The 57671-nt window shown below is 49.5% G+C and carries 54 protein-coding genes and 1 other RNA gene (1 of these 55 only partly in view); 18 read left to right on the forward strand and 37 right to left on the reverse strand.

The features are described from left to right. The 7 genes from htpG to BZJ19_RS08840 all read right to left on the reverse strand — a co-directional run. A protein-coding gene (gene htpG / locus BZJ19_RS08810; RefSeq protein WP_077675347.1) for a molecular chaperone HtpG crosses the window boundary here: on the reverse strand, nt 1–604 show its beginning. It extends 1292 nt beyond the left edge of the window; 604 of the gene's 1896 nt are visible here — the first part of the coding sequence; its start codon is at nt 602–604; its stop codon lies off the left edge, out of view. 194 nt (nt 605–798) lie between these two features. After that, entirely contained in the window at nt 799–1572 is a 774-nt protein-coding gene (locus tag BZJ19_RS08815) for an HNH endonuclease family protein (RefSeq protein ID WP_077675348.1), read from the reverse strand. A gap of 172 nt (nt 1573–1744) precedes the next feature. Then, nucleotides 1745–2353, reverse strand: a complete 609-nt coding sequence (recR, locus tag BZJ19_RS08820; RefSeq protein WP_077675349.1) for a recombination mediator RecR — start codon at nt 2351–2353, stop codon at nt 1745–1747. A 3-nt stretch (nt 2354–2356) separates the two neighbouring features. After that, nucleotides 2357–2686, reverse strand: coding sequence for a YbaB/EbfC family nucleoid-associated protein (locus tag BZJ19_RS08825; RefSeq protein WP_069588674.1), 330 nt, complete (start codon nt 2684–2686; stop codon nt 2357–2359). 24 nt (nt 2687–2710) lie between these two features. After that, nucleotides 2711–4816: a DNA polymerase III subunit gamma/tau gene (dnaX, locus tag BZJ19_RS08830; RefSeq protein ID WP_077675350.1), complete on the reverse strand. Its 2106-nt coding sequence runs from the start codon at nt 4814–4816 to the stop codon at nt 2711–2713. A 77-nt stretch (nt 4817–4893) separates the two neighbouring features. Continuing rightward, entirely contained in the window at nt 4894–5439 is a 546-nt protein-coding gene (gene apt, locus BZJ19_RS08835; protein ID WP_077675351.1) for an adenine phosphoribosyltransferase, read from the reverse strand. Between the two features lie 38 nt (nt 5440–5477). Beyond that, entirely contained in the window at nt 5478–5894 is a 417-nt protein-coding gene (locus BZJ19_RS08840) for a YbaN family protein (protein WP_077675352.1), read from the reverse strand. Nucleotides 5895–6315: 421 nt separating this feature from the next. Between BZJ19_RS08840 and BZJ19_RS08845 the strand changes: the two genes are divergently transcribed. After that, the gene (locus BZJ19_RS08845; protein ID WP_077675353.1) at nt 6316–6690 is read left to right on the forward strand and encodes a hypothetical protein; all 375 of its coding nucleotides are present in this window, start codon (nt 6316–6318) and stop codon (nt 6688–6690) included. Between the two features lie 114 nt (nt 6691–6804). On the opposite strand, the gene BZJ19_RS08850 is transcribed toward BZJ19_RS08845, so the two are convergent. Together BZJ19_RS08850 and BZJ19_RS08855 are read right to left on the reverse strand one after the other, a co-directional pair. Further along, nucleotides 6805–7449, reverse strand: coding sequence for a YccT family protein (locus BZJ19_RS08850; RefSeq protein WP_077675354.1), 645 nt, complete (start codon nt 7447–7449; stop codon nt 6805–6807). Between the two features lie 103 nt (nt 7450–7552). Beyond that, nucleotides 7553–8521, reverse strand: a complete 969-nt coding sequence (locus BZJ19_RS08855) for a porin (protein ID WP_077675355.1) — start codon at nt 8519–8521, stop codon at nt 7553–7555. A gap of 521 nt (nt 8522–9042) precedes the next feature. Between BZJ19_RS08855 and dinG the strand changes: the two genes are divergently transcribed. From dinG to BZJ19_RS08885, 6 genes are all read left to right on the forward strand, one after another. Then, nucleotides 9043–11115: an ATP-dependent DNA helicase DinG gene (dinG, locus tag BZJ19_RS08860; RefSeq protein ID WP_077675356.1), complete on the forward strand. Its 2073-nt coding sequence runs from the start codon at nt 9043–9045 to the stop codon at nt 11113–11115. A gap of 15 nt (nt 11116–11130) precedes the next feature. Then, nucleotides 11131–11904 (forward strand): sulfite exporter TauE/SafE family protein, encoded by a 774-nt coding sequence (locus BZJ19_RS08865; protein WP_077675357.1) that lies wholly within the window; start codon nt 11131–11133, stop codon nt 11902–11904. A gap of 15 nt (nt 11905–11919) precedes the next feature. Beyond that, entirely contained in the window at nt 11920–12474 is a 555-nt protein-coding gene (locus BZJ19_RS08870; RefSeq protein WP_077640786.1) for a primosomal replication protein, read from the forward strand. An 83-nt stretch (nt 12475–12557) separates the two neighbouring features. Next, nucleotides 12558–13463: a histone deacetylase family protein gene (locus BZJ19_RS08875; RefSeq protein WP_077675358.1), complete on the forward strand. Its 906-nt coding sequence runs from the start codon at nt 12558–12560 to the stop codon at nt 13461–13463. A 9-nt stretch (nt 13464–13472) separates the two neighbouring features. After that, entirely contained in the window at nt 13473–13658 is a 186-nt protein-coding gene (locus BZJ19_RS08880; RefSeq protein WP_077675359.1) for a DUF2496 domain-containing protein, read from the forward strand. A 577-nt stretch (nt 13659–14235) separates the two neighbouring features. Further along, nucleotides 14236–15666: an alanine/glycine:cation symporter family protein gene (locus tag BZJ19_RS08885; protein WP_077640783.1), complete on the forward strand. Its 1431-nt coding sequence runs from the start codon at nt 14236–14238 to the stop codon at nt 15664–15666. A 79-nt stretch (nt 15667–15745) separates the two neighbouring features. Here the strand turns inward: BZJ19_RS08885 and BZJ19_RS08890 are convergent, their stop codons facing one another. From BZJ19_RS08890 to BZJ19_RS08905, 4 genes are all read right to left on the reverse strand, one after another. Continuing rightward, nucleotides 15746–15949, reverse strand: coding sequence for a hypothetical protein (locus BZJ19_RS08890; protein ID WP_069591341.1), 204 nt, complete (start codon nt 15947–15949; stop codon nt 15746–15748). A gap of 145 nt (nt 15950–16094) precedes the next feature. Continuing rightward, entirely contained in the window at nt 16095–16826 is a 732-nt protein-coding gene (locus BZJ19_RS08895; protein WP_077675360.1) for a 3'-5' exonuclease, read from the reverse strand. A 9-nt stretch (nt 16827–16835) separates the two neighbouring features. After that, entirely contained in the window at nt 16836–18713 is a 1878-nt protein-coding gene (locus BZJ19_RS08900; protein WP_077675361.1) for a DUF294 nucleotidyltransferase-like domain-containing protein, read from the reverse strand. Between the two features lie 177 nt (nt 18714–18890). Further along, the gene (locus BZJ19_RS08905; RefSeq protein ID WP_415752716.1) at nt 18891–20507 is read right to left on the reverse strand and encodes a BCCT family transporter; all 1617 of its coding nucleotides are present in this window, start codon (nt 20505–20507) and stop codon (nt 18891–18893) included. Between the two features lie 641 nt (nt 20508–21148). Here BZJ19_RS08905 and BZJ19_RS08910 point away from each other — a divergent pair. Both BZJ19_RS08910 and yjjG read left to right on the forward strand, forming a co-directional pair. After that, a complete protein-coding gene (locus BZJ19_RS08910; protein WP_077675362.1) occupies nt 21149–22372 on the forward strand; it encodes a NupC/NupG family nucleoside CNT transporter in 1224 nt (407 codons plus the stop codon). 143 nt (nt 22373–22515) lie between these two features. Then, complete coding sequence (gene yjjG / locus BZJ19_RS08915; protein WP_077675363.1) at nt 22516–23199, forward strand: pyrimidine 5'-nucleotidase; 684 nt, start codon at nt 22516–22518, stop codon at nt 23197–23199. Between the two features lie 67 nt (nt 23200–23266). Here yjjG and BZJ19_RS08920 read toward each other — a convergent pair whose 3' ends face one another. After that, entirely contained in the window at nt 23267–23572 is a 306-nt protein-coding gene (locus BZJ19_RS08920) for a hypothetical protein (RefSeq protein ID WP_077675364.1), read from the reverse strand. Between the two features lie 371 nt (nt 23573–23943). Between BZJ19_RS08920 and BZJ19_RS08925 the strand changes: the two genes are divergently transcribed. Beyond that, nucleotides 23944–24438 carry a fasciclin domain-containing protein gene (locus BZJ19_RS08925; RefSeq protein ID WP_077675365.1) on the forward strand — a complete coding sequence of 165 codons (495 nt, stop codon included), beginning with the start codon at nt 23944–23946 and terminating at the stop codon, nt 24436–24438. 127 nt (nt 24439–24565) lie between these two features. On the opposite strand, the gene choV is transcribed toward BZJ19_RS08925, so the two are convergent. From choV to BZJ19_RS08970, 9 genes are all read right to left on the reverse strand, one after another. After that, nucleotides 24566–25768 carry a choline ABC transporter ATP-binding protein gene (gene choV, locus BZJ19_RS08930; protein ID WP_077675366.1) on the reverse strand — a complete coding sequence of 401 codons (1203 nt, stop codon included), beginning with the start codon at nt 25766–25768 and terminating at the stop codon, nt 24566–24568. Between the two features lie 10 nt (nt 25769–25778). Further along, entirely contained in the window at nt 25779–26621 is an 843-nt protein-coding gene (gene choW, locus BZJ19_RS08935; RefSeq protein WP_077675367.1) for a choline ABC transporter permease subunit, read from the reverse strand. Between the two features lie 54 nt (nt 26622–26675). Continuing rightward, nucleotides 26676–27635: a choline ABC transporter substrate-binding protein gene (locus BZJ19_RS08940; RefSeq protein ID WP_077675368.1), complete on the reverse strand. Its 960-nt coding sequence runs from the start codon at nt 27633–27635 to the stop codon at nt 26676–26678. 19 nt (nt 27636–27654) lie between these two features. Then, on the reverse strand, nt 27655–29379 hold the full coding sequence (gene betA, locus BZJ19_RS08945) for a choline dehydrogenase (protein WP_077675369.1): 1725 nt from the start codon (nt 29377–29379) through the stop codon (nt 27655–27657). 23 nt (nt 29380–29402) lie between these two features. Next, nucleotides 29403–30863: a betaine-aldehyde dehydrogenase gene (gene betB / locus BZJ19_RS08950; RefSeq protein WP_077675370.1), complete on the reverse strand. Its 1461-nt coding sequence runs from the start codon at nt 30861–30863 to the stop codon at nt 29403–29405. A 54-nt stretch (nt 30864–30917) separates the two neighbouring features. Then, complete coding sequence (gene betI, locus BZJ19_RS08955) at nt 30918–31520, reverse strand: transcriptional regulator BetI (protein ID WP_069588030.1); 603 nt, start codon at nt 31518–31520, stop codon at nt 30918–30920. Between the two features lie 665 nt (nt 31521–32185). Continuing rightward, nucleotides 32186–33184, reverse strand: a complete 999-nt coding sequence (gene cydB / locus BZJ19_RS08960) for a cytochrome d ubiquinol oxidase subunit II (protein WP_069588028.1) — start codon at nt 33182–33184, stop codon at nt 32186–32188. Then, nucleotides 33181–34524 carry a cytochrome ubiquinol oxidase subunit I gene (locus BZJ19_RS08965; protein ID WP_077458144.1) on the reverse strand — a complete coding sequence of 448 codons (1344 nt, stop codon included), beginning with the start codon at nt 34522–34524 and terminating at the stop codon, nt 33181–33183. The genes cydB and BZJ19_RS08965 overlap by 4 nt, the downstream gene beginning before the upstream one ends. An 18-nt stretch (nt 34525–34542) precedes the next feature. Continuing rightward, nucleotides 34543–35106, reverse strand: a complete 564-nt coding sequence (locus BZJ19_RS08970; RefSeq protein WP_069588024.1) for a GbsR/MarR family transcriptional regulator — start codon at nt 35104–35106, stop codon at nt 34543–34545. 422 nt (nt 35107–35528) lie between these two features. Between BZJ19_RS08970 and BZJ19_RS17385 the strand changes: the two genes are divergently transcribed. The 3 genes from BZJ19_RS17385 to BZJ19_RS08985 all read left to right on the forward strand — a co-directional run bounded on the left by BZJ19_RS17385 (nt 35529) and on the right by BZJ19_RS08985 (nt 38942). Next, nucleotides 35529–36824 carry a methyl-accepting chemotaxis protein gene (locus BZJ19_RS17385; RefSeq protein WP_077675371.1) on the forward strand — a complete coding sequence of 432 codons (1296 nt, stop codon included), beginning with the start codon at nt 35529–35531 and terminating at the stop codon, nt 36822–36824. A 168-nt stretch (nt 36825–36992) separates the two neighbouring features. Beyond that, on the forward strand, nt 36993–38309 hold the full coding sequence (locus tag BZJ19_RS08980; RefSeq protein ID WP_235608183.1) for an HD-GYP domain-containing protein: 1317 nt from the start codon (nt 36993–36995) through the stop codon (nt 38307–38309). A gap of 156 nt (nt 38310–38465) precedes the next feature. Then, on the forward strand, nt 38466–38942 hold the full coding sequence (locus tag BZJ19_RS08985; RefSeq protein ID WP_077675373.1) for a Dps family protein: 477 nt from the start codon (nt 38466–38468) through the stop codon (nt 38940–38942). Between the two features lie 74 nt (nt 38943–39016). Here the strand turns inward: BZJ19_RS08985 and BZJ19_RS08990 are convergent, their stop codons facing one another. The 4 genes from BZJ19_RS08990 to BZJ19_RS09005 form a co-directional block, all read right to left on the reverse strand. Beyond that, nucleotides 39017–41146 carry a glycoside hydrolase gene (locus tag BZJ19_RS08990; protein ID WP_235608177.1) on the reverse strand — a complete coding sequence of 710 codons (2130 nt, stop codon included), beginning with the start codon at nt 41144–41146 and terminating at the stop codon, nt 39017–39019. A gap of 205 nt (nt 41147–41351) precedes the next feature. After that, the gene (locus tag BZJ19_RS08995) at nt 41352–42230 is read right to left on the reverse strand and encodes a DUF2861 family protein (protein ID WP_077675375.1); all 879 of its coding nucleotides are present in this window, start codon (nt 42228–42230) and stop codon (nt 41352–41354) included. After that, nucleotides 42227–42871: a response regulator transcription factor gene (locus BZJ19_RS09000; RefSeq protein WP_077675376.1), complete on the reverse strand. Its 645-nt coding sequence runs from the start codon at nt 42869–42871 to the stop codon at nt 42227–42229. Before BZJ19_RS09000 ends, BZJ19_RS08995 begins: the two co-directional genes overlap by 4 nt. Then, entirely contained in the window at nt 42868–44265 is a 1398-nt protein-coding gene (locus BZJ19_RS09005; protein WP_077675377.1) for an ATP-binding protein, read from the reverse strand. Before BZJ19_RS09005 ends, BZJ19_RS09000 begins: the two co-directional genes overlap by 4 nt. Nucleotides 44266–44531: 266 nt before the next feature. Between BZJ19_RS09005 and BZJ19_RS09010 the strand changes: the two genes are divergently transcribed. Both BZJ19_RS09010 and BZJ19_RS09015 read left to right on the forward strand, forming a co-directional pair. After that, nucleotides 44532–45458: a zinc dependent phospholipase C family protein gene (locus tag BZJ19_RS09010; protein WP_077675378.1), complete on the forward strand. Its 927-nt coding sequence runs from the start codon at nt 44532–44534 to the stop codon at nt 45456–45458. Between the two features lie 26 nt (nt 45459–45484). Then, entirely contained in the window at nt 45485–45883 is a 399-nt protein-coding gene (locus tag BZJ19_RS09015; protein ID WP_235608179.1) for a hypothetical protein, read from the forward strand. A gap of 646 nt (nt 45884–46529) precedes the next feature. Here BZJ19_RS09015 and ffs read toward each other — a convergent pair. The 3 genes from ffs to BZJ19_RS09030 form a co-directional block, all read right to left on the reverse strand. Continuing rightward, nucleotides 46530–46626, reverse strand: an RNA gene (gene ffs, locus BZJ19_RS09020) — signal recognition particle sRNA small type. 128 nt (nt 46627–46754) lie between these two features. Further along, entirely contained in the window at nt 46755–47483 is a 729-nt protein-coding gene (locus BZJ19_RS09025; protein WP_077675380.1) for a VP0952 family biofilm-associated protein, read from the reverse strand. Nucleotides 47484–47524: 41 nt separating this feature from the next. After that, nucleotides 47525–47944, reverse strand: coding sequence for a YbaY family lipoprotein (locus tag BZJ19_RS09030; RefSeq protein ID WP_077675381.1), 420 nt, complete (start codon nt 47942–47944; stop codon nt 47525–47527). A 99-nt stretch (nt 47945–48043) separates the two neighbouring features. Between BZJ19_RS09030 and tesB the strand changes: the two genes are divergently transcribed. Continuing rightward, nucleotides 48044–48907: an acyl-CoA thioesterase II gene (gene tesB / locus BZJ19_RS09035; RefSeq protein WP_077675382.1), complete on the forward strand. Its 864-nt coding sequence runs from the start codon at nt 48044–48046 to the stop codon at nt 48905–48907. Between the two features lie 70 nt (nt 48908–48977). Here the strand turns inward: tesB and BZJ19_RS09040 are convergent, their stop codons facing one another. From BZJ19_RS09040 to BZJ19_RS09050, 3 genes are read right to left on the reverse strand one after another with little or no spacing between them, the layout of a single operon-like run. After that, nucleotides 48978–50756: an ABC transporter transmembrane domain-containing protein gene (locus BZJ19_RS09040; protein ID WP_077675383.1), complete on the reverse strand. Its 1779-nt coding sequence runs from the start codon at nt 50754–50756 to the stop codon at nt 48978–48980. After that, the gene (locus BZJ19_RS09045; RefSeq protein WP_077675384.1) at nt 50749–52509 is read right to left on the reverse strand and encodes an ABC transporter transmembrane domain-containing protein; all 1761 of its coding nucleotides are present in this window, start codon (nt 52507–52509) and stop codon (nt 50749–50751) included. Before BZJ19_RS09045 ends, BZJ19_RS09040 begins: the two co-directional genes overlap by 8 nt. A 42-nt stretch (nt 52510–52551) precedes the next feature. Continuing rightward, entirely contained in the window at nt 52552–53019 is a 468-nt protein-coding gene (locus tag BZJ19_RS09050; protein ID WP_046073854.1) for an Lrp/AsnC family transcriptional regulator, read from the reverse strand. A gap of 133 nt (nt 53020–53152) precedes the next feature. Between BZJ19_RS09050 and BZJ19_RS09055 the strand changes: the two genes are divergently transcribed. Continuing rightward, nucleotides 53153–54214, forward strand: coding sequence for a PLP-dependent cysteine synthase family protein (locus tag BZJ19_RS09055; protein WP_077675385.1), 1062 nt, complete (start codon nt 53153–53155; stop codon nt 54212–54214). A gap of 120 nt (nt 54215–54334) precedes the next feature. Here the strand turns inward: BZJ19_RS09055 and dbpA are convergent, their stop codons facing one another. Then, nucleotides 54335–55717 (reverse strand): ATP-dependent RNA helicase DbpA, encoded by a 1383-nt coding sequence (gene dbpA / locus BZJ19_RS09060; RefSeq protein WP_077675386.1) that lies wholly within the window; start codon nt 55715–55717, stop codon nt 54335–54337. 243 nt (nt 55718–55960) lie between these two features. Between dbpA and BZJ19_RS09065 the strand changes: the two genes are divergently transcribed. Beyond that, complete coding sequence (locus tag BZJ19_RS09065) at nt 55961–56395, forward strand: acyl-CoA thioesterase (RefSeq protein ID WP_231637397.1); 435 nt, start codon at nt 55961–55963, stop codon at nt 56393–56395. A gap of 75 nt (nt 56396–56470) precedes the next feature. Here the strand turns inward: BZJ19_RS09065 and BZJ19_RS09070 are convergent, their stop codons facing one another. From BZJ19_RS09070 to BZJ19_RS09080, 3 genes are all read right to left on the reverse strand, one after another. Beyond that, nucleotides 56471–56770, reverse strand: coding sequence for a type II toxin-antitoxin system RelE/ParE family toxin (locus BZJ19_RS09070; protein ID WP_021024563.1), 300 nt, complete (start codon nt 56768–56770; stop codon nt 56471–56473). Then, entirely contained in the window at nt 56758–57015 is a 258-nt protein-coding gene (locus BZJ19_RS09075) for a type II toxin-antitoxin system Phd/YefM family antitoxin (RefSeq protein WP_077456206.1), read from the reverse strand. The genes BZJ19_RS09070 and BZJ19_RS09075 overlap by 13 nt, the downstream gene beginning before the upstream one ends. Nucleotides 57016–57105: 90 nt before the next feature. Continuing rightward, nucleotides 57106–57630 carry an RES family NAD+ phosphorylase gene (locus BZJ19_RS09080; RefSeq protein ID WP_077675387.1) on the reverse strand — a complete coding sequence of 175 codons (525 nt, stop codon included), beginning with the start codon at nt 57628–57630 and terminating at the stop codon, nt 57106–57108. Between the last annotated feature and the right edge of the window lie 41 nt (nt 57631–57671).

The following is a 57671-nucleotide window of genomic DNA, read 5'->3' on the forward strand; positions in this document are numbered from 1 at the left end:
ATTTGCCAATCACCTCGCGCAGGCGCCAGTCGTTGAGGAATTCTTTCTCATCATCATTTAGATGCAAGATAATATCGGTGCCGCGTTCAGCTTTCTCGATAGGCTCTAGGGTGTATTCGCCTTCACCGGTAGATTCCCAGCACACAGCTTGGTCTGCCGCCAGACCGGCAGCACGGGTGTGCACGGTCACCTTGTCGGCAACGATAAAGGCAGAATAAAAGCCCACGCCAAACTGACCAATCAAGTTGGAATCTTTGCTTTGATCTTCATTGAGTTGCTTTAGAAACTCTTCTGTCCCTGACTTCGCGATGGTCCCAAGGTTGGCGATCACATCATCTCGGCTCATGCCAATGCCGTTATCAGAGATAGTCAGCGTACCTGCATCCTTGTCCACTGAGAGGCGTACGCGTAAATCCCCGTCATTTTCGTACAATTCAGGGGCCGAAAGTGCTTTGAAACGAAGCTTGTCCGCCGCGTCTGACGCATTCGAGACCAGCTCACGCAGGAAAATCTCTTTGTTTGAGTAGAGTGAATGGATCATCAATTGCAACAGCTTGGATGTATCAGAGCCAAACTGGTGTTTTTCTGGGGTTTTCACGCTCATGTCAATCTACCTAAAGCTATGATAATTAAACGCCAAGTGAGCCCAAAGCGGACCACCTGATGACGAATTGGATAAAGTCTCTTTGGATATAGGGGCCGCTTGCGACGCTTTCAAGGCTTAACTGACCAAAAATAAATCACTTAGTCATTTATTCGCCTCATCAAGCCAAGCAGCCTCGAATTCACCCAGCCTTGCTATCCCCGCGGTCCGTAACCACAGGCGGCAAGCCAGTGGTTCATGGCCTCGCGCTCACTGGGCACGTAGTGGAGTTGGTAACGGGCGACGATACGATCAAAACGATAGACATAGTCACAACGCAGTGTCTCGACCGGCGGCAGCCATTCATCAGGCCCTTTCGCGCCTTTTTGTGCATTCAGCGCATCATCGGCAATCAGCAGGTTGTCGGGGTCATTGGCAAATTGGGCTTTTTTGTTCCGAGACCATACCTCACCACCGTGACCGTGGGCCCACTTCAATGGCACAAGGTGATCAATGTCGACATCACTGGCTTGGGTAAACGACTGTCCCGTCAACGCGCCAGTCCATAATCCCGTGGCAACCGTGCAACGGTTATCCCGAGTGTAGGTCACAGGCACTTGGCTTCGGGCAATCAGGACTTCAGCACGGGTGTTTTGGCAATCTTTGTCCTCATCCAACCAATGGGGCCAATGGTCTCGCTGATAGGGTCCAGAGAAAGGGCGTCCATCGCGCAACGCTGCGTTGGTTTCTTGATGGACAAGCGCTTTTGGAGAAGACGTCACCCGCTTAGGTAAGCGCCCGCCTGCCTCAAGACAGGCTGACAGCGAGTCAAATGCGGTAAATCGCGTGACGCGGGTGTAATAGGGACTACTGGTGTCGTGACAAATGCCCGATTTTGAGCGCTTAACTGGCTCGGCCTGAGCCAGGTTACTGACCAATGCACTTGCGAGAAAGAAGTTTACGAGAAAGAAAGAGAGAAAACGCTTCATACGTTAAGCACGTTTAGTAATGAGTGCTTACACAACAGCGTTTAACGACTAGTTTGTCAACAAAAAAATGATTGATTGCACATTTGCTCGTCAAAGCGGAGAAAAAAGAAAAGCCTGACCAAGTCAGGCTTAAAAATTAGTGCGTCATGGTACAGAGCGTCATGCTTCTCAGCTAGTTATAGCTTAAGCGCTGCCGGCCAATGATCGAGTGTGAGAGTGTAGTGCCGTCCACCAGCTCAAGCTCTCCACCCATAGGCACACCGTGGGCAATACGGCTGGCTTGCACATTGTGTTCTCGACATAGCTCTGCAATATATTGCGCCGTTGCTTCGCCTTCAACAGTTGGGTTGGTAGCGAGGATCAATTCTTCAATGGGCTCATGCGTGAGGCGTTTTTCCAACACGTCTAAGCCGATATCGGCAGGACCAATACCATCTAATGGCGACAAATGCCCCATTAATACAAAGTAACGCCCAGAATATTGCCCGGTCGCTTCAACCGCAGCGATATCCGCTGGGCTCTCAACCACACAAATTAACCCCGTTTGCTGACGTCGAGGATTGTCGCAAATCGCACAAACCTCTTCTTCAGTGAAGGTGCGACACTGGCTGCAATGACCAATCTCTGTCATCGCTGCAGTCAACGCTTGCGCCAACTCGATACCACCCTGACGATTGCGTTGAAGCAGATGATAGGCCATACGCTGCGCTGATTTTGGGCCGACCCCAGGCAAGCAGCGCAGCGCGTCCATCAGTTGTTCAAGTAACTGACTGGTACGCATGGATTAAAACGGCATTTTCATGCCTGGTGGTAACTGCATACCACCTGTCACTTCGGCCATTTTCTCTTTTTGCTGCTCTTCGGCACGACGTGCGGCGTCATTGAATGCGGCTGCAATCAGATCTTCCAGCATGTCTTTGTCGTCTTCCATTAGACTGTCATCGATTTCAACACGACGAACGCTGTGGCTACCCGTCATGGTGACTTTTACCATGCCTGCGCCCGACTCACCGGTGACTTCCATATTGGCAATTTCTTCCTGAACTTTTTGCATGCGCTCTTGCATTTGCTGCGCCTGCTTCATCAGGTTACCCATTCCGCCTTTACCAAACATAATTCTCTCTCTTGGTTAGGTGTTCTAAATTGGTCGAATGCTGTCTTCATCCAGTTCCGCAGCAAAACGCTGCAGAATAAAACCGACATTCGGATCATTATGCAAGCTCTGTGTCGCCTGCGCTAATTTTTGTTGATAGAGATGTTCTCGCCACTCCAATGGCGTTCGCCCGCTATCGCCTAAATGGACTTCCAATGTTATGGGGGCATTTAGGGCCTGAGACAAGGCCTCCATGAGCTGTTGTTGTGCTTTTTCTTTATTGAGGTGAGCCTGATCAGGACGTAAGGTCAACACCACCGTATTGCCCTCACGCACCATCGACGCATTCAGTGCCATTTGCTTCACCAAGCGCGGCACCACCAAACTGTCTGCCAACGCACACCAGTGATCCTCAGCGTTCGCTTCATGGACAAGCTTGTCCCGCATCGCTGGTGTTTTTTCATGCTCCAGCGCCTTTTTAAGCGCATTTGGCGTTAAATGCGTGGCTGTCTCTTTTTCAGGTTGTGGTTGAGTTGGCGTCCATTGATAAGGCTCGTCAGACACCGGCGCCGTTTCAGCCGTTTTTTGATGAGACAATGCCGCCGGCGCTTGCTCAAAAGAGGAGTCGGACACCGGCGACGCAGGCTGGGCATTCGCAGTAATACGATCCAGCACTGACAACGCATCTTGCTTGGCCGATGTCCGTTCAGTCTTTTTTGGCGTGTTATCCGTCTGACTCGGTTGGCGTTTCATTCGACTACGTAGTTGATTCCGCGCCTGAATCAAACTGGATGCCGCAGATTGAGGAGCAGCCGGTGCTTCCTCCGCCCTGTCCGGCTGAGTCGACGCTGGCTGTTGCGCCTGTGGCTCAGATTGTGATTGAGGTTGCGCCGACTGTGGAGCTGGCACGGCCTGCTCCCTTGGCGTCGATGTTGCTTGCTGCACCTGTGCTTTTAACGCCCCAATCGCCTGAGCCGGATCGGTGTGCGGTTTCTGAGTCGCAGCCTGTTGCGTTTGAGGGGCTTGGGTCGGCACAGAAATCGCCTTGGGTTCATAAGGGACAGTTTTGACCGGTTGGAATGCCAACATCCGCAACAACACCATTTCCAATCCCGCACGTCCATCGGGGGCATACGGTAAATCTTGACGGCCCTGTAGCGCCATTTGATAGCACAACTGCACATCTTGTGGCGACAGTCGGGTCGCCAGTGCATGCAAGCGTGCTTTGTCTGGTGACGCCTCGCTATGCGTATTAGGTAACGCTTGCAGTAAAGCGATTTGATGCAGTTGCCCAGCCAGCTCTTTGAGTAAACCGTCCCATTCAACGCCAATGTGAGCAATCTGCTCTAAGGCACTCATCAGCTCCACCGCATCGTGGTTCACCAGCGCTTCAAGCAGCATCAATGCGTGATCTGTACTCAGTGTACCCAGCATGTCGCTAACCGATGCCGTGGTAATTTGGCCATTGCCTAGCGCAATCGCTTGGTCGGTTAAGCTCAGTGCATCACGCATGCTGCCTTCAGCTGCGCGAGAAAGTAGCATCAATGCGCGCGACTCAGCATCTACGCCCTCTTGCGCCAAGATGGTTTCTAACTGGGTTTGAATTTGGCTGGCATCGAAATGCTTTAAGTGAAATTGCAAACAGCGTGACAGGATAGTCACCGGCAGCTTTTGCGGATCCGTAGTGGCTAATAGAAATTTCACATACTCAGGCGGCTCTTCCAGCGTTTTGAGCAGCGCATTGAAACTATGACGAGACAACATATGGACTTCGTCAATCAAATACACCTTATAGCGACCGCGCGCAGGCTTGTACTGAACGTTATCCAGTAACTCACGGGTATCTTCAACCTTGGTGCGCGATGCCGCATCGATCTCTAATAAATCGACATAACGCCCTTCATCAATCTCTCGGCACGTTTGACACTGACCACAAGGTGATGAAGAAACACCTTGCTCGCAATTCAGCCCCTTGGCAAAAATACGCGCGATGGTGGTTTTACCTACCCCACGGGTACCGCTAAATAAGTAAGCATGATGCAAACGGTCGTGGTCAAGTGCGTTGGCAAGCGCAGTCAGTACATGTTGCTGCCCTGCCACGGTATCAAAGCTGTGTGGCCGCCATTTACGTGCGAGTACTTGATAACTCATGTTTCTCGGCTTCCTATTTGAATATCCAATGAGGCGGAGCGTAACAAGGGCGCACAGCGCCCCAGTATGGAGAGAGACTAGTGGCCGTCAAATTGGCACAGACTGAATACGTTAACACCCATTTGGGCAAGTTTATCCTCACCACCAATATCGGGCAGGCTGATGACAAAGCCCGCATGCTTCACCTCACCGCCCAGACGACGCACAAGTTTTACTGTCGCCTCAATGGTACCACCGGTCGCCAATAAGTCATCAATGACAAGCACGTTATCACCGCTGCTAATCGCGTCACGATGAATTTCTAGCGTGTCTTCGCCATATTCAAGTTGATAACTTTCACTAATAACTTCACGAGGTAGCTTGCCGGGTTTTCGTACCGGGACGAACGGTAATCCCATTGCCAGTGCCAACGGGGCGCCGAATAAAAACCCGCGCGATTCGGTACCGATGATTTTGGTAAAACCCATGTCACGATATTGGTTCGCGAGTGTATCTATGGTTGCCTGATAGGCAATCGGATCTTCCATCAAGCTGGTTACGTCGCGAAAAAGGATCCCGGGCTTTGGGTAATCAGGAATGGTTTTGATGCTTTGTTTAATGACATTCAAGCTGTCGTTGCTCATGGCCAATACTCGCCGGTAAAAAAACGCAAACCGCCATGTTATGAATTTTCAGCCGAGGCGGCAACAGATTCTGTCTCGGGCAGACGGAGAAACCAGCATAACAGCACAATTAAGCAAATTAGCAGCATGACTTTTAACCAAGTAAAGCTGACTATATAAATCGAAAAAGTAAAGCTGGCCAGTATCATCACAGTGGCTCGTACTTTGACCTTACGACTGATGGCACGTTTTTGGTACCAATCGGTCAGGATAGGCCCAAAGGTAGGATGCGCATGCAGCCAGTTAGCAATACGGGGCGAACCACGCATAAAACAGCCACTCGCCAGCAGTAAAAATGGCGTCGTTGGTAGCACCGGCAAAAAAATACCCGCCGTACCTAGGCCAACCCACAGCCAACCAAGACTGTTCCAAAGCCAGCGCCAACGGGGAGAAGAAGATGGCAGTGAGTGTTGCATGCTGTGGTCTCGCAAAGTTCTGGCCTGACGGTGAAATGAAACACATTAACAAGTGTAGTGACCCTCACCCGGCCAGTACAGCACAATACCGTATTTAACCGCTGATCGTGACCTATTGAATAATTAACGACCAAATAAAATACCGATCCAAGTCAGGCTTGCCGGCAAGGTGGGAATGAGGAGTACCAGCAAAAATCCAATGAAATACTTCAGACTATACGGCTCTTTAAAATCATGTTCCATTTTGTAATCTCTACTCACAACAACTTAACAACAGTGAGGCGCTACTATAGCTCAGCTTTCAACCGCTAAAAACGGACCTTTTGTAAGGTTTTATCGCTATTCTTGATTTACATCAGGGTAACAAGTGGGGTCCGTGATCCATGATAAACGTCATTTCAGCCAATCAAGCGAACTGACCATGGATACAAAAACCTTCGCACAGCTTCGGCGTGAGCTCGAAACCGAGCAAGCGGAGCTGATCGCAACCTTAACCACTCGATTACGAGAAGATTGGGAAAAGGAATGCGGTAAACTGAATGTGACTGACTTAATAAAAGAAAGTCAAAACCTGCCAGGCGCGATTCGTTGCCTAGGCGATCGTTTGGAGAAAGTGGACGCCTCTTTGTGTGCCATGGATTTGGAGATCTACGGCCTGTGTGCCGATTGTGAGAGCCAAATACCGCTCAGTGATTTGATGCAAGATGCGGCAGAACAGCGCTGTCCTCAGTGTCGAACATCGAATTACTACCATCACGATCCCGCGCAGCGCCGTGTTGCGACGGACCCTCACTAAGTTAGTGATACTGTGTCGGTCTACTTTCGCTTGTAGCCTGTCTCTCGCTGTTTAAGCGACGAACGCCCAGCTTTGGCTGGGCGTTTTTTTGCGTTTGAGTCAAACCATGCCACATTATTCTTGGTCGATAATCCAGCGGCGGAAAGACTTGCGTTCTTGATCGCTTGCTTTGGTATACCAAAGTTTAAGTTGTGAGAGCGCATCACCTTTGATGGACGCTTTGCCTTCCTCATCCACTTCGACCAAGACATCATTGAGATTTTTGCTTTCGCCTTGGTCGAAGATAATACCGTTGGCACGGTTATAGTCTGCCACTAACGCTTCCATATCCGCGTAAGCAGCAAAGCCGTCACCTTTAAGCTCAATCGCGTTCAACGGCATCACCTCGCCACTCTCAAACTCCGCTTGCCAATTGGGTGCATCAAAGTAGCTTGATGCTTGGGTTTCGAATCGCAAATTGGTATCGATATCGATTACAGCATCTCGGCCATTAACCTGTAAGTCGAACACATATGGGCGAGAGGTAAAGACAACATCTTTGCTGCCACGCTTCACTTCCCCTTCGTAGCGCATCACTAGCTGGTGTGTGCCATCGCTTAGTTCAACACTTTGCTGAGGTGCCCAGTTGTCAAACTTCACTTCGGAGCCATCAATCACTAAAAACTCGACACCACGTGTAGAGGTAATCGTTGCGGCCTGAGCGACACCTGACAATAGGGTGACACCCAACGCTATCCCAGCCCATTTCAACTGCTTCATTATTCTTTTCTCACTGATTCGCCAATACCATGAATAAAAAAGCCGCCCGAAGGCGGCTTTTTAAAACGAGTACTACATAATGTAGCGGTATCGTTAAGCTCGATTAGAACTTAACTTCCATACCTGCAACGTAGCCCCAATCTTGCTCGTCACCGTCGCTATCACCCACTTCTGCGTACACTTTGGCATTGCTGTGCAGTGCATAAGTAACGTTCGCGTAGTAGCCGTTAACGTCTGAAGATGCGTTATCTACGTCTTTGTTATCAAAGCCAAGAGCAAAGGTAGTTTTGCCCATGGTGTAGTCTGCAGCGATAGAGATGTAGTCAGTATCTACGTCAGTCGCGCCAGTTTTGTCGATAGTACGGCCATATGATGCAGCGATACCTACGTTTTCGATGCCTGCGTATTCGATTTCGAAGTTATATGCTTCGGTATCTGCATCGTCAACACGGCCAAGATCTTCTGCTAGTTGATAATAAGCACGAACATCTACATCAGCGAAACGGTAGCCAAGGCGACCTTCGTAAATGGTTTGGTCATCAGTAGTGTCATCGCCTTCACTGTAATCAGTATAAGTCAACGCACCGTAGAAAGTACCGTTATCGTAAACGTACTTACCAACTTGAGCTGCTTGCTCGATGTCAACACCGAAGCTGTTTACAGACAACTCGTAGTCTTTGGTGATGCCAGACTCATCCATCAACAGGTATTGACGACCTGCAGTGAATTGACCCCAGTCGCCTTTGAAACCAACATACAGCTCGTCGTTTTCAACGTCGCCACGGTATTCGTCACTATTGCTATCCGCATCGTTGTTTTCGAACTCAAATGCCATTGCACCGATTACAGAAAGTTTGTCTGAAACTGCTACTTCGGTGTTGATTGCGAAGTCGCCATCGTCTAGACGCCACTTGCCGTCTTGGTTGTTGCCGATCTCTTGGATGTACTGAACTTCCATTGCACCAGAAGCGTCTACTTTAACGCCGTCTGCGTCATACAGGTTGATGCTTGCAGATGCTGAGCCAGCAGCCAGCAGAGCTGGAACTGCCATTGCTAGAATAGTCTTTTTCATGGTTAATCCACTGCCTTTTCTATTTAGTCATTATGAGTTCCTTCATGGAACTCTGTTATATGGTGGCTGTCATAATGCTGCAAAGAACAAAATGCCAATCCACTGAAACTTCGTGGCTAATCGTGCAGAACATTCAGGATTCTGTCAACTGGCCCGAAACCGCGCAAATCATAACCCACAAAACATAAAAAACAAGCAGTTAGCTACCCCACCTGAATTAAGATCACAGTTTTTGGTTATAAATACGCCATAATTGATGAAAGTTAACAACACACGAAAATAGATGAATATATCGTAACGATTGATTTTAAACCAATAAAACAGAATATATAACCAATCAATCACTTAAATCAGGTGTATTTCTAATCACAAGACAGATCAGCAAGATAGGGTTGATTGGTTCAATATAAATTCGTGACTGGGATCTCATTAATGTAAAGAAATCTTGCAGTTCGGGATCGTTTTCACGTTTTTGAGTCGTGCTATACTGCGCGCCATTCTCCCTTAAGCCGGACTTATTGATGCTCAGCTCTGCCGTAAAATCAGACATCCGCGCGTGCTATCAAACCCTACAAGCGCAACTTCCCCACTTTGTTCCTAGAAAGGTACAAAACTATCTCGTGGCAGAGCTCGCAAAAACGCTAGCAGGCGATTACGACAACAAACGCCGGCTATTTGTTGCGGAGGCGGGTACAGGCGTTGGCAAGTCAATGGCCTACCTCATGGGGGCCATCCCCTTCGCGCTAAATAACAATAAAAAAGTGGTGATTTCGACCGCAACAGTGGCTTTGCAAGAGCAGTTAGCCAATAAAGATATTCCATTTTTTCGTCGCATCTGCCCAAAACCGTTTGATTTTATTCTGGCAAAAGGGCGCCAACGATATTGTTGTGCACACAAATTAAGTGCAGTGGCAGATACAGACAGCATTCAAGGCGCGCTGTTCACCCAAAAGCCCAAGCAAAACGAGCAACGGCTACTCAATGACATGTACTCGGCATTTAGCCGCGGAAAGTGGGATGGCGATCGCGATAGTTGGCCTAAGCCAATTGCCGATCACCTCTGGCAAGCCATTGCGTCAGACAAGCACACCTGCCACGCCGGATTGCACGCTCATCGTCAGTGCCCCTTCGCCAAGGCACGCGAGGCGATGGATAAAGCGGATGTTGTGGTCGTCAATCACAGCCTGCTACTGGCCGATCTCGAGCTGGGTGGCGGGGTGATCTTGCCCGAGCCAGAGCAATGTCTTTATATGATTGATGAAGCCCACCATTTACCCACAGTCGCGCGCGACTTTTCTGCCGCCAATGCCAGTTTACTCGGTGCGACTGGGTGGCTAGAAAAGCTCAACCAAGCCGCGGTTAAGCTCGGTAATACCGCGGATATGAAGCGCGCAAACCGCTTCGTGGATAGTTTATTAGATGCGATCCAACTGCTGATCCCCACTTTACGCGACACAAACCAAATTATTAGTAAGTTACCCATCAATGAGGATGGCTGCTACCGTTTTGTTGATGGAGAACTGCCTGACGCCTTGGTAGAGCCCTGCCAGCAATTGAAGCAGGCGAGTAAAAAAGCCAACCAGAGCTTGGCGAAAATTCACGATTTGATCAACGAGCGACTGAAAGAAAATGACATTTCGACCAAGCTCGCCGACCCTGCGCTTGCGGAAAGTGCCTTTTTCTTACAACGGCTCGAGAACCTAGAAAAAGTCTGGTCACTGATGGCACAACCCAACGCAAACAAAGGAGCTCCTCTCGCGCGTTGGGTACAACGTTGCCAAGAGCGTGAGGATGATCGCTGGGTCCACGTCTCGCCGTTAGAAGTCGGCTGGCGCCTTGATCAGATGCTGTGGTCTCGGGCGGCCGGTGTCGGGCTGTTTTCTGCCACATTGCGCGCTCTCAATCAGTTTAGCTATTTTTGTCGCCAAGTCGGTTTAAGCGAAAGCGATGGCACGCGCTATTTAGCGTTACCCTCCCCCTTTGACTATGCCAATCAAGCAAGGCTGATAGTGCCTGCTATGCCCTGTGAACCACAAGCAAAACAGTTTACCGATGTGCTTAGCGATAAAGTGCTTGAATATTTAGAAGGCGAAACCGCGTCACTGGTGCTATTCGCCTCCTATTGGCAAATGCATCAAGTGGCTAAAACCTTGGAGCCGCACTGTCGCCGTCATCAATGGCAACTGCTCTGCCAAGGCACCCTGTCACGTAGTGCACTGTTAGAACAACATAAAGAGGCGGTTGCCGCTGGGAAAACCAGTATTATTTTTGGGACCGGCAGTTTCTCTGAAGGGCTAGACTTGCCCGGTAAACTACTGACAAACTTGATTATTACCAAAATCCCCTTTGCTGTGCCCACCTCACCGGTGGAAGAGGCCCACGCCGAATACATAGAGAAATGTGGCGGCAATCCGTTTTTGCAAATTTCGGTTCCCGAGGCAAGCAAAAAGCTGGTGCAATCGGTCGGGCGCTTACTGCGCAAAGAGGAAGACTCTGGTAGAGTGGTGCTCCTTGACCGGCGTATTATCACCCGCAGATATGGCCAATCATTACTCGACTCGTTGCCACCCTTTAAGCGCGTCGTCGAACAATAACTAGAAAGAATTCACATGCTTGAACTGATTGACCTCTCTACCCTGATTATTTTAGGGCTCACGGCGTTTGTCGCCGGCTTTATTGATGCGGTAGCTGGTGGTGGTGGAATGCTCACTGTCCCCGCCTTGCTATCCTTAGGTTTACCTCCACATATTGCCTTAGGGACCAATAAACTTGCCGCCACTTTTGCGTCAAGCACCGCGGCCTTTACCTATTATAAGAAGCGGCTTTTTTCGCCTCGGTTTTGGCAACATGCCTTTTGGGCAACATTAATTGGTGCCACCTTAGGCACTTTGTTGGTTGATGTATTGAGCACCGAGTGGCTTGAAAAGGCGATTCCTTTGGTGGTGCTGATCGCTGCGGTTTATACGGTATGGCACCCTCAGCCCAAGGTCGATAACCATAAATTGCCCGCGCCCTGCCCAAAGCTCCCCATTAAGCAATGGGGGCAAGGCCTATCACTGGGCTTTTATGATGGGGTAGCTGGACCCGGAACTGGCGCGTTTTGGACAGTCTCGACCATGTCGATGTATCGCATGAACATTTTGCTGTCATCGGGACTTGCCAAGGCGATGAATTTTACCAGTAACTTCACGTCCTTGGTTGCATTTGCACTGCTGGGGCATGTTAACTGGGCACTCGGTCTGACGATGGGTGTCTGCTTGATGTTAGGCGCTTTCATTGGGGCCCATTCTGCGATTCGCTTTGGTAGCCGGTTTATCCGTCCGATTTTTGTCACGGCCGTGGTCGTGCTCGCGGGTAAGCTTGCATTAGACGCATGGTTTTAAGGTAATTTAACAATCATGAAAGCCCAGCTCGAAACAATGCACCAGTTACTCGACCAACTGGCTAAGCGTGCCGCTGAGGTCGATAGACGTCGCGGAGAAGCAAACGCGCCTTTGTTCTCCATTCAGCTTTTTCAATGCCAAGGCAAGCTGCTCACCCCTTGTGTAAACGAAGCGCAGGGGCTGCTTAATGTGATGCGACGCGACGACGAGCAAGGGCTATTGACCGAAGCAAGAGCGACACATATTTGTGAAACCTTATTGGCACAAATCAGTGCGCTGCAACGTGAGCTGGCGACGCTACCATTACGTAAACAAGAACAAGCGACCCGTGGACGTCGCCGCCAATCCATAGGTGAACTTTACCAAGAGCTCGCCAAACACCAAGATTGGGAACGACGCTTGGAAGACAAACTCAGAGATGCGAATGCCAGCGTCGATGCAGCAAGCACTCCGGCAGTCCGCCAAGACTACCAGAAGCAAGTTTTAGCCCTAGAGCAACGCTTAGCCCGTTGCCGCCAAGCTCGCGAGCGTATTGAAAGTACCATCAGTTATCGTGAGCGCAAGACCTAAGGACGCATGGCGCAAACCCAACATCATCTTAAATCTGTTACGGCATTAGTTAATACACACAAATCAGCAGTAAGGAGCTTGGGGTGTTACCTCTGATTTACCATCCTATTTATTCTGACTTCCCGCTCCCAGAAGGTCATAGGTATCCCCTTCAGAAATACCGCCTTCTATACGAGCGTCTCAGCGCATGCAACTTGCCAGTCACGTTCGACCAACCGACAGCGGCAGACCGTCGGGTGATCGACCCCGTGCATGATCACGACTATATCAATCACTTAATCAAAGGCGAGCTACCGCTGGCCAAAATGCGTCGAATAGGCTTTCCATGGAGTGAGGCCTTAATCACCCGCAGCCTCACTTCGTTAGGCGGCACCACCTTGACCGTTGACCACGCGCTTGAGACCGGGCTTGCCATTCATCTAACCGGTGGCTACCACCACGCTCACTACGATTTTGGTAGTGGTTTCTGTTTATTTAATGACTTAATGATTGCGGCACGTCACGCACTGTCTCACCGTGGCATAGACAAAGTGTTAATTGTTGATTGTGACGTACACCATGGCGATGGAACGGCCGCGTTAGCGGCAGACCACCCTGATATCATCACGTTTTCAGTTCATTGTGAGAAGAATTTCCCCTCGCGTAAGCCACCGTCGACGATCGATTTACCGTTACCTAAAGGCACCGGTGATGATGACTACCTCAGCGCATTTTTGCCCTTGCTCGAGCTCGCCATCGCGCAGTATCGTCCTGACATGGTCATTTATGACGCCGGGGTCGACATTCATCGGGACGATGCACTCGGCTATCTCGACGTGTCAACAAACGGCATCTATCAGCGCGATCTGGGCGTACTCTCGTGTTGCAAGCACAACCAAATCCCTGTCGCGGCAGTCATTGGTGGTGGGTATCACGATAATCACGACACCCTCGTCCCACTTCATGAACAACTGATCCGTGCCGCGTTACACGTGACCGAAAAGCAATAAGGAGCCCTCATGAACAAAGAAGCATCCAACATCCCGAACGGCCTTGAGAACGCTCCCGATGACGTTAAGCTCGCCGTTGACCTGATTTATTTGCTCGAAAGCCATCAAATTGATATCGACGTTGCACTGTCAGCCATTGATATGGTCAAAGCAGATTTGCTCAATAAAAAAGGCAGCGCATCGACACAAAAATAGGCACTCATAGCGTGCTCGCTTCATCCGTGTGACGACATTTTCATCAAATCTACGTGTTTTTGATCACAATTTTACGCGCGCTGACATAGTCCGCCTTTAGTCGCTTTTAACGAAAATTTATGCAACATCGCATTTTACTAAATCGCGTAAGTTCAAGTAATTAGCATGAAAAGCATTACATTTTATTTACAGTCAATATCACCAAAATCAACATATCGAGCAGGTTAATTTTTAATCGAACCGCCCTTCTCATAGTGTTTTGTCTCACAAATATCGGTATTATCCGGTGCGCTCCGCGTTGTGTACCTACTCATTCAAACAAGGTGCATAACTAACGTGAGAGCACTCTGGCAACAGTCGAGCATGGATTCAAAATGCTGTTGCACACCACGCTGGTTCCACGTTAGGCCACTAACCTAACCGCCCCTCAAGATGGGGACCAGCTGTTCGCCTGCATGGACTGCAGTTAAGTCACATGGACAGTGGTTGTCGGCCTTGACGCTTGTCGTCACCTTTGCAAACACTCGACTTTTCAAGCTCAAGGCGTCTCCCAACAGACGAAAAACAGAGTTTTATGATGGAACTACTAGAAAACCTATTTGTGTCCATAGTCGATACAGGTAATAGCCTCCTTTGGGGAAGCGTACTGATTTACTTATTGATTGGTCTAGGTCTGTACTTCACTGTACGTTCCGGCTTTATTCAATTCCGTAACTTTGGCCACATGTTCAAACTCATGGCCAATAGCCGCGATGGCGCCTCAGGCGGCATCTCCTCTTTCCAAGCATTCAGCACTAGCTTGGCGGCACGCGTGGGTACCGGAAACATGGCCGGTGTCGCAGTGGCGATTTACTTAGGTGGGCCTGGTGCCATCTTCTGGATGTGGTTAACCGCATTGGTCGGTATGGCCACCAGCTTTGTCGAGTCCACCCTCGCGCAAGCTTACAAAGTCAACCACAAAGACAATACTTATCGTGGTGGTCCGGCGTATTACATTGAAAAAGGCCTTGGCCAGCGTTGGCTCGGTATCGCCTTCGCCGTGTGTCTGATTATTGCATTCGGCTTGGCCTTTAACGGGGTACAATCCAACTCAATTGCCGCTGCAATGAATACGGCATTTGGAGTCAATGAACTCGCTGTCGGGATCGCAATTACACTGGTCACCGCACCGGTAATTTTTGGTGGTATGCGCTCAGTGGCACGCGTAGCGGAGCTTATCGTTCCGTTCATGGCACTCGCGTATCTTGCCGTGGCGCTGTTTGTCGTTGCGATGAATATCGAGCAGCTTCCTGCCGTTATCTCGATGATTGTTAAGAGTGCGCTGGGCGTTGAACAAGCTGCCGGCGGTGCGATGGGTTATGCCATTGCCCAAGCAATGATGCAAGGTATCAAACGCGGCCTGTTCTCGAACGAAGCCGGTATGGGTTCCGCACCCAATGCCGCAGCAACAGCCACCACCAAGCCTAACCATCCTGCTGCACAAGGCTATGTACAAATGCTAGGGGTGTTTGTCGACACCATTGTGATCTGTACTGCAACCGCCTCGATTATCTTGATGTCTGGTATGCTCGACCCAGAAAGTGGTCTTACCGGTATTGCACTGACTCAAGAAGCCTTGGTGAGCCAAGTGGGTGACTGGGGTGCAGGCTTTATTGCCATTGCGATTTTGTTGTTCGCCTTTACGTCTATCATTGCTAACTACTCGTATGGTGAATCTAACATCGAGTATATCTTCAAGTGTCGTAAAGCCATCACTTTGTACCGTATCGCAGTTCTCTCTATGGTATTGGTGGGATCAATTACTGACTTGCCGTTGATCTGGAGTTTTGCTGACTTATCGATGGGTATGATGGCGGTGATCAACTTAGTGGCGATTGCGCTACTATCTGGCATTGCGTTTGCGTTGATGAAAGATTATGAAGACCAACGCCGAGCGGGTAAGAAGCCAACGTTTGATCGTACTAAGTTCCCGAAACTGGACAAGCAAATCGATAAAGACGTGTGGTAACGACACCGATCTATCGGTATCAACCTACAAAAAACCACCGCTCAGGCGGTGGTTTTTTTATCGTTAAAGTCAGTGCGGATCACCAAGTGAGCCAATAGGCAATTAACAACGCAAACACAATGCACGCACCGGCATAAAAGCCCAACTCAATTTTACGTGCCGTCATGTCTTCGGCCTCTTCGGGCTTTAACGTGAGTCCCCAGTAAGCAAAGCCAATGCCTGATGACAACAACAACACCCCAAGGCCAAACACCAGCCCTTCTACTGCATGGATAAATGTCATGTGCTTTCCTCTGATTATCAGTCGCTGATGTTGTAGCACATTCTTATTGCACTGAAAACCAGCACTCGACGTGCTATCGCCTGTAAACGGGTCTACGAACCATCCGTGTCTATGGTTCAATCAAAAAGCGATAGCCGTCTTAACATTAGCTCCATACATCGCTAATCGGTGTGTCAGGGGAAAAGTCGTGGGCCACTTGTGCTTGCAACAGCTCTGCCGTGGCAATGGCATCGGTTAAGGCATGATGACTTTGATAAAAAGGCAGCTGATACCGAGTGCGGCTGTCGGCTAACCGAATTGACACCGGCGGACGACGCATAATACGGTCCATTAAGCTGCGCTTACCGGTGCGGTGCTTCCGCGCCTCAAGCTCCATCGTATCGACCATCGGAAAAATAATCCCTTCCCCTAAACGCTGCTTAATGGCACGGTCAAGGAACTCTCGCTCGATACGGCGGTAATGCACCACAACGATCGCACCGGCAAGCGCGCTTAGCAATGGTTCAATCACATGAGAAAAGTCTGGTGCATTCATAATGTCTGAATGGGTGATGCCATGAATAACAATCGAAGACTCCGCCAGCGGCCGATTGGGATTCACAATCCAGTGCTGCGCCTGTTGGCAGCGAACGCGACTAAGGGTAAAAGGCACCAGCCCAATACTGACAATGGCATCCTTTTCACTGTCTAGACCCGTAGTTTCAAAATCGAGTGCAACAAAGGGCACATCCTTTAGAGGCGTATCTGGTGCTACCCAGCCTTTTTGATAAAACGCTTGTAGCGTTTCATGTTTCACCTGCTCACGTTTGGTATCCAGCATGGCTTGCCAGTCCACGTGTTGCGCCGGAGCTTTCTTTTTCAGATCCAAATGCAACATGCCCTCCCCTTATGACCGATTCGGCTGATAGCGGAATTTCAAGAATTTCTGAGCGTTACTTAAAATCTGAAATGCATCTTTGAGGTTGCGGCGCTCAAAATCGGATAGATTCTCCGGCTCCACATTGTTATCTGGATCACGTCCCGCTTCGATATCCAGCGCTTGGTGACGAATACGCACCATGGAAATAAACTCCATCGCATCTCGAAGGTCTGGCCCTCGGCCTTTGGGCAAGATCCCAGATTCAATAATGTCGTCTAAGCGCTCAAACGAGTTTTGTGAGCGCGAATCGATAGCTAATGCGTGTACACGGATAAGATCGGCTAATGGCGCTGTACCACGGCGTTTGAGGTTAATAGAGTTATTGTGTCGCCCATCTTGCTCCATCACGAAATCTTTGAAAAAGCCCAAGGGCGGTGTGCGATTTAAGGCATTGCGCGCCATTGAGGCTAAAAAGCGATTATTGCGACGTGCACGGCGACCAATGAAGGCTTTGAGTTGTTCAGCCCAGTTAGTTCGACCATAGACACCATCTAAATCAAAGAAAATATTGCTGTCGAGTAACGAGCGTGGGCTCGGATTATCAATCCAATCGGCGAAGCATTGTTCCCACTCTTTCAGCGTTTTGCGCCACTCTGGATTGGTCGCCATAATATTACCGGTACAGTAGGTATACCCGCAGGCATCGAGTCCGTCAGACACGCGCTTCGATAGTGCCTCAAAGTACGCGTTATGCTCGTCGTGGTTAAAACTATCGTCCAAGATAATGGCATTGTCTTGATCGGTCACAATCAGCTGCTCATCGCGTGCCATCGACCCCATCGCCAAAAAGCAATACGGAATAGGCGGCTCACCCAGCTCTTCTTCTGCCAACTCCAACAGGCGCTGCTTAAAACTGCGGCCAATCACGGACATCGCAGACCCAATCATGTGTGAGTTCGCGTCCTCATTGACCATGCGCACAAAGCAATCTTTGACTTGTTTCGCTAACACCACTAAATCGTCCACTGATTGTTGGCGGAAAATACTGGCGACAAGGAACAAGCTGTTTTGCGATTCGTAACGTGCAATATCCGATAGCGCAACCACACCCAGTGGTTTGCCATGTTGCAGTACCGGTACGTGGTGGAGGTTTGAGCGCAACATGGTGAGCATGGCTTCAAAGATGTAGGCATTATGATCGAGGGTGATCAGCTGGGGCGACATGATTTCTTGTACCGGCGTTTCATAAGGCAAGCCTTCTGCTAACACGCGATTACGTAAGTCACGATCAGTAATGATCCCCAGCACTGGATTGAAGCCGGTTTCTGGATCGGGCTCATCACCCATCACCAAAATTGACGAGACCGCCTCTTGCGACATAACTTGGGCTGCATATTGTACCGAGTCGGTACTATCGATCATCACGGGGTCGCGAATAATCAACTTTTTGACCTTGGACGTCGTCAGATCATTGGCGTCATTGTGGCTCGATACCGCCTGACGTAATCGCGTCCGGTCTTCGACCTCGACAAAGTCAGCAAAGTGCTCAAATTCATCAAACAAGCGGTTGAACGTCGCCTCAGGGATGAAATACACCAAGGTATCTTCGATCGCCTTGGCGGGCATACGCACCCGGTTGTTCATCAAAAGCCCCATCTGGCCGAAGATATCACCCTCTGCGATACGGTTATACAAGGTGCCATTACGACGATACAGCTCGACAGCACCACTACGGATCATGGCTAAATCATGAATCTCATCGCCGTAGGCAAAAATCGTCGTGCCCGCTCGGTGATAACTAATTTCGATGCTTTGCGCGACCTCAGCAACCACCTCTTCAGGAATCGATTCAAAAGGGGCGTATTGGGAAAGAAATGTCGCAATTTCAACTTGTTCAGCTTCCATGATGCTCACCTAGCGTTGCGAGAAAGTGCAAGGGTATGCGGTTGAATATTCACAATAGATGAAACCTAAAAGCTTAGTCTCACCCATCACATATCAAGGTTGTTGGTAATAAAAAAGGCAGTCCCGAGGGCCTGCCTTTTTCATCATAGCTAACTGTTAGTTACTTAGCACGTACAGTTACTTAGCGCGCGGCTCTGATGCCAACCCTTTAAACAAGGAAGCCGTCGCCACCAAGAGTACAATCGTGAACGGGAAGCCGGTTGAAACCGCCATCGCTTGTAGGGCAACCAAGCCACCACCAAGGATAAGCGCCACTGCAACTAGGCCCTCGAAAGATGCCCAGAAAACACGTTGTGGCACTGGCACGTTCACTTTACCGCCTGCAGAAATGGTATCGATAACCAATGAGCCCGAGTCAGACGAGGTCACAAAGAACACGATAACCAGAATGATACCGATGAATGAGGTAATCGATGCCAACGGCAAATCATCCAACATCGCAAACAGTTTCAGTGACAGCTCTGCATCAACAACTGCGGTGTAACCTTCGTTYACAAATTGACCAATCGCGGTGCCACCGAATGCGGTCATCCACAACACACAAGCAGCAGATGGGATCAGCAATACGCAGGTGATGAACTCACGCACTGTACGGCCACGAGAAACTCGCGCGATAAACATACCTACAAATGGGGACCATGAAATCCACCATGCCCAGTAGAACGAAGTCCAGCCCTGCGTAAAGTTGGCATCTTCACGCGCAAATGGCATAGACAGCGCAGGCAAGTTTTCAAGGTACGCGGCGAGGTTACCAAAGAAACCAGTCAAAATGGCTAGCGTTGGGCCTACTGCAATCACAAAGATAAGCAGTAGCAGCGCAAGCAGCATGTTCACTTCGGAGAGGCGTTTCACCCCTTTATCTACCCCGGCAACCACAGACAGGATGGCCATCGCGGTGATACCCATGACAAGCAGCACCTCAGTGGTGTTACCCAGCGGGGTATCAAACAGATAGTGCAGACCAGCAGACGCCTGTGATGCACCAAGGCCTAGAGAGGTTGCAAGACCGAAGAGGGTCGCGATGATCGCAAGAATATCGATCACATGGCCTGTCCAGCCCCATACACGCTCGCCAAAGAGCGGGTAAAAGACAGAACGCATAGTCAAAGGCAAGCCTTTGTTATAGGCAAACAGAGCCAGACCTAGCGCCAAGACAGCGTAGATAGCCCAAGGGTGAAGACCCCAATGGAAAATCGTTGCAGACATACCTAGGCGTCGAGCCGCTTCAGCATCTCCGGCTGCAGCGCCTAACGGTGCCCAGTCGGTACGAATACCGTTTGCATCCACAGCGGTACCGCCCAATGAGGTTTGAAAGTGTGTTAACGGCTCTGAAACACCGTAGAACATCAAACCAATACCCATACCGGCGGCAAACAACATCGCAAACCAACCCGCATAGCTATAATCCGGCTTAGCTTCTGTCCCGCCGAGACGAACGCGACCCAAAGGTGACACAATCAGTACTAGACAGGCGATAACAAAAATATTACCTGCAGAAAGGAAGAACCAGTCTAGGTTCGAGGTCAACCAACCCCGAAGATCACCAAAAACAGGGCCGATTTGGTTTTGAAACGCCAAAGTGACAAATACAAAGGCCATAATGGCCAGCCCCGAGACCATAAATACTCGGTTGTGAATATCAAAACCAAACGGGCCAAGTTTAACGGCCACATTATCCTGACCGACCTGGTAGTCAGTATCGATCGGGTTAACTTTCCCGTCCGGTTTCATCATATCTTCATGGCTTTTATCGCTCACGAGTTAACTCCTTAGTCCGTTTGTTCGGAAGCCTGTGAGTGTCGGTGGCCTGTGCGCTCAATTGGCCTTTTCATCGCAAAACGCGCATAAAAAAGTTGACCAGCAGCAAGAACCGCAACATCCACACAGCTCACTACCCTAACATAAATGCGTAACGATTTAATTAGGGCACTAACCAAATGTCGATTTTATAACCAGCTATTAATCAATATATCCACTCAATCCCAGGCTAGACGCGGCCTAGAACTCATTTGAACTCTTTATTTCAGAGCTATAAAGGATCGTGTCATACACTTTCCTCTTTTAGGTTTAGCGGAAATACGCTGTATCATAAAAAGAATTCATTGATAGTGCTCACAAAAAATACCTATGTTCACCAGCAAAACTTTTGATGGATCACAAAGACATCGTGAATAGCATGCGTCTGTTCAAGTACTTATCGTGAAGCAGCTCTGAGCTCGCACGACTCGCCTACGAGCGCATAACCTCTAGGCCACAAAAATGCAAAATAATGCAACAATATGATTTATTCGTGACACTTGTCACACTGAGAAATATAAGTACAATACCGCCGCAATCGTTTTCCATCCCAGTTTAACGTTTGCGGAGCAAGCATCATGCAATTTGGCATCGGCCTTTTGGGGATTAGCGTCCTCTTTCTTATCGCGATTGGATTTTCAGAAAATCGTCGCGCGGTCAACTGGCGTACCGTCGGTGGCGCTTTCATTATTCAAATCGTCTTTGCCGGGTTTATCATCTCCGTCCCGCTTGGTCAGCGCATTCTGGCTAACGCATCAGAAGCCGTGTCCGCAATTATTAGCTTTGGCGATATTGGTGCTGAGTTTCTGTTTGGTGATCTCGCTAAGTTTAAACTTGGCTTTATTTTTGCCTTCAACGTTTTACCAACTATCGTCTTTTTCTCCGCTCTGATCGCGGTGCTTTATCATTTAGGGATCATGGCTTGGATTATTCGCCTGATCGGTGGCGTACTACGACGCGTACTCGGCACCTCGCGCACTGAATCGATGTCAGCCACTGCCAATATCTTTGTCGGATCGGTAGAAGCCCCTCTTGTCGTGCGCCCTTTTCTCGCCTCAATGACGCGCTCAGAATTATTTGCAGTCATGGTCGGCGGGTTAGCCTCCGTCGCGGGAGGCACCATGGTCGGATACGCAGGCCTCGGTGTTGAAATGAAATACCTGATCGCTGCCGCCTTTATGTCCGCACCAGCCGGTCTAATGATGGCAAAGATTATGGTCCCGCAGACCGAAGCACCTATCAGCCATACCCAAGCACAAGCCGAGCAAGATAACCACGATAAGCCTGTCAACTTGATCGATGCAGGCACACAAGGTGCTTTAAGTGGATTACAAATTGCGATGGCAGTCGGGGCTAGCTTACTGGCCGTGATCAGCATGATTGCGCTGATTAACGGCGGGTTGGGTAAACTTGGTCCTATGATCAATATGCCTCAGTTGAGTCTGGAGTGGATATTCGGCTATGTGTTTGCACCAGTTGCTTGGCTCATCGGTATTCCGTGGGAGGAAGCAATGACTGCTGGTACCTTGATTGGTAAGAAAATTGCGGTGAATGAATTTGTGGCGTTTGCTGATTTTATGAATCTAAAAGGTGCACTTTCTCCCCATAGCCAAGCCATTGTTACCTTTGCTCTGTGCGGCTTTGCCAACCTCACTTCGATCGCGATGTTGATGGGCGGACTGGGCGGTATTGTTCCAGAGCGGCGAGGCGATATCGCTAAATTAGGGATGCGCGCCATTCTTGCCGCCACCTTAGCGAATCTGATGAGCGCAACATTGGCAGGGCTGTATCTGACTTTGTAACTTCAATCACGCTAGATCGTTTTACCATCATTCTGACGGTTCAGTGTTTCTCACCAAGGACGGTGAGTGCACAAAAAGGCCTCGAAGAGAACGGACTTCATCTGTTACACTTCATTTACTTAACGTAAAGAGATGTAGTCACTATGCGGTATCCTTGGGTTCTTTTTGATGCTGATGAAACACTGTTTCACTTTGATGCGTTTGCAGGACTGCAACGCATGTTTTCACACTATGATGTCGATTTCGACCAACACGCCTTTACCGAATATTCAGAACTAAACAAACCTTTGTGGGTGCAATATCAAAATGGCGAAATAGACGCACACACACTGCAAACCAAACGCTTTACCCATTGGGGAAAGCGGCTTAAAGTGGCACCGACAACGCTAAACCAGCACTTTTTGGATGCGATGGCCGAAATCTGTGAGCCACTCCCGGGCGCAGAAGCACTGCTAAACGCGATTCGACCACACGCACACATTGGTATTATCACCAATGGCTTTACCGCGTTACAGGATGTCCGTTTGGAAAAAACAGGGTTCAAGCCAGCCATTTCTACTCTCGTGGTATCCGAGCAAGTCGGGTTTGCCAAGCCTGACACACGCATCTTCGAGCATGCTTTTGCAAAGATGGGCCATCCTCCCAAGTCTCAAATCCTCATGGTCGGCGATAACCCAATGGCCGATGTCCTCGGTGGCATGCGCGCGGGAATAGACACATGCTGGTTGAATCGCGACAAAAAGCCCCTGCCAGAAGGCGTGACGCCCACCCACCAAGTGGACTCACTGCATGCGCTCCAAGCGTGGCTCATACCTGACAACGCCTAATCATAAAAAAAGAGAGCCAATGCTCTCTTTTTTGCTTTCCAACGATGTCTTTGCCTAGTAGGGCAAATTAGCTGCGGTCACCGGCAATAAAAGCGGCTTTTTCTGCTTGTTGGCCTTGGTCGGTATTTGCAACATAAGTCACTGAACCACTGTTTTGGTCTTGGCTGTAAATGAATACACGACCTGATTCGTCAGTCACTTTGCTGTCCATGCTTTTTGAGCTGGTCACTTTCGCGCCTTTAACCGCTTGACCTTGTTCAGTCACTGATACCCAAGCACCGCCTTCTGCAGGTTGTACGTCAAGGTTCAGGCCGCTTGCCATTACTGAGGTTGATGCAAGTGTCAGTGCAAAAATAGCTGCTAATTTTTTCATGATTGTTTCCTCTCTCGTTGTCGATTGATTGTTATTAAACGCCAATCTCGGTGACCAATTGTCACCACAATGTCTCTATTTGAAGATATTCTTTGCGACCTTTCGTCGCGGGACGAGAGAGAATGTACGCCGATAAAAGTGTGCTCACAATCACATTTATGCGAATGACTTGTTCGAAAAATTGCACGTGATTTCACGATCAATCAGGCGTAAAAGATCTTAGATGTGTGCCTCTCCTTGCCTACTAAAAGTGATCCTCTTTGCCGTTTCACTCGTTTTGCCAAGAGCCATGACATTCCTGAGCAGTCACTCACTGTCATTATTGATGATGGTTTGGTGAGGAATGACCAATCGATGAAAAGGAGAGCAACATGCTAAAACGTACCTTAACGAAATTTGCGGTGACTGCCGCCTTGATTCTAGGAATGGGAAGCGCGATGGCTGCGCACCACAAAGGCGGCCACGATATTGTGGACACAGCCGCAAAAAATGATGACTTTTCTACCCTTGTGGCCGCAGTCAAAGCTGCAGGGTTAGTGGATACTCTCAAAGGAGAAGGGCCATTTACCGTCTTTGCGCCCACCAACGCAGCATTCGCTAAACTGCCAGAAGGGACGGTGGACATGCTTCTCAAGCCCGAAAACAAGGATAAGCTTGTCGATATCCTCACCTATCATGTCGTGCCGGGTAAGGTAACAGCGGAACAAGTGATGGGTATGTCGTCCGCCACCACAGTACAAGGCAGCGACATTATGATTAAGACCTCTTATGGCAAAGTTAAAGTCGATAACGCGACTGTAACCAAAGCCGATATTATGACGTCAAACGGCGTCATTCATGTCATTGATACCGTGATCATGCCTTAACGACCACGCCACTGAGCCTACGATTGCACAGATAGTGACGGGACCTGTGCGGTCAGTCGTCAGTGACAAAAAAGCCTGCTCCATGAGCAGGCTTTGTCGTTATCTAGGATTTATTCGCTGACGTGAGTCAAGCCGCTTGGCTATCGCACGACTGCTGATACTTGCCGAGCAATGCATGATAGAAATCGTGATCGGAAAGCGTGCCAACCAATTTGCCATTTTCTACCAGTAGCACGGGTTTGTTGGTGTGATAGCGGATTTCAATCGCATCACGCATTTCGATATCAGGCGATGCCATTACAATGGTATCCGAGCTTACTTGTGATAAGTCTTCCATGTCTTTTTTCCACTCAGCCACACGCAAATGCTGTGTGCCCGCCATGGCCGACAATGCTCCCTGAGGCTCTACTGTCACCCAGATATCCCGCTGATCGCACACCTTCCAACGGTTTTCAACGTGCGGCATAGTGTCGATATCTTTCATCATTGAGCGACCTTTCAGTACGTTCAACGGATTAGTGTGTGCCACAAAGTCGCGAACATAGTCCGTTTCCGGGCGCAGAACAATGTCTTCAGGCTTACCGTGCTGAATAAGCTGACCGGACTCCATGATGGCAATGTTGTTACCAATTTTCAGTGCCTCATCCAGATCGTGGCTCACAAACAAAATCGTTTTGTTGAGTTTTTTCTGCAGCTCTAGTAGCTCGTCTTGTAGCTGAGCACGGATCAAGGGATCCAGTGCGGAAAACGGTTCATCCATCAGTAGGATGTCACTATCCATCGCAAAAGCACGGGCCAAGCCAACACGCTGCTGCATACCGCCAGACAGTTCATGTGGATACTGATAGGCCCAATCCGCCAATCCTACCATTTCAAGTTTTTCTAATGCTTGCTTACGGCGTTCTTTTTTACTGATGCCTTTCATTTCTAGACCGAAGGCAACGTTATCCACCACGGTTAACCAAGGCATCAGGGCGAATTTTTGGAATACCATTGATGCACGGTTGGTACGCAGATGACGCAGCGTTTGTGCATCCACACTCGCCATATCAACCATCTGATCACCATCGCGCACTTCAAGGCTGCCACGGCTAATCGGGTTAAGGCCATTCACCGCCCGTAATAAGCTCGACTTACCTGAGCCAGAGAGGCCCATCAATACGCAAATCTCACCTTCTTTTACATTAAGTGACACATTGTCCACACCCACGACTTGACCAGTTTGATCGATGATCTCTGAGCGGGTTAGGCCCTTGTCGAGCAAGTCGAGTGCTGGCTTTACGTTGTCACCGAAAACAACATCAAGATTTTTAATTGCGATTGCGTCCATGGTATCCCCCTTATTCATGGCCTTGGTTTGGTGCTTTACACAGGCGGTCAAGAATGATGGCTACCAATACAATCGCCAGACCCGCTTCAAAACCTTGAGAAATGTTAACAGTGTTCAGTGCACGAACCACTGGCTTACCGAGGCCATCTGCCCCCACCAGTGCGGCAATAACCACCATCGACAGTGACAACATAATACATTGCGTCACACCCGTCATAATGCTTGGCAGTGCCGCGGGCAATTCCACTTTAAACAAAAGCTTCATACGGTTAGCGCCAAATGCACGGCCAGCTTCCACCAACTCCTCTGGCACACGTGTAATGCCGAGATAGGTCAAGCGAATCGGTGCTGCAATCGCAAAGATGATGGTGGAAATCAGTCCCGGTACAATCCCTAAGCCGAACAGAACCAGCGYTGGAATCAAATATACAAAAGGCGGTACCGTCTGCATTAAGTCCAAGAGTGGACGCATAATGGTATACGCTAAGGGCCGGTGAGCGGCCATTATCCCAAGCGGTATGCCAATTAATACGGAAATCGTTGTCGCGGCAAACACCAGAACAAAGGTTTCCAGCATCTCTTGCCAGTAGCCCAGGTTGAGGATCAACAAGAGCGCACTCACAACAAAGATCACGATGGAAATTCGACGCTGCAGGTACCACGCTAACGCAGCTGTCATGATGATAGGCATTGCAGGTGGCATCCATTTAAAGATGTCGACCAAAAACATGATGCTGGTATCTAAACCAATCGAGATGGCATCAAAGAAGCCCGCGGCGTTCATGGTTAACCAGTCAACGCCATTTTCCATCCATTGACCGAGTGGGATCTTGTTATCTGTAATAATATTCACAATAAAACCTTAGGGGGCGGCGATTAAACCGCCCTCTCCTTCTACACTTTTTTGTTACGCTTCAGTCTTTTTAAGATATTCAGTCACAGCTTCTACGGCATTTTTACCGTCTAGTGTGGTGATACCATCTAGCCACTTGTTCAACACACTTGGGTTGTTACGTAGCCATTCGCGCGCTGCAATCTCTGGTTTCTCGCCGTCATTCAGGATTTTGCCCATCATTTCGTTTTCCATCTTGAGGCTAAACTCAAGCTGCTCGAGCATTTGACCCACATTCGAACATTGCTCGACATAGCCACTACGAACATTTGTATGAACCGTGGCACCGCCGTAGTTAGGGCCGAAGTAGTCATCTGCACCAGACAGATACTTCATATCAAAGTTGCTGTTCATTGGGTGTGGGGCCCAACCGAGGAAGGCAACCCATTTACCACGACGAATAGCACGTGAAACTTGCGAAATCATGCCCGCTTCGCTTGACTCGATCAGACGGAAATCACCCAGATCAAAATCATCGGTATCGATCATTTTTTGAATTTGCGTGTTGCCATCATTGCCGGGCTCAATGCCATAAATGCGTGAGTCAAATTTGTCAGCGTATTCCGCGATATCTGCAACACTGGTCACACCCGCATCGTAAACGTACTTAGGTACGGCAAGCGTGTATTTCGCACCCGTTAGGTTGGCGCGTAGGCTATCTACAGTGCCATTTTCAATATACTTTTTGATATCGCCCGTTTGGGTTGGCATCCAGTTACCGAGGAATACGTCGATGTCGCCCGACGCCAGAGATGAAAAAGTCACAGGCAGTGACAGCAAGTCTGTCTCTGTTTGGTAGCCCATGCCTTTTAGCACTTCTGTGGTGATGGCTGTGGTTGAGGTCACGTCCGTCCAACCGATATCCGAGAAACGTACCGTCTCACATTGGTTGGCAGCAGCGCTAAACGCCACCATCGAGCTCAGGCCAACCGCGGTCATCAGGGTTTTGGTGGTCTTACGTTTGTTCATTGACATCTTGGATTCCTTGTAATGCTTACTGATTAGTTTCCAGTGAAGGCGCACCTTCGGTGGCTTTCTCACTTTGCGCGTTCTGATTGCGTTGCTTTTGTTGCCACTCAGCCGCAATCCATACTGGCACCTGCTCAGCAGGCAAGAGTGGCTTGTCGAGAATCATGTCAGCGGCGCGCTCCGCTACCATGATGGTTGGGGCATTCAAGTTGCCATTTGGAATGGTGGGGAATATCGATGAATCCACCACGCGCAAACCTTGAATCCCTCGAACACGGCACTGCTCATCGAGTACCGCCATCGAATCGTTGTCTGCGCCCATTTTGCAGGTACACGATGGGTGATACGCACTTTCCACGTTCTCTTTCACCCAACGATCAATCGCTTCGTCTGTGGTGACATCGCGACCCGGTTGAATTTCTTCACCACGGAAAGGGTCCATAGCACTTTGGTCCATGATTTCACGGGTCAAACGAATGGTGTCGCGCCAGTCTTGGCGATCTTGTTCGGTGGTAATGTAATTAAACAGGATCGACGGTTTATCTTGCGGATCCGCTGACTTGATACGCACATGGCCGCGGCTTTCAGGCTTGTTTGGGCCCACATGGACTTGGAAACCATGCCCATCAAACGCCGCTTTACCGTCGTAACGCATCGCTGCAGGTAAAAAGTGGTACTGGACATTTGGCCACTTCAACCCTTCGCGTGAACGGATAAAGGCACATGATTCAAAATGGTTGGTGGCACCCAAGCCTTTACGGGTCAGGATCCACTCAGTACCGATCATTCCCTTGCTAATTAACCCCAGCTTGCTGTTAAGCGTAATAGGCGCTTTACAATGGAACTGGAAGTAAACTTCGAGGTGGTCTTGCAGGTTTTCCCCCACACCCGGCAACTCATGCTTGACGTCAACACCGGCATTTTCCAGTACGTCACGCGCACCAATGCCTGAAAGTTGCAGCAGTTGCGGTGAGCCCACTGATCCCGCGCTGGAAATGACTTCTTTGTCTGCCATCACGCGTTCAATTTTGCCGCCTTTTTCAAATTCCACACCTACCGCACGTTTGCCTTCCAGCAAAACGCGACGAGTCACAACACCCTTTTTCAAGGTCAGGTTGCTACGCTTCAGCGCGCGACGTAGGTAGGCATTTGACGTTGAAGCGCGCACACCCTTATCAACCGTCATATGCATCGGCCCAAAGCCTTCTTGCTGATAACCGTTGTAATCTTTAGTTTCTGGATAGCCCGCTTCGACACCCGCATCAATAAAGGCTTGATAAAGCGGGTTGAGTTTCATGTCGTTGCCGTTACACGTACCGACAGGGCCCTGACCACCACGGTAAGTATCTTCACCGCCTGACCAGCTTTCTGCACGTTTGAAGTAAGGCAAACAGCTGGCGTAATCCCAGCCGTTCGCACCGTGCTCAACCCATTCTTCAAAATCACATGCGTGACCACGCACATAGACCATGCCATTAATAGATGAACTACCACCCAGTACTTTACCGCGTGGGCAATGTAGCTGACGGCCATCCAAGCCTGGCTCAGGCAAAGACTCAAACTGCCAGGCATAGCGCTTGGTATTCATGGGATAAGACAGCGCCGTCGGCATCTGAATAAAAATGCTTTTATCGGTGCCCCCGGCTTCAAGCAATAGCACTTGATGTTCGCCGGACTCGGTGAGCCGATCCGCCAGCACACAGCCGGCCGAACCCGCGCCGACGATAATATAATCGTAGCGTTGTGACATATTGGTCGCTCCGTTAACTGAGGTTAGGCGTATGGGCTAGCGAAATCGCCTAGCTCAATCAGCACACTCTTGGTTTGGGTATAGTGAGTCAGGGTCTCGACACCATTCTCACGGCCGATGCCTGATTGCTTGTAACCACCAACAGGCATTTCTGCTGGCGAATCACCCCACGTGTTCACCCAACAAATACCGGCTTCAAGCTGATGGATCACGCGATGCGCACGCGACAGGTTTTGGGTAAAGATGCCCGCTGCCAAACCATAATGGGTATTGTTGGCACGACGAATGACCTCTTCCTCGTCTGAGAAACGCAACACTGACATCACAGGGCCAAAGATCTCGTCACGCACATGCGCCATGCTGTCATCACAATCGGTGAAGATAGTCGGAGCCACAAAGTTACCTTTGTCGAGACCATTCTCCATTAAGCGTTCGCCGCCAGTTAGCAGGGTGGCACCACTTGCTTTCGCGCCTTGAATGGCCGTCATCACTTTTTCAAGGTGCTCGGTTGAAATCAATGCACCAACTTGGGTGTTCATATCCATTGGATCGCCGACGACCAGTTTCTCGGTGCGCGATTTCAGCTGCTCGACAAACGCGTCATAAATGCTGTCGYGAACAAAGACACGGGTACCGTGTGTACATACCTCACCTTGGGTATAGAAGTTGGCGACCATAGCCGCAGATACCGCATTGTCTAAATCCGCATCATCAAACACGATGCAAGGTGACTTACCACCCAGTTCCATGGTGACTGATTTCAGGGTCTTTGCGGCATCACCCATCACGGTTTTACCGGTACCGACTTCACCGGTGAAAGAAACTTTGGCAATCTCTGGGTGTGCTGTCAGCATTTGGCCAACACGGTAATCACCTTGAACCACGTTGAATACGCCGTCAGGCATACCGGCTTCAGTGAAGATCTCTGCCAACTTAAGGGCTGTGAGCGGGGTTTCTTCCGATGGTTTAAACACCATGGCATTACCTGCCGCTAATGCAGGCGCTGATTTCCACATCGCAATTTGAATTGGATAGTTCCACGCACCAATGCCTGCACACACGCCAAGTGGCTCACGACGGGTGTAGAAGAATTGGTTCTCAGACAGCGGTTGCTGCTCACCTTGCATGGATGGCACTAAATTTGCGAAGTATTCAATCGCATCAGCACCGGTCACCACATCAACGTCAATCGCTTCTTGCAACGGCTTACCCGTATCAAGGACTTCCAGCTTCGCCAGTTCATCATTGCGCTCACGCAATAAAGCAACCGCCTTCAATAGAATTCGGCTTCGCTCCATCGCGGTCATGCGAGACCAAACGGCAAAGCCTGCTTTTGCGGCATTAATCGCTTTCTGCACATCGTCTGCAGAAGCTTGGCCGATCTGTGCCAGTGTTTCACCCGTTGCAGGGTTCACGGTGGCAAAGTATTCACCACTGGATACGTCAGTTAACTGACCATTAATAAAAAGCGTTTTCGCGTCCATGATTAATCCTGAATTCTTTTCTGTTCGTGTGTGCATGTCAGCTGCTATCCCGGGTTAGCCCTGAGGACGACCATAAAAGGTCAGTTGCTTATCTAAATAGTCATTGATAATGGTGCGAGCGTTATTGGCATCAATACCTTTAGGGTTCAATGCACCGCGCAACCAAATACCATCAATCAATGCTGCAATCCCCTGAGCAACCATGACAGCCTGCTCGACCGGCAATAGCGCTTTAAGCTCAATGCGCAAATGCGACAGCAAGCGCTTCTCGTTCACGCGCTGTAAACGGTGTAACTCATTGTCATGCATGGCATATGACCAGAACGCGAGCCAAGTTTTCACCACATCAGACTGGGCCTGAAAACCTTCAAAGTTCGCGTTAATGATCGCATTAATACGCGCTTGGTGGTGATGACGAGGGATCCCACGCAACGTGTTAATGACAGTGGCTGAAAGCTCGCGCAATACCACGCGCATTGTTTCTTCCAGCAAACCATGCTTACCACCAAAATAGTGGTTGATAATGCCTGTTGATACGCCGGCTTCCTTACTAATCAAAGAGATACTTGCCGCATGCAGACCAACGCGACCAATCACAGTCATGGTGGCTTTAACGAGCTGCGGTTTACGTACTTCCGGCATCCCTACCTTAGGCATTGTTGCTCCCATTCGTTTTTAATTGAACGATTAGTTAAATATAATCTTACACGCTAATATTTAGATCTCAAATAGATTTTTTAACCAAATCGCTACACGGCCAACCCTCTAAAAACAGAAACATACAACTACAACAATGATTTAGGTCAATTTCAAAAAGGTTTGTTCCAGATCAAATCTTTTGTGCTGATAGCAGTATTTATGAACAAATCGGTCAAAACACCACCAGAAAACCATCGTGACGCAGGAAATGATAAGGGGAGTAAGGATTCATTTTCACTCAATGCTGGCCGAAACCAACCGCGAGTCAAGGATTCAAAACACGCTCAACGCTGAGCCACAAATGCGAAAATGAGCGACAAAACGCACAATTTAACCGACGTTATCTACAAAAAGAGGAGGGACGCCAGTTTGAAAGCACGCATCAGGCGATCACAAACCATGATGGGCCACTCCAGCTAGAACGTCGATAAGCACAAACTATAACGAGATATAACCTTTCGCGAGACCAATATTTAGGGCCCGAAAGATTGACCAAAAAGGCTGGTTACCGCTAACCGGTTTATCGTGAAGAGCGTACCATCGCTATCTCGCTCAAACACCGAGCAAAAAAAAGCCCAGCGTTCATCGCTGGGCTCATCGATTAGGGGTGTGCCACGTATGGCTTACTCGTAGTTAAGCTCGGTGGCTTTTCCTGAGAAGACACGGTACACAAAGAGGGTGTATAAGAAGATCATCGGTAGCACGAACATTGCACCATAACCGACAATCAACAAGGTACCAGTGGCACTCGCCGCCTCTTTCGCCGTCATCACGCCAGGGATAATGTCAGGGAAGAAGCTGTATGCTAAGCCAAAAAAGCTCATTGCAAACAAAATGATCGCGCCAATGAATGGGAACTGATAGCCCACATCATTTTCGACCGGTACGTGACGCAGATAGCGGTCTACCAGCAACATAATGGCAAGACACACCAGTGGCACGGGTGCCAGTAATAAAATCTCAGGGAAGCCAAACCAACGCTCGGCTACTGTCTCACTCACCAGTGGGTTGACAATACTGATGGCTAATACGCCAAGCGCCGCAAGCCAGCCACCGCGGCGAGACCATTTCGCCGCGCGCTTTTGCAAGTCCCCTTCCGTTTTCATCACCAGCCAAGTCCCACCAATATAGATGTAGGCGGCGGTCACACAAAGGCCACTTAACAGTGCAAACAAATACGCACCTGTGCTGTCATCAAACGCCAGTACATAGCGGCCAATCATGTAGCCTTGTGTCATCGACGCGATAAACGAGCCCGCTTTAAAGCAGCGATCCCAAAGGTCTTTGCGCTCTGGTTTCACTTTGGCACGAAAATCAAACGACACGCCACGTAGAATAAGACCCGCCAACATCACAGACGTAGGCAAATACAATTCGGTCAAAATCATGCTGTGTGCCGCAGGGAAGGCAATCAACAACAAACCTACCGCCAGTACCAACCAAGTCTCGTTCGCATCCCAGAATGGGCCAATCGATGCAATCATACGGTCTCGCTGCGCTTGGTTGCAGCTCGGCAACAGCATCCCTACGCCAAGGTCGTAGCCATCGAGCACGGCATACATAAATACCGAGAAACCAAACAGCAGCAGATAAATTTCGGGCAGATAAGGAGTTATGCTCATGCGTTCACCTCTTTATTCGGCTGAGCGTGGTTGTCTGACTGGTACTCGGGCAGACGTTTTTTGGCTAAGAAGAATAAGGTACGGATGTACGCTACCATCAACACCACATAGAGTGTGAGGTAGATAGTTAACGTAATACCGACATGCGAGCTTGCCACGGGTGTCACCGCATCCGCCGTTTTTAGCACCCCCTGCACTAGCCAAGGTTGACGACCGATCTCTGTGACATACCAGCCCGAAAGCGTCGCTACCCAGCCCGAGAATGTCATGGCGACCAGTCCCATCAAGTGCCACTTCGGCATCGGTTGATTACGCCAAACGCGATATGCGGTAAACCAACTCACCACCAGCATAAGCACACCCACTCCGACCATGATGCGGAAGCCGAAGAACAACGGCTTCACCGGTGGATGATACTCAAAGCTTTCTAAGCCTTTGATCTCACCATCGAGTTTGTGAGTCAAAATCAGGCTCGCCAGATTCGGGATCCCCACTTCAAAGTCGTTTGAGCGTGTTTCTTCGTTTGGTACCGCAAACAGCAGCAAAGGCGCACCTTGTTCGGTTTCCCACACACCTTCCATCGCCGCAATTTTTTGTGGTTGATGCTCAAGTGTGTTTAGGCCGTGCATGTCACCAACCAGTACTTGTAATGGGATCAGAATTGCCGCAGCGGTGATACCCACTTTTAAAGGCTTGTCTGACACACCTGAGGTCGGTGACTTTAATTTCTGATAAGCAGAGATCCCCGCAATTAAGAAAGAAGCCGTCAAACCAGACGCTAATAGCATGTGGCTTAAGCGATACGGCATCGACGGATTGAAAATCACTTCAAACCAGCTAGTTGGGTGCACCACACCATCAATGATTTCAAAACCGGTTGGGGTATGCATCCAGCTATTGAGCACCAAAATCCAGAATGCAGAAATGGTGGTACCAATCGCTACGAGCAAGGTTGCGAGGGTATGAACCCAATTCGGCACCCGGTTCTTACCAAACAACATAATGCCAAGGAAGGTGGCTTCCATGAAAAATGCCGTCATCACTTCATAACCCAATAATGGACCAGCGATGTTGCCGACTTTCTCCATAAATCCGGGCCAGTTGGTCCCAAATTGAAAGCTCATCGTGATGCCGGACACTACGCCCAGCGCGAAGGTCAACGCAAACACTTTGACCCAGAAGTAATAGGTATCTAGCCAGATTTGCTCACCCGTACGGTTGTATCTGAACTTGAAAAACACCAGCATCCACCCTAAGGCGATCGTTATAGTGGGAAAAAGGATGTGAAAGCTGATGTTGGCCGCAAATTGGATCCGCGACAACATTAAGGTATCTAACATGACATTACCCTCAGGAGTTTAACTGCCCGATTGTTCGTTGGACTTACTGTGAAACAACTTGCCAGACAGCTCGAGAAGCTTGCCGACACTGCTGCCCAGTTTCATCAGGTTCTTCAAATGCTCAGGTTTCATTTGCTGAACATCGTCAAACCAATGGTTAAACAGCTCGAGAAGATCGTGGATCTCATGCAACTGCTTAACCGAATGACTCTCAGCGTCATCTTCACTTCGCATAAAGTGTGCACGCAGCATAGATAAGGTGGGATCCACCTCTCGCTTCTTCCTCTCCGCGAGTACCTGCTGCGCCAACTCCCAGATGGTGCCGTTAGGCACAAAGTAGTCCTTTCTGTCTCCGGGGGTACGCTGTGAGCGAATCAAGTTCCAGCCGTGCAATTCTTTGGTTGCCATGCTGACATTGCCACGAGATATATTGAGAGCCGACACAATATCATCGGCACTTAACGGTTTTTCACTCAACACAATCAGTGCCAGCATTTCGCCGACCGAGCGGTTAAATCCCCACCGACTTCCCATTTCGCCGAAATGCATCACCACATTTCTTAGCTCTTGCGACAGCTCCATCTTGATCTCCCTCACAGTGCTTCTGGGGAATGATACGGAGTTTCTTTGCTGAGGATCAATGAATATTTCGAATTTTCAGAAATTATTGAAAATAAAAAAGTCGATTTGTAACAAGGAATGAAGGAGAGTTATGAATGCGTTACATTTGCGGGAAGGCGAATAGACTAAGACTGCATAGGTTAAGCGCTTTCGCCGCACAGCGAAAGAGCGATGACATACTCAGATACATATTTGATAGATTTATAAACAACGATAGTTGTTTGAATCACCAACAAATAAGGTAGCTATCATTATGAGCGATGAATAATTTTCTGGAAAAACTGCGCCTAGCCTTACTCGGACATCTACACTTTTACGAGCATATGTGGAGTCTATAAAAAGGTAATGGCTCCGCGGATTTGGACAACAGGAAGTAAGTAGTTATGTTCAAAAAGACTCAACGCGCGCTAGACGCTTGCCAGAAAGAAAAAGCAGAGCTTCAAGCAGAGCTCAGTGCTCTCCAACAACACATCGCCTCAATTTTATTTACGCCCGACGGGACGGTCATCGATGTGAATGATCGTTTACTTGCCATTATCGGTTATCAGCGAGACGAGGTAATCGGTCAGCATCACCGCGCAGTCTGTTTTGAAGACACGGCAAACTCGTCAGAATATCGCCAATTCTGGCAAGCACTGGCGCAAGGAAAACCTCAGCAAGGCGTATTTAGACGCCGCCACAAAGAGGGGCATGAAATCTGGATGGAAGCGACCTATGTCCCTATCAAAGATGAAAATGGGAAAGTCACCAAGGTACGTAAACTTGCTACTGACGTTACCGAGCGGCACCAGCAATCAAAACGTCAAGACGCCATATTAGAGGCCATCGATCGCTCATTGGCGGTAATAGAATTTGAACCCGATGGCACCATCATTCGCGCCAACAAAAATTTTCTTAGTACGGTCCACTATAAAGACAGTGAGATTATCGGTCAGCATCACCGTATTTTTTGCGACCAAGACTTCTACGATGAGCACCCCCACTTTTGGCAATCACTGGCAGACGGTCAATTCACCGCAGGACAATATTTACGCCGCGATAAATACGGCAATGAGGTATGGCTAGAAGCCACGTACAACCCTGTGTTCGATGCCAATGGACGAGTAGTGAAAGTGATTAAATTTGCCACTAACATCACGGACACCGTCAAGAAAAATCAGGCTGTGAATCATGCGGCCGAACTGGCTCAAGCGTCTTCCGAACAAACGTTAAAAGACAGTGAAAGCGGCAGTACGTTATTGCAAGAAGCGGTGCAGCTATCGCAAAACGTTTCTGAACAAGCAACAGAAGCCTCCAACCAGGTCAATCAGCTGAACCAACATGCGCAAAGCATTGAAAATATCGTCACCACCATCAAACAAATTGCCGAACAAACCAATTTGCTCGCATTGAATGCCGCTATTGAGGCTGCTCGAGCCGGTGAACAGGGACGTGGTTTTGCGGTCGTGGCAGATGAAGTGCGCGGTTTATCACAGCGAACCAGTAAATCGACCACCGAAATCGCGGATGTGGTTGATGAAAACCTGCAACTGATTAAAGGGGTCAGTGAGGCGATGGAAAAAGTAAGTGAACATTCCTCGCTCGGGCAAGAGAAAGTCTCGGCGGTGGATGAAGTGATGAAAGATATCCATGCCGGAGCGCAAGAAGTCTCAGATACGGTTCGAGGCCTGACTCACTGAATGAACGATATATCGTCAACTGGCGTATAGTTAATTAGTAACCTAACACTGAGCCATTGGATTATGCGTCAGCAATCAGATGAGATTAGCGTGCCAGAGATACCTTGCCAGCCATCGTCCGAGTTACGCCTATCGGAGCTCATTGTCGCGCTAAGTACGGCGCTCGACATGACCGAAGGTCAACCTCCCGAGCACTGCATGCGTTGTGCTTGGATGGGCATGAAGCTGGCCGATGCGCTCGATTTTTCGCCCCAGCAGCGTCACGATCTTTTCTATACATTGCTATTAAAAGATGCGGGGTGCAGTAGCAATGCCGCACGGATCTGCGAACTTTATCTCACTAACGATTTATCCTTTAAGCAACGCTATAAAATTGTCGATGGCAGTTTATCTAGCGTGCTCAATTTCGTGCTCAAAAATACCGGTGTTAAACGGGGCTTCATGGAAAAACTTTCCACGACGTTAGATATCATACGAAACGGTGATATGTATGCCCAAGAGCTGATTGAAACCCGTTGTACGCGTGGTGCAGAAATTGTGCGTGAACTAAGGTTTAGCGAGGCAGTTGCCAACGCCGTCTACGCCCTAGACGAGCACTATGATGGAGGTGGACGCCCTGACAGTTTAAGCGGTGACGCGATCCCTCTTTATGCACGTATCGCTTTGATGACCCAAGTTATTGATGTTTTTCGCACCGAATCCGGCATTGAAGCGGCACTACAAGAAATCAAAGCGCGGCGAGGAACTTGGTTTGATCCTCACCTCGTGGATACATTTATTGAATGCGCGAGCGCCCCCCACTTTTGGCAGCACCTTGATGCCCCCCAACTGAAAGAACAGGTCCTATCGATGGCTCCCGCTACCGCAACGATGTGGGTGGATGACGACTACCTTGATGCAATAGCCGCTGCCTTTGGTCGAGTTGTCGATGCCAAAAGCCCGTTTACGTCCGGCCATAGCGAACGTGTGGCTGTGTATGCAAGCTTAATCGCAGATGAGCTTGGCGTGAGCGAGCAGGACAAAAAGTGGCTGAAGCGCGGCGCGTTGCTCCATGACGTTGGTAAACTCGGGGTCAGTAACGATATTCTGGATAAGCCAGGTAAACTTGACGCCAACGAATGGGAACAGGTCAAGCGACATGCCGCATTGAGTAAAACGATTCTTTCTAAGATCCACCAGTTCGATGATCTCGCCCGATTCGCGAGCGCGCACCATGAAAAACTCGATGGCACCGGTTATCCCGATGGGATACAGGGCGAGGATATATCGCTTTTAACACGCATCATTACCACCGCGGATATATTCGACGCCATCACCGCAGAAAGGCCGTATCGCGGCCCAATCCCCGTGGATAAGGCGCTGAGTATCATGCGCGAAGAGGTGGATACGGCAATCGACCAACGGTGTTTGGATGCACTCATTGCCGGACTCGACACCCTGCCTGATCACTTTATGGTCCATGACGCTACGTCGATCACATCATAGGCACGCCCTATCAGTTATATAGGTTTAACCCATTTTCTTTTTTGATATCGGGTAGTTATCCTATTTTCATCATTTGAAGCGACACCGTTTCCAGTGCTTGGCGTTTGCTATCTGTAGGCGTCAAACACATTGATTTTGCCACTAAGGAGGCATTAGATGAGTAAACAAGCAGCATTGATTGGACTAGACAGCAGCAAAGCCGCCGAACTAGGCGCGCGTTTGGACACGCTATTGGCGAACTATCAAGTGCTTTACACCAATGTGCGTGGTTTTCACTGGAACATCAAAGGTAACGACTTTTTCGAGTTGCACACTAAATTTGAAGAAATTTACACCGATCTTCAAACTAAGATTGATGAAGTCGCTGAACGTATTCTCACCATCGGTGGTACCGCTGAGCACCGCTTCAGCGAGTATTTGAAAGTCAGTGAAATAAAAGAGCACGATCCTGAAGCGAATGGTCAAGCTGGTGTCCGCGCACTGGTCGAAGGCTTCAGTGTTCTGATCGCCCTGCAGCGCGACATCATGGACCTTGCTGGTGATGCAGGCGATGAAGGTACATCTGCGCTAATGAGTGATTACATCCGCGAACAGGAAAAACTGATGTGGATGCTCAACGCTTACCTCAACTAATCATGAGTCAGTAGGATTCAGCAAAAAGCCCGCGTGATGCGGGCTTTTTTATATTCTGTTAGCGCACCTTAACCCTACTCAGACACAGACCAAACCACTTGCGTTCCATCACTCAACTGCGCCACCAGGCCTTTTGCGGGCACAGTGATATCCGACATACCGACTGGTTGGTCGGTAAAGTTGGCGGTTAGCGTCGACCCATCGCTAAATTGGGTCTGCTGCACGCGTCCGCGTTCGTCCAACCAGCGAAAGTCCACCAAGGCTTTGTCCCAAAGGGCTTGATGAATTGGCATAAATCCCTGTTGGTAATGTTTAATCGCACGAATCCGAGGTTGCGATGGCGACGTTGCTTCATCACGACTTAAATGCACCATGGCGGGTACATTATAGAGCATGGCCAATAAATCTCGTTCGGCTCGGACATTGGTAAACTTTAGGCTATCGCTATGCCAATGGTGGCTATTGATCACCTCATCATGGAACACCGCTTGATAAAGCGGGATACGAAATTGAGGCGCAAATAACAATGCTTGATACAACGGCTTCACTTTCGCCGGCTGAAAGAAAAAGGCGGGCTTGTTATCCGGATACCAAGGACCGAGATAATAGGGAGATGCACGATTAGACTTCATGTCTTTATCTGTCCATCCAAAACCAATCGTTTCTAGGCCATGAGCAAAAGCGATGCCCTGCGTGGTCAAACTGTTGCCATCTTCCGAGCCCAACACGACAGCCTGACGATCTACGATCGATTTCATCCGTTGATTGAACGCCGCCAGCATATCGACTTCGCGAGTATCACGGCGATAATCTTCTCGCGCCATCGCAGTCGCATCCACATCAATAAACAAGCTATTAAAATGTCCATATTTAATGATATCGGCGATACGCTGAGCGACATAATCAACATCACAGGCAGGATTGAGATAGAAGCCGTTGCCGCGAAACCCTTTTTTCAATTTGCCATTGCGCTGTTCAATCGCACACGATGTGCGCATCACATCCGGTAATTGTGCAGTCAGCCAGCTGTCGTTCACGCCAAGTGGGATCGCGGTATTGTAGGAGTCATAGGGACCAATTAAATAGCCCACTTGCTTGGCTTTTTCGACGACATGCGGCTGATAAAATGCTGGCATCCAATTGTCCAAGCCTAACCACAATTGACGGATACCCGCTTTGTGTAAACTGTCGATCATCTCAGTGGAAAGCCCCTGCCCCCACTGGTCTGCCGGTTTAAGGTACTGTCCTGCCCTCGAAGCTAACCACTTTTTACGTTGCTGCGCGGCCTGATACTGCTGCTTGATGGTATTGTCTTTTTCGGTGGGTGCGGTCGCCGAAAAGATCTCTGCCAACGCACGATTAATGCCATTCACCAAGGTGTTTTTATGATATTGGCTAAACCAGCCTTGGTCACCGGAAAGCTCCCGGAGCGCCGCTTTGGTCTCATCATCAAGCGGCAATGATGACGTATTCATCGCCCAATGTTTAAGTCCCCACCAATCCTTCACATCATCACGCGCAAGCGGCCCTTGACCAAATAAATACACATGGGTCGCGCCAATTAGCTTGGCCGTTTCAGGGTTTTGTTGCACTTTTTTCGCCAACGAGGTTGCTTGATGCTGCTCTTGCCGCCACTGGCGATACCATTTAGCCCCATCCAATGGATGCTGACCCAGTTTAATCCTTACCACAAAGGGGTCATGGCGATTTAACGGCGTAAAGGTATGAACCGCGCCCATCGCGAGTTTGTCGCGTTTGCGTGCAAAACTCAGTCGGTTATTGGTGGCGGTGACCAGATGATAGCTGACATATTGGCGACCTATCTGAGCCGTCCAAAACGGCATTTTTAGATCTTGCGTGGTATTGGCACCATCTCGGCTTGCTTGCAGATAGTCAATCCATTGCGAATGATCCGTGGGTAATCGCATTCCTTCGCTAAACGGCAATAATAAGGTTTGGGTGTCCTCGACCGGTAAATCAAACCAATTCACTGAAACGGGGTGTTGGCGTGTCACTCGAGCGTTTTCATCCAACGACATAGACAAGGTCAAGGCGTCATCCAAGGTGGCAGACACTTCGATATTGGCCGGCTCCCAGCGCCAGTTAACTTGATTTGGCGCTAGATGACGTATATTCACCACCTGCTGGGGCTGCTGACCCACCGCCAAATTAGCGTCATTAATGGGTAGGCTGTCCCAGTGCATCCTCAGATCGCTAGGGTTAATGGTGACGTGTGTATCTTGATGGGTCAAAGTGAGAGGCGCTGCGTAGGGAGTTAAGCTGAATAGCGTTAGGCTCAACGCAACACAAGAACAATAAAAAGATGATAGGTTCACGCGATGTCTCCAGTTGATGTCAGCGCGCTATTAAATGCCAACCTCGTGCCTCATTTGTCACCTCGCTGTCTCTTTATTCGCTATTCACTGCGTCAGTGCGCTCGACAGCATTGGGTAGGGGTAGTGCTAATCGCTCAACATAGCTCACCTTGATCGCGCCTTGGTATTCAAAGTGACTCACGGTTGCACTCAAATGGCTTGCAGTAGCAGGCGGAGACGTCGGCAAATCAACCTTAACGGGTAGTGCCCCCTCAGCGGTTCGTCCAGAGGCATAAATCGGCGCTTGATCCACCCAACGATAGGCATCGTCCAACCATAGCCAATACGCCGTGGCAGGGGCACAGCTTTGTGGCGTTGTCGGTAAATCAATCGCCAATTGCATATCAGGATGGCCGGTGAGTTGTACCCAAGGACGACGCGGTAGTCCGTAAATCACCAAACTGTAATGCTGATCGCCCAGTTTGAGTTCGTAAACGCCCGGATCCACTTGGGTAAACAATTGGCCAGACTCAATCTCTTGATAGCTGGCTTGCGCCGTAAATGTGGCGCTTAACACTATTTGCCCACTAGGATCCATAAGTGTGACTCGCGTTGTTTTTTCCACCTTCTCCGCCGAGAGCTTAATTTCATAGCCAAGACTCGACGCCCCCGCGCGACGTACAAAAGAAATGGTCAAACCATGAGGGATCCCTTTGCCGTTAGGTTCGGTCAAACGCTGTCCGCAATCAGTTTGATTAATAATGGCGTGTTTTAGTGCCGCCCAGTGCGACTCGTCAACGGGCGCTTGCGTCAGCGCAAACATCAACTCTTGCCAAGCCAATGTGGGCTGTTCGACCAACAGCGCCTGATAAGCCTCGCGCATGGGCGTATCCATAAACCAAGATTGTTCAGCCTGCGCGCTGATACTAGTCAAGCCCCAAAGGGCTGCGATACCGATACGGTGCCACATCATTGTGCTATCAACCTATACCCCACCCCACGGTGAGTTTCGATGGCAAGATCAGGGAGTTTTTGCCGTAAACGCAAGACATGATTATCCACGGTTCGAGTCGTCGGAAAGGCTTGATAACCCCAGATTTTATTAAGCAGCTCCTCGCGGTGAAACACCCGACCTTGGTTTTGTAAAAGCAACAATAATAAATCAAACTCTTTGGGCTTTAGCGTGACCGCTTCATTTTGCCAATATACCGCGCGTGAACCAGGCTCGACCTTGATGCTGCCATACAGCAGTTGACTCTCTCCCAAGGGACGAAGCTGGGCATAAATACGGGCCAACAGTTCCTGATGTGCAAATGGCTTGACCACATAGTCTTTGGCGCCCGCCATCAAACCTTCAACCCGTTGCYCCACTTCAATTTTAGCGGTTAATACGATGACAGGTAACGCTTTCAATGCCAGCCAAGTAGGGAGATGCGCCAAGCTGTCGCCGTCTGCCAATTGACGATCCAAGATCACTAAGTCCGCATGATACCAATGCTTCTCAACCTTTGCGCTTTCCATCAACCAAGTACAGTTAAAACCTTGCGTTTCTAAAAACTGACGTAGGCCCTCACCCAATAATTTATCGTCTTCAATCAATAATAAGTGGCTCATTGGGGTAACTCCAAGATACAGCAAGTCGGGTGCCGTTTTATCAATAGCTTTCCGCCCATTTGACGCATTAAACGCGCCACCAAGAACAATCCAATGCCCATATTGTGTTCCGAGGTTGGCGCTTGACAGCGCCGCCATAATCGCTGCCACCATGACGGAAACACGCCATCATCGTAAACACAAACACGGACACGTTTTCCCACACACACACGAATCCATACGGTTTCCCCACCATGTTGATACGCGTTTTTAATCAAATTTTCCAAGCAAATCGATAACCAATAGAAGGGTAACGTCAGCGTGCGATCGTCCTCGAGGGTATAGTCAATGCCAAAGGGGTCACACACGTGATCGAGCCAATCAGACAGCGATGCCGTTTGAGTTTTAAACTGTTCACTCTTATCCGTACTCAAGTAGCCTTTGCTGGTTTCAGTCAATTGACTCAACCTTTGATGATCGGCCAGTAACCGCCACAACACATCTTGCGCATCTTCGCTGAGTTGATCGAATTGGTTACGTAGCATTTCGACGGTTAACCCCAAGCTGGCAATCGGCGTACGTAACTCATGCGTTAGCAGTTGAAGTATAAACTGTCGCTCACGACGCTGTTGATAACGATCATAAACACTGCGCGCTAGCCCGATCACTAAAGCAATACAGACCAGCACGAGTATCGCGGTAAATACACCTTGATAAGCCGGGTGGAGTTGGTTGCAAATATTGCCATAGCGATAGTCACAGCCGGTCGACTCAGTCGACAAACTGAGTCGATAATGTTCCGCAATCGGCGACCACACAGATTGAGGCAATACTTTCCACCCTAATTCGCCATTCAACCACAGCTGGTGATTATCTAGATAGGCACGATAACCACTCAGTAACGCGTCACGCCCTTGCGCACTCAGGTCATTCAATGACTGGTGTAGGGGGTGCTGTGCGTTATCGAGTGTCAGCCGTTGGATAATTTCAGATGGTGGTGATGTCATCGGATAAGCGGCAAGATAGCGGTCCGCATAACTGCCTCCCGCTGGATGCAATAACGGATTTTCCACAAACCATGCTGGCGGTAATGATTGACCGTTACACAAAGCAAGTTCAAAGCGCTGCGCAATCAATAACTGGGGATCGACAATGCGGGGATTGGCTTGACACCGCTGCATCACCTGATGCAATGCAGCCAGATCTTGCCAGTTAAAATGCGTAAAATCGGGGTACTGTGCTTGGCTTTGCAGCAGGTTTTGCGAGTAGGCATTGAGCGAAGGCTGAGCCACCACCAAATGACCGGCCTGCCACGCTTCATCATAAAAGCCCTTGAGTTGCGTTTGTAGCTCACTGGCCGCCACTTGACTGCTTAGTAAAGCGAACAGTAACGCGGCTAACGCTCGAAAACCCAATCGATTCTCCCCAGACCTATCATTGCGACTAATGATTAAATCATAGCTAAGCGGTAAGGGGCTGTGTCACCCGAGTGTCAACATCAGCGTTATCAATGAAGCGTATCGCAGTTTCTTACCGTAAGTGGCCAACTAAAAACATGCATTCCCATAGGATCACCACAAAGCACAAACCACCTTTAACTTTATGTTTTTTATTGGCATAACTCGCAAATCCCCCTTTAAGAGCGTAGTAAACTCACCATTCAATATGAATGGAGATGACTATGCCAGGCGCTTTTGCTCATATCACCGCAGTTAACGTGGCTTCTGCGAACAACGCTTTGATTATTCTAAATATGCCCCGAGAAGCCAAAAAGGCTTTAGCTCAAAACAAAAGGTATTTGGAACTCGGTTGCGTCAGCCCTGATTACCCTTATCTGGATCTCATGGATTCCGCCCAAAACAAATGGGCTGACGAAATGCATTACAACAATGTCGGCAAACTAATAAATGCTCTCGTTCAGCAAGTGAAATCAGTAAATAGCGAACACCACGAGAAAGCCTTTGTGTGGCTATGTGGCTTCGTCGCGCACGTTGCAGCTGACATTACCATTCATCCCGTAGTTGAAATGAAAGTTGGCCCTTACGCTGAAAACGCTCAAGCCCATCGTGTTTGTGAAATGAATCAGGATACCTATATCTGGTCTTCTCGATTGAACCTTGGCGATATTGGCATGGCTGAACGTGTAAAAGAAAACATAGGCAGCTGCGTAGATGTTAATGACGACAGTTCAATTGATCCGATTATCAACGATATCTGGCACACGGCACTCAATGCAGTCTACCCAGATTATGCGAATGAATGTCAGCCTAACATCAACGCTTGGCACAAGGGTTTCCAAACAGTTGTAGACAACGCGGAGGAGTCACATCGCCTGTTTCCGTGGGCTAGACATGTTGCATCAAAACAAGGCTTAACCTATCCCCTTCACGAGGAAGTCGATACAACATTTATCGAAAACCTCGAAACGCCAGATGGGACAAAACACTATGACGAAGTCTTTGATAAGGCGATTGAGACTATCCAGCTGTTTTGGGAGCAAACCGCAGCAGCTGTGTTTGAAGACGCAGAAACAGACTTCTTCAAAAACTGGAATTTAGATACAGGCCGCTGTGAAAATGGACAGCTAACTGCTTGGGGGAACCAATGAGATTAATTACTACTCTTGCAATGCTTATGGCTATAGCGTCTTGCTCTACGCACGCCAAATACTCGGATGAAGTGATGTATGACATGGCATCTATCCTTAAAGATGTATCCCAAGCTATTGACGGTGAGCTTAAGTGGGGAAATACTGAAGGACTCAGCCAAGAAGAGATTATCTCAAATGCCACCCGGACTAATCCCAATCAGCTGCCAGAGCTCGAGGTACTCGCCCAAAAAGCGAAAGTGACTAACTATCGATTACTACAAGAGTTTCAAGGAGGCAATGCGGTCATGCTGATATGTGACGGTGACGTGGCACTTATGGAGGACGCTGGCTGCAACGCTGAATTTGATAAGATCTACTGGAAATCACCAAGACCAAATACCTGTAGTATTAACCTTGATGTCGTAGCACTTTGCTCAAACTAAAAAATTATTGAGGGTAAGCCTGTCCTTGCCCTTCAATTCTGCCTGCAATTGACTACGTGAAGTTAACGCCAGAGCGTTGGCTTTTAGACATATGAATCCGCTGTGATAGGTCGTTGATGGCGACTAACCCACCTGCACCAATTTGAAAAACTGTGCTTGTAGCATGTATGCCAGCAATACATATGTAACTGTGCAACAGTTTTAGATTATATGGGACTGAATTAACTCTGAGCTGGTTATTGATTACCAGTTAAAGAGGGAATGTCATAAACTTCGCTACAGCCACCTTGCCGACAAACTGCCGACGAAACCCATCCCGTCAATTTTACTGGCAGGCTTTATCTTCAGAAATGCCTCACATCCGTCTTCATAGCTAACTCGAACACCTAGCGTATAAGGAAAATTTTACCTTCAAATTGGTAGTAAAGCCTTCTGGCTAAACCTCGAAACCCACAATTTCTTTGCAATATTTGAGGTGGAAGCCGATATCGAACTCCATTGACGGTTCAACGGTAAGACCGGAGCTGTTCTCTAAGCTTTAAATTTCAACGCTAGATGGGATTTTATCGCATGTCTTTTTAGTACAAGTAATTGTAACTATGCAAACTTATGGTGTGAAAAAAGCTAATAGCAGAAAGGGCGGAGGCCTCCCCAGCTGCATCCCGGCACACACGTCCCAAGCGCGGGCTGCTTCCTTCCGGACCTGACCCAGTACACAAGATAGTGTTGCGGGAGAACCAAGGAGGCCTCCATCGATATGTCGTTAAGCTTGCTTAACTGCGGGGCATTATGTGGCATGGCTGGATGCAATGCAAGGAGGATTGATAGCTTCGCCGCTTAACTGTTGATCTTATGAGCAATATCCACCCAGTCAGTCGTCCGGCTCTTCCAAAAACAAGTATTCCCCGATCCAAATTGCCGCTAGCATCGTTGCCCACGCGACCAAAAGCGACATGGTAAGTTGTGAGGGTGTCACTAGCGTGATCACCAAAAAAGGAACGCAAGGTAATACATGTAAAGCGATGGGACGCGAGGAGGCAAACCGTGGAGTCAGCCCTATCCACTGCAATAACCAGATCACCGCCACAACAGAAGCACACCAAAGCGCAGTCGGCCAACCAAGCAGCACGGCAAGCACTGGTAGCAAAAGCCATGCACTTTGCCGAGGTGGCATGTACGAGCGCCATTGCTGTAGCGCGCCCCATGCCACGACTAATCCCAGCAGCAAGACAGTGAATACCCAAGGTGAACCGGCGAGTTTTGCCTCCGATTGCAGCGCCATAATACCAGTCAGCATCGCAATCATCACTGAGCCCAGCAGTAGTTTGACATGTAGATGCCGCAAGGGGTTCATCAACAATGACAAGGCGGGCAGCATCAGTAAACTGGTTGCACTGAGCAATGCAGGCAGCTGGGGCATGGCATAGGCAAACGCCCCCATCGCCAACACAAGTAACCAACTCGTGAGTGTCTCGGGGTAAAAGAAAAAAACAGCCGGGACGAAAATCGCCCAACTGGATAACGAAAAACCGGAGACCAAACTGGCTGCCGCTGCAATGGCGACAAGCAACGCAGGCCAAAGCAAAGAAGAGATCCGCATGCACACTCCTTGTGCTCCACTGACTCTTCTCAGTGTAGTGATTAGTTGCCGACTCGTACCAGTGTCAGGGTGGGATCAAAGGTATGATTCGTATCCGTGATCACCTTATTGACGGTATTGGTGATAAACAGCGGGCGTTCGTTCACATCAATTTGTGCCGTGACGACGTATGTGTGTGTTGGAGAAATTTGGCTCGGATCGTAATTCAGTGAAAAGTGAATAGGTACTTGCTGGCCTTCGGTCACGAATGATTGTCGGCTAATCTCTTTACCGGGTGAACCCATTTTTTTCATTTCTACCAAACGGACCGTGACGCTGGCATTCTCAGGTAAAGCAAGTCGCTCACGATACACTAAAGTGCCGGAAACACTCGCTAAATCATTAGGTTGGCTATTCCCTGAACAGGCAGTAAACACTAAGGCAGTGAATAAGGCGAACAACAGAAACGATAGTTTCTTCATTAAAGAATCCTCACTGGTACGCGTTTGAATGCGGCAAAAACGCTAAGGTTATGATAGCTTGATCAATAACACTGGAAGCATAGCACGTATCAAAGACTTATGAGCCAACCACTGACAGAACTCTTACAATTACTGCAGCTTGAGCGGTTAGATACTGGCCTTTACCGAGGTCAAAGTGAAAACCTTGGACTGCCACAGGTGTATGGTGGACAGGTCATTGGGCAGGCCCTATCGGCCTCTAAAACCTCGGTCGACCCTGATCGCTTCTTACATTCATTCCACAGTTATTTTCTGCGCCCAGGCGATCCTGAGCAGCCGATCATCTACGACGTTGAGATACTCAGAGACGGAAAAAGTTTCAGTACGCGACGGATAAAAGCGGTACAAAACGGCAAACCCATCTTCTATTTGACGGCGTCTTATCAAGAAGAGGAAGAAAGCTTTGAGCATCAAAACACCATGCCAACCGACGTGCCAGCGCCTGAGACCTTGCGCTCGGAGCAATCGCTAGTCAATGATATTGCCCACAAGCTGCCGCCTAAGGTGGTCAAAGCGTTTGGGGGTGACAAGCCGATTGAAGTGCGGCCTGCCACAGTGATCAACCCACTTAAACCCCATTCCGCGCCGGCTAAGCAATATCTGTGGATCCGCGCCAATGGTGAAGTGGGAGACGATTTTCATGTCCATCAGTATTTACTCGGCTATGCCGCCGATTGGGGCTTTTTGGTCACGGCCTTGCAACCTCACGCAGTGACGCTGCTTACGCCGGGCATGAAAGTGGCCACCATTGATCACTCCATGTGGTTCCACCGCCCGTTTAGAATGGATGAGTGGCTGTTGTTTGCGATTGAAAGCCCCTCCGCCAGTGGTGCGCGTGGCTTTGTACGCGGCGAACTTTTTAATCAGCAAGGCGATCTTGTTGCTTCAGCGACCCAAGAGGGTTTGATGCGTAAACTCTCCTAGACATCAATGCCTCTAATCAGAGCGAGTCTGAGCGACATTAAAAGGGGCATTGCGCCCCTTTTTGATTGCTTCACTCATGACTGAGCCGCTGCACCTGCGCCTCTTCCTCTAGTGCGGCTAAATGCGCGCTGGCTTGCTGGAGTTGATACATCTGCCAGTAGCGGCCTTGCTGACGCAGCAGGCTTTGATGACGCCCTTGCTCAATCACGCGGCCACGATGCAAGACGAGGATGTTATCGGCCTCGGCAATGGTCGATAAGCGGTGCGCAATCACTACCACTGTCATCTGTTGACGTAACCTGTTCAGCGCCTGTTGCACAAGCTCTTCGGTGCCAGAGTCGATATTGGCGGTGGCTTCATCAAGGATCAGAATTTTAGGCTGACGCACTAACACGCGCGCCAGAGCCAACAACTGGCGCTGACCGGCAGAAAAGGTCATCCCGCCCTCGCCAAGTAAGGTATCCAGCCCCGCTGGCAACCCTTTCACGTAATCTGCCAGCGCCACTTGTTCGAGCGCATGCCAGATTTTTTCATCGTCCAGCGTCTGCCCCAGCGCGATGTTTTCTCGCAAACTCCCCGTCAGCATGTGCGGGTCTTGCTGTACCATGGCAACGCCTTCACGCAAGCTTTGATGACTCAAGCTTTCGATCGGTAATCCACCCAGCGTCAGCGTCCCCTCACCTGTGCGATAAAATCCCATCAGTAACGACGCCAAGGTTGATTTACCACTGCCCGTATGACCCACCAACGCTAGAAAGCCGCCGGCCGGGACGTCTACATTCACGTCTGACAACACCGGTGTTTCACCATCATAGGAAAACGACACATTCTGCAGTGCAATGGCACCATCAGGGATCGGCGTGGTGTCATTACCATATTGCTCAGGCGGCGTATCCATCATTTCGAAAAGCCGCTCACCGGCCGAGATAGCCTGCTGAAGCAGTGACAGTTGCTGCATCATTTCAATCAATGGCTCGGTGATCCGCCCCAAGTAGCTTAAAAAGGCGTACAGCACCCCAACCCCAATCACTGCCGTGCCGCTAAAACCGAAGATAGCCACCAAAGACAGCAACGCGGCCCCTGCCAATAAATCAATCAAAGGGCGAAGATAGATCCCGTTCAGGCGCTGAATAGTGACCATGGCATCCAAGTGATCCGCGGTCATATCACTGAATCGCGAGGAGAACGCCCGCTCTTGCTGCATTAGCTGGATCAAATTCATGCCGAGCACAGATTCATTCATCACCCCGTTGATATCTGCTAGCCGGTCTCGCGCTCGACGATACGCAGGCGCTGAGCGTTTTTGATAGCGCGCCATCACCAGCACCACACACGGCAGTAGCACCAACACCACCATTGTCAGTTGCACACTGAGCATTAGCATTGCCACCAGCATCACACCAATCAGTGCGATGTTGCGTAAAAAGGTAGAAAGCACCGACACATACAGCTCTTTCAACGACTCGGTGTCATTGGTCAAGCGCGATACAATCCGCCCCATTGGCACATAGTCAAAGGCTGACAGAGGCTGTTTAATCACGTTGGCGAACACCGCTTTACGAATACGTTGAATGATGGCCACCGCCATGGTGTTAAAACGCAGCTCGTACTGATACTGAAAGCCGGCGGAAACAATGGTCGATACGATGTAGCCGACTGCCAGTGCCCACATGATCACCGCCGGATAATGGTCTTTGGCGACATAGTTATCGAGAAAGATTTGCACCAAATAAGGACCTGTTACTTCGGCCACAGCCGCCACCAGCAAGAAAATCGTGGCAATCACAAATTGACGCCTGTCGCGGCGCATGTAGCTTAGCAATCGAAATAAGATCTCTCGCTTAGTCATGGCGCGGCTCCTCATCGGCTTCCAATGCCGCTTCCAGCTGCTGATATTGGTGCATTTCTTGATACCATCCTGGCTGTTGAATCAATTGGCGATGCTGGCCACGCTCTCGGACTTGCCCGTGGCTGAGTACCACAATTTCATCGGCATTTTCGAGTGCCGATAAGCGGTGGGCTATCACAATCGTGGTACGGGTGTGCTGATGCTGTTGCAGGTTCTGCAAAATGCGGTGCTCGGTGTCACCATCAACGGCTGACAAGGCATCATCCAAAATCAAACACTCCGCTTCCACCAACAAGGCGCGGGCAATCGAAATCCGCTGCTTTTGACCACCAGATAAGGTGATCCCTTTTTCACCGACTTCGGTTTCATACCCGTGCGGCAGCTGACGGATGTCTTCATCAATACAGGCAAGTTTCGTCGCCTGTTCAATTTCCGCTTGGGTCGCATCCGGACGACCAAGAGCGATGTTTTCCGCAATCGAGCGCGAAAACAAAAACGGCGTTTGCGCCACCACCGCGAAACGTTGTCGCCATGACGACAAATCAGCCTCCGCTATCGACACATCACCATAGCGAATATCGCCTTTTTCAAGCTGGGTCAGATGAAGTAGCAATTGCAATAAGGTTGATTTACCACTGCCGACTGGACCGGCAATCCCCAGCATGGCCCCAGGCGGAAGCGTTACATGGATATCTTTGAGGGCAAAACTGTCATCCGGTTGCCACTTAAACTGCTCAATGGTCAGTGCTAATGGCTGCATGGTGTCAGGCAGCGGCGTGTCACCACCAACAATGTCCGGCTGCTCTTGCAGCAACGCATCTATCCGCGTCCAAGCGGCGCGCCCACGCTCAATGATATTAAACAGCCACGCCACCGCGAGCATCGGCCAGATCATCAAGCCTTGATACAAGGTAAATGCGGTAAGATCCCCAAGCGAAATCTCACCAGTGGCGACCATGTAGCCGCCGCCAGACACGGTTAGGAAAAACGAAGCGCCAATGGTGCCTTGGATCACCGGCGAAAACAGCGCATCAACCCTTGCCACCGCGAGGTTTTTCTCCCCGGTACGATCGGCAACTTGATTAAACTGATTCATCTGGTGCTGCTCTAAGCCGAATGCACGTACCATACGCACCGCCGACAGTGAGGACTGACTCACCTCTGACAGCTCAGAAAACGCCGCTTGCGATTCAGTAAAGGTATGGTGCAAACGGCGACCAAAGCGATTAACCAGTACTGCCATTACCGGCATCGGTAACAGCGCTAAGAGTGTGAGCTGCCAGCTAATTTGGCTCACCATCACAATGAGCACGGCGACGCCTGTGATAATAGAATCCCCAGCGGTCAGGACCCCTTCACCGGCCGTCATCACCACCGCTTTCACATCATTGGTAGAACGCGCCATGATATCGCCACTCGGATAGCGACGGAAAAAATGCGGTGATTGGCGAGTAAAATGATCATAAAGCCGGTTGCGCAGCACAGTGCCAAGCTCAGCCGCAGCACCAAACAGCCACACTCGCCACACAATGCGCAGCACATATACCACCACCCAAATGGCCAGCATACCCGCAAGTAACCACATCAAGAGCTCAGTGGAAATCTCGCCCGCGACCACGCCATCGACCACATGGCCCACAGCCATCGGTGGAATGAGCTCGAAGACAGAGACAAATACCAAAATAATCATGGCGCCGACATAACGACGCCATTCACGTTTAAAAAACCAGCCTAACTGCCAAAACACCTTCATGAGGTCTCCTTTTTATCCCCGCCTTTTTATCATCAGAACGACCTATCGGATCGGTAAGGCGGTGGTGTACTTAAGCGCTTCCATGGCGAATGTTGATGTCACATTATTCAGACTTGGCACAGAATTGACCAGCTTTTTATAAAAATGATCAAATCGAGTCATATCAGCTACCTGCACCTTCATCATGTAATCATACTCGCCTGCCATGCGGTAGAATTCCATCACCTCAGGAAACTCGGTTACCACCTCGGTAAAGGTCTTGTACCACTGCTCACTGTGATCATTGGTTTTGATATGGACGAAGGCGGTAAATGCGAGGCCAACGGTTTCGGGGTCAAGCAATGCCACCCGCCCGCGGATCACTCCTTGTGATTCCAGCCGTTTCAGCCGCTTCCAACAGGGGGTCGTGGTTAAATTCACCCGTTCGGCCAACGCAGCCACAGACCAGTTGGCATCTTCCTGTAGCGCCGCGAGTAAAGTGCGATCTATCTCATCTAAAGTGATAGTCATGAAAAGTTATTTCCATTAATTGCTATAAGTGAGTTTATTTTTCTCTTTGGGTGGCATTATAGAGCAAAAATAGCAAGATTTTTATCCCACACTTTACGTAAACTGGTGCTAATTACGCATTCGGAGACGCATGATGACAACCTCACAGTCTTGCCATACTTGGGTCGGTAACGCGATTCGCCTCATTGAAGCCGACTTTAAACGCTCTGCAGATACCCACTTAATTAAGCTCGATATCCCTAGCTTTACAGACATTGATATCTATCTGAAAGACGAAAGCACCCATCCAACCGGTAGCTTGAAGCACCGCTTGGCGCGTTCTTTGTTTTTGTACGGCTTGTGTAATGGTTGGATTGATGAGCACACCACCATCATTGAAAGCTCATCAGGCAGTACTGCCATTTCCGAAGCGTATTTTGCCCGTCTGCTTGGCTTACGTTTTATTGCCGTAGTGCCTAAAAACACTGCGTGTAAGAAGATTGAGCAAATCCGTTTTTATGGCGGTGAAGCGCACTTTGTCGAGCGGTCAGATCAGATCTATGCCGAGTCTCGTCGCCTTGCTAAGGAGCTCAATGGCCATTACATGGACCAATTTACCTATGCCGAGCGAGCGACCGACTGGCGTAGCAATAACAACATTGCCAACCGCATTTTTGATCAAATGCAGTACGAGCGCTTCCCTATCCCTCGCTGGATTGTGATGAGTCCGGGCACCGGTGGCACCTCAGCAACCATTGGCCGCTACATCCGTTATCGTTGCCAACCGACTCAGCTGATGGTGGCCGATGCCGAGCACTCGGTGTTTCACGATTACTACCTCACCGGCGACAGTGCACTGACCACCGATAAAAGCAGCCGCATTGAAGGGATTGGACGACCACGTGTCGAGCCCAGCTTTATTCCCGGCGTGATTGATAGAATGACCACAGTGCCGGACACTCACAGTATCGCCACCATTCATTGGCTAGAAAGCCAGCTTGGCCGCAAAGCTGGCGCGTCTACCGGTACCAATCTATACGGCGTTTTGATGCTGGCCAATGAAATGCGCGCCAACGGCGAGAAAGGCTCTATTGTCACCTTGTTATGTGACAGCGGCGAGCGCTACCTAGACACCTATTACAACCCTGATTGGGTACGCGAGCACATTGGGGATCTCGACCAAGCGACCCATGATTTGCAGACCTTGTTGGGGTAACACGCCATCGTCTCTAACTGGGTTTCACGAAAAGGCGAGTGAATTATTCTTGCTCGCCTCGACGGACATCGGCCTGCAGGGCATCAAACTTGTCGTGCAGGCGCATTAGCCCGAGTTTTACTAAATCCGGCGGGCGCGGATGGTGCGACCTTTAACTTTTCCATCATTGAGTTTACGTAATGCGGCTTTAACGCAAGATTGTGACACGGCAATAAACGCCACATTGTCGAGTACATTGATTTTGCCGACCTGCTTACCATCAATGCCCGCTTGGCCAGTCAGCGCACCTAAAATATCACCCGCGCGTACTTTTTGTTTTTTACCTGAGTCAATCATCAAGGTTGCCATCTCAGGCTGATAGGGCACGGTGTCGAGCAAATCTTGCGACGGCAGAGCTTCAGGAAGAAAATCGCGGTCATACTGATCGCCAATCATCGCCAGCTTATAGTGCTCGGCATCGTTATATAGCGAACACGCCACCCCTTTTTTGCCAGCGCGACCGGTACGGCCGACGCGGTGCACGTGAGTTTGCGGATCGTGGGCGAGTTGATAGTTGATCACCATATCCATGTCATCAATGTCTAAGCCTCGCGCGGCCACATCAGTGGCCACCAGCACGGACGCACTTTTGTTGGCAAATTTTACCAAGGTGCGCTCACGGCCACGCTGTTCAATATCGCCATGCAAGGCAACGGCGCTAAAACCATCATCTTCTAGGTTATCGCAAACTTGTTGGGTTTGAGCTTTGGTCGTACAGAACACCACGCAGCTTTGCGGCTGAAAGTGTAATAACAGTAGCTTTAACGCTTGGTAACGCTGCTTGTTATCATCGACTTTATAGACGTGTTGCGAGATTGTACTTTGCGTTTGCACCTCATCCACTTTAACGGAGACAGGGTGGCTCAACACTCGCTGGGCAATCGCATTGATCGAGCGCGGGAAGGTAGCGCTGAATAACAAGGTTTGGCGATGAGCAGGAACACGCGCAATGATAGCATCCAAGGTATCTTGGAAGCCCATATCCAGCATCTGGTCGGCTTCATCCAACACCAACGTCTCAACGTCATCGAGACGCAAGGTGCCCTTACGTAAATGGTCATCCACACGCCCCGGAGTGCCGACAATAATGTGTGCACCATGCTCCAATGATCCAATTTGTGGGCCAATCGATACTCCACCGCACAGCGTCAGTACTTTGACATTATGACGACCACGCGCCAACTTACGCATCTCAACCGCCACTTGCTCGGCCAGCTCACGGGTTGGACACAGCACCAAAGATTGCACGCGAAAGCGTTTTACGTTCAGTTTGGCTAACACGCCCAGGCTAAACGCCGCCGTTTTCCCCGAGCCGGTTTTTGCTTGGGCAATAATATCTTTCCCACTGAGCACAGACGGTAAGCTCTGCGCCTGAATGGGCGTCATGTGCGTATAACCCAAGGTTGCTAAGTTATCGAGTAAATCAGCGGGTAACGCAAGCGAGGAAAAAGCGGTATCAGTCAAAGTCGTATCCACAACAAAAGTAAATCATGCCGCGCCCAAGCACGGCCAAAGGGGACGTATCATACCAGAGTCTGATTGCTGCCACATTAACCGATTAGCGCCACCCGCGTTGAGAACCGCTTTGTCGAGTCATGTATTTTGTTACGTCATTGTTAGACAAAGCTCCGTATTTATACCTGCTCAACTTGTCTTGTCATTGGGCTTGGTGTGCAATCAAGGCACACAATTAAGGAGGATTGTCTTGTGGCAAATATCCCAGTAGAAAACTACCCGCTCTCTCATACGCAGGCGATTGTTTGGAATGACATGGATGCCCTGCAACATATCAATAACACCGTGTATTTTCGCTACTTTGAAGATGTACGCGTGGTGATGCTTGAAAAATTGGAAGTGTTCGAGCTAGCCAAACGACTGCATGTTGGCCCCGTGGTCGCCTCAACCCGCTGCGATTATCGCGCCCCTTTGGTGTATCCAGATACCATCACCACCGTCGCTTGGGTCGAGGATATTCAAGAAAAGCGCTATGCGATGAAGTATGAAATCTACAGCCACAATCAAGAGCGCTGTGTGGCCGAGGGCGAGGCTTTGATTGTCTATTGCGATTTTAAAACCGGTAAAAGCTGCCCTATCCCAGCCGAGACGCTCGAAGGGTTAAAAGCCTTTGTGGCGAAACAGTAAGCATAGAGACGAGCACTGCGCGTTTCCTGACGCGCAGTCAGTAATCAATAAAGATTTTTGAGTGTAATGACAGATTTAACGCGATAGTAAGAACTTACGTAGATCCTGTTCTGAACGCATGACGAATAAGATAAACACCGTGTCTTCTTCTTGCTTATAGAAAATACGACAAGGATTCACCACCACCTCTCGATAATTCAAGTGTGGTAGTTCAGGTGGCACTCGACCAGAATCAGGAAAAAGCACTAACCGCTCCACCGCGGTAAAGGCCGCTTGCACTAGCGCTTTAGCTGCAACCAGGTTGTCCAGTGCAACATATTCAGCAACGTCATTCAGATCCGCCAGCGCAGGCTCAGTCCAAACTATTTGAGCCATTTGGACATTTGTTCCTTGGCATCATGATGACTCAAGAGCTTCTCTTCGGTAATTGCGCGCTCGCCACGCGCGATCCCTTCTAAGATAGCAAGACGACTCTGCATTAATTCGTAATCATCCACACTTAATAAGTACGCTGAAGGCTTACCATGTTCGGTGATCAAAACAGGCTCTTTATTCGCCTTCAATTCAGACAAAATTTTGGTTGCCTGACGCTTCAGTGTGGTCACAAGTTCTACTTTCATCGCTCGCCCGAATAGTGGTATTAAAGTATCAGTATTGTAGCACTTAAGTGTCACTGAAAAAGTTTTTTTGATTCGCCTTATCAGCGACCGTCATTTCAAACTAATCTCTTCAGGCTCGCCCACTCTGGTCACAGTCGGCGCGCCTGGGGCGTTCCAGCGAAACAAGGTGATATGCCAAGTGCTGGGATCTTTTCGCGACGGGTCAATTAAGCCAATTTCATTACCACTTCTCAGCTTATCGGCCACCAACCAACTGGATGGTGCTTCGCCATTTGCTAAGGCGGCTTGCCAATCAACGCTGGATAAGGCTTTGTATTGCAGAAGTTCAGGATGACGCAAATCCACCAGCTCACAGGGGTCAACCTGATACCGCACAAGCACGCGTGGCGTTGTGATCTGGCTGGCGTACTTTTGCATTGCCACGCGCGCACTCTCTACACTCTCAGTCAAATACAGCGCACTTTCACCCTGACGATTATACCGACCGTTCGGTCTGTCTTTACTTTCTCGCATCAAGGCGGCGTCTATGTGCTCAGGGTGACATACTCTGACAAAAATACCCGAGATAGGCGTGCGGCACAGGCGGGGGATTGCTTGCGGTTCAAGTACGTCCATAACTTGTGAATGTCCTTTATAAATCAACCATCAAGGCGTAG

Source organism: Salinivibrio proteolyticus (genome assembly GCF_001996165.1).
Lineage (GTDB): Bacteria > Pseudomonadota > Gammaproteobacteria > Enterobacterales > Vibrionaceae > Salinivibrio > Salinivibrio proteolyticus.

Bases quoted from the DNA above. Each gene is read 5' to 3' on its own strand.
- BZJ19_RS08815 (WP_077675348.1), bottom strand. From the start codon at position 1,572: ATGAAGCGTTTTCTCTCTTTCTTTCTCGTAAACTTCTTTCTCGCAAGT.
- recR (WP_077675349.1), bottom strand. From the start codon at position 2,353: ATGCGTACCAGTCAGTTACTTGAACAACTGATGGACGCGCTGCGCTGC.
- BZJ19_RS08825 (WP_069588674.1), bottom strand. From the start codon at position 2,686: ATGTTTGGTAAAGGCGGAATGGGTAACCTGATGAAGCAGGCGCAGCAA.
- dnaX (WP_077675350.1), bottom strand. From the start codon at position 4,816: ATGAGTTATCAAGTACTCGCACGTAAATGGCGGCCACACAGCTTTGAT.
- apt (WP_077675351.1), bottom strand. From the start codon at position 5,439: ATGAGCAACGACAGCTTGAATGTCATTAAACAAAGCATCAAAACCATT.
- BZJ19_RS08840 (WP_077675352.1), bottom strand. From the start codon at position 5,894: ATGCAACACTCACTGCCATCTTCTTCTCCCCGTTGGCGCTGGCTTTGG.
- BZJ19_RS08845 (WP_077675353.1), top strand. From the start codon at position 6,316: ATGGATACAAAAACCTTCGCACAGCTTCGGCGTGAGCTCGAAACCGAG.
- BZJ19_RS08850 (WP_077675354.1), bottom strand. From the start codon at position 7,449: ATGAAGCAGTTGAAATGGGCTGGGATAGCGTTGGGTGTCACCCTATTG.
- BZJ19_RS08855 (WP_077675355.1), bottom strand. From the start codon at position 8,521: ATGAAAAAGACTATTCTAGCAATGGCAGTTCCAGCTCTGCTGGCTGCT.
- dinG (WP_077675356.1), top strand. From the start codon at position 9,043: ATGCTCAGCTCTGCCGTAAAATCAGACATCCGCGCGTGCTATCAAACC.
- BZJ19_RS08865 (WP_077675357.1), top strand. From the start codon at position 11,131: ATGCTTGAACTGATTGACCTCTCTACCCTGATTATTTTAGGGCTCACG.
- BZJ19_RS08870 (WP_077640786.1), top strand. From the start codon at position 11,920: ATGAAAGCCCAGCTCGAAACAATGCACCAGTTACTCGACCAACTGGCT.
- BZJ19_RS08880 (WP_077675359.1), top strand. From the start codon at position 13,473: ATGAACAAAGAAGCATCCAACATCCCGAACGGCCTTGAGAACGCTCCC.
- BZJ19_RS08885 (WP_077640783.1), top strand. From the start codon at position 14,236: ATGGAACTACTAGAAAACCTATTTGTGTCCATAGTCGATACAGGTAAT.
- BZJ19_RS08890 (WP_069591341.1), bottom strand. From the start codon at position 15,949: ATGACATTTATCCATGCAGTAGAAGGGCTGGTGTTTGGCCTTGGGGTG.
- BZJ19_RS08895 (WP_077675360.1), bottom strand. From the start codon at position 16,826: ATGTTGCATTTGGATCTGAAAAAGAAAGCTCCGGCGCAACACGTGGAC.
- BZJ19_RS08900 (WP_077675361.1), bottom strand. From the start codon at position 18,713: ATGGAAGCTGAACAAGTTGAAATTGCGACATTTCTTTCCCAATACGCC.
- BZJ19_RS08910 (WP_077675362.1), top strand. From the start codon at position 21,149: ATGCAATTTGGCATCGGCCTTTTGGGGATTAGCGTCCTCTTTCTTATC.
- yjjG (WP_077675363.1), top strand. From the start codon at position 22,516: ATGCGGTATCCTTGGGTTCTTTTTGATGCTGATGAAACACTGTTTCAC.
- BZJ19_RS08920 (WP_077675364.1), bottom strand. From the start codon at position 23,572: ATGAAAAAATTAGCAGCTATTTTTGCACTGACACTTGCATCAACCTCA.
- BZJ19_RS08925 (WP_077675365.1), top strand. From the start codon at position 23,944: ATGCTAAAACGTACCTTAACGAAATTTGCGGTGACTGCCGCCTTGATT.
- choV (WP_077675366.1), bottom strand. From the start codon at position 25,768: ATGGACGCAATCGCAATTAAAAATCTTGATGTTGTTTTCGGTGACAAC.
- BZJ19_RS08940 (WP_077675368.1), bottom strand. From the start codon at position 27,635: ATGTCAATGAACAAACGTAAGACCACCAAAACCCTGATGACCGCGGTT.
- betA (WP_077675369.1), bottom strand. From the start codon at position 29,379: ATGTCACAACGCTACGATTATATTATCGTCGGCGCGGGTTCGGCCGGC.
- betI (WP_069588030.1), bottom strand. From the start codon at position 31,520: ATGCCTAAGGTAGGGATGCCGGAAGTACGTAAACCGCAGCTCGTTAAA.
- cydB (WP_069588028.1), bottom strand. From the start codon at position 33,184: ATGAGCATAACTCCTTATCTGCCCGAAATTTATCTGCTGCTGTTTGGT.
- BZJ19_RS08965 (WP_077458144.1), bottom strand. From the start codon at position 34,524: ATGTTAGATACCTTAATGTTGTCGCGGATCCAATTTGCGGCCAACATC.
- BZJ19_RS08970 (WP_069588024.1), bottom strand. From the start codon at position 35,106: ATGGAGCTGTCGCAAGAGCTAAGAAATGTGGTGATGCATTTCGGCGAA.
- BZJ19_RS17385 (WP_077675371.1), top strand. From the start codon at position 35,529: ATGTTCAAAAAGACTCAACGCGCGCTAGACGCTTGCCAGAAAGAAAAA.
- BZJ19_RS08980 (WP_235608183.1), top strand. From the start codon at position 36,993: ATGACCGAAGGTCAACCTCCCGAGCACTGCATGCGTTGTGCTTGGATG.
- BZJ19_RS08985 (WP_077675373.1), top strand. From the start codon at position 38,466: ATGAGTAAACAAGCAGCATTGATTGGACTAGACAGCAGCAAAGCCGCC.
- BZJ19_RS08990 (WP_235608177.1), bottom strand. From the start codon at position 41,146: ATGCACTGGGACAGCCTACCCATTAATGACGCTAATTTGGCGGTGGGT.
- BZJ19_RS08995 (WP_077675375.1), bottom strand. From the start codon at position 42,230: ATGATGTGGCACCGTATCGGTATCGCAGCCCTTTGGGGCTTGACTAGT.
- BZJ19_RS09010 (WP_077675378.1), top strand. From the start codon at position 44,532: ATGCCAGGCGCTTTTGCTCATATCACCGCAGTTAACGTGGCTTCTGCG.
- BZJ19_RS09015 (WP_235608179.1), top strand. From the start codon at position 45,485: ATGGCTATAGCGTCTTGCTCTACGCACGCCAAATACTCGGATGAAGTG.
- BZJ19_RS09025 (WP_077675380.1), bottom strand. From the start codon at position 47,483: ATGCGGATCTCTTCTTTGCTTTGGCCTGCGTTGCTTGTCGCCATTGCA.
- BZJ19_RS09030 (WP_077675381.1), bottom strand. From the start codon at position 47,944: ATGAAGAAACTATCGTTTCTGTTGTTCGCCTTATTCACTGCCTTAGTG.
- tesB (WP_077675382.1), top strand. From the start codon at position 48,044: ATGAGCCAACCACTGACAGAACTCTTACAATTACTGCAGCTTGAGCGG.
- BZJ19_RS09040 (WP_077675383.1), bottom strand. From the start codon at position 50,756: ATGACTAAGCGAGAGATCTTATTTCGATTGCTAAGCTACATGCGCCGC.
- BZJ19_RS09045 (WP_077675384.1), bottom strand. From the start codon at position 52,509: ATGAAGGTGTTTTGGCAGTTAGGCTGGTTTTTTAAACGTGAATGGCGT.
- BZJ19_RS09050 (WP_046073854.1), bottom strand. From the start codon at position 53,019: ATGACTATCACTTTAGATGAGATAGATCGCACTTTACTCGCGGCGCTA.
- BZJ19_RS09055 (WP_077675385.1), top strand. From the start codon at position 53,153: ATGACAACCTCACAGTCTTGCCATACTTGGGTCGGTAACGCGATTCGC.
- BZJ19_RS09070 (WP_021024563.1), bottom strand. From the start codon at position 56,770: ATGGCTCAAATAGTTTGGACTGAGCCTGCGCTGGCGGATCTGAATGAC.
- BZJ19_RS09075 (WP_077456206.1), bottom strand. From the start codon at position 57,015: ATGAAAGTAGAACTTGTGACCACACTGAAGCGTCAGGCAACCAAAATT.
- BZJ19_RS09080 (WP_077675387.1), bottom strand. From the start codon at position 57,630: ATGGACGTACTTGAACCGCAAGCAATCCCCCGCCTGTGCCGCACGCCT.